At 40.1% G+C, this 57,671-nt stretch carries 59 protein-coding genes and 2 pseudogenes (2 of these 61 running past the window's edge); 45 read left to right on the top strand and 16 right to left on the bottom strand.

Going from position 1 to position 57,671, the window contains the following annotated elements; genetic code table 11:
- Positions 1 to 135, bottom strand: the beginning of a protein-coding gene (locus DMO16_RS14740) for a helix-turn-helix domain-containing protein (RefSeq protein ID WP_129478388.1). 306 nt of this gene lie to the left of the window's left edge; only the first 135 of its 441 coding nucleotides appear in the window; the start codon lies at positions 133 to 135; the stop codon falls past the left edge of the window.
- Positions 136 to 220: 85 nt separating this feature from the next.
- Here DMO16_RS14740 and DMO16_RS14735 point away from each other — a divergent pair, with 85 nt between their 5' ends.
- From DMO16_RS14735 to DMO16_RS14700, 8 genes are all read left to right on the top strand, one after another.
- The gene (locus tag DMO16_RS14735) at positions 221 to 421 is read left to right on the top strand and encodes a helix-turn-helix transcriptional regulator (RefSeq protein WP_129478386.1); all 201 of its coding nucleotides are present in this window, start codon (positions 221 to 223) and stop codon (positions 419 to 421) included.
- 46 nt (positions 422 to 467) lie between these two features.
- The gene (locus DMO16_RS14730) at positions 468 to 779 is read left to right on the top strand and encodes a DNA-binding protein (RefSeq protein WP_129478383.1); all 312 of its coding nucleotides are present in this window, start codon (positions 468 to 470) and stop codon (positions 777 to 779) included.
- 75 nt (positions 780 to 854) lie between these two features.
- The gene (locus DMO16_RS14725) at positions 855 to 1,589 is read left to right on the top strand and encodes a BRO family protein (RefSeq protein ID WP_129478381.1); all 735 of its coding nucleotides are present in this window, start codon (positions 855 to 857) and stop codon (positions 1,587 to 1,589) included.
- Between the two features lie 353 nt (positions 1,590 to 1,942).
- On the top strand, positions 1,943 to 2,734 hold the full coding sequence (locus DMO16_RS14720; protein WP_129478379.1) for a conserved phage C-terminal domain-containing protein: 792 nt from the start codon (positions 1,943 to 1,945) through the stop codon (positions 2,732 to 2,734).
- A gap of 40 nt (positions 2,735 to 2,774) precedes the next feature.
- Positions 2,775 to 3,002, top strand: coding sequence for a hypothetical protein (locus tag DMO16_RS14715; RefSeq protein WP_129478377.1), 228 nt, complete (start codon positions 2,775 to 2,777; stop codon positions 3,000 to 3,002).
- Between the two features lie 514 nt (positions 3,003 to 3,516).
- Entirely contained in the window at positions 3,517 to 4,221 is a 705-nt protein-coding gene (locus DMO16_RS14710) for a DUF4145 domain-containing protein (RefSeq protein WP_164988935.1), read from the top strand.
- A gap of 52 nt (positions 4,222 to 4,273) precedes the next feature.
- Positions 4,274 to 4,528, top strand: a complete 255-nt coding sequence (locus DMO16_RS14705) for a hypothetical protein (protein WP_129478372.1) — start codon at positions 4,274 to 4,276, stop codon at positions 4,526 to 4,528.
- 31 nt (positions 4,529 to 4,559) lie between these two features.
- A complete protein-coding gene (locus DMO16_RS14700; RefSeq protein WP_129478370.1) occupies positions 4,560 to 4,910 on the top strand; it encodes a DUF1878 domain-containing protein in 351 nt (116 codons plus the stop codon).
- A 316-nt stretch (positions 4,911 to 5,226) separates the two neighbouring features.
- Here DMO16_RS14700 and DMO16_RS14695 read toward each other — a convergent pair whose 3' ends face one another.
- Positions 5,227 to 5,559: a YolD-like family protein gene (locus DMO16_RS14695; protein WP_129478368.1), complete on the bottom strand. Its 333-nt coding sequence runs from the start codon at positions 5,557 to 5,559 to the stop codon at positions 5,227 to 5,229.
- 142 nt (positions 5,560 to 5,701) lie between these two features.
- Here DMO16_RS14695 and DMO16_RS14690 point away from each other — a divergent pair, with 142 nt between their 5' ends.
- The 6 genes from DMO16_RS14690 (at position 5,702) to DMO16_RS14665 (ending at position 14,723) form a co-directional block, all read left to right on the top strand.
- A complete protein-coding gene (locus DMO16_RS14690; protein ID WP_129478366.1) occupies positions 5,702 to 6,325 on the top strand; it encodes a hypothetical protein in 624 nt (207 codons plus the stop codon).
- Positions 6,326 to 7,170: 845 nt separating this feature from the next.
- Complete coding sequence (locus DMO16_RS14685) at positions 7,171 to 8,232, top strand: GAF domain-containing protein (protein ID WP_206738111.1); 1,062 nt, start codon at positions 7,171 to 7,173, stop codon at positions 8,230 to 8,232.
- Positions 8,219 to 8,419 carry a hypothetical protein gene (locus tag DMO16_RS14680; RefSeq protein ID WP_129478362.1) on the top strand — a complete coding sequence of 67 codons (201 nt, stop codon included), beginning with the start codon at positions 8,219 to 8,221 and terminating at the stop codon, positions 8,417 to 8,419. Before DMO16_RS14685 ends, DMO16_RS14680 begins: the two co-directional genes overlap by 14 nt.
- A gap of 422 nt (positions 8,420 to 8,841) precedes the next feature.
- Positions 8,842 to 10,362: a type I restriction-modification system subunit M gene (locus DMO16_RS14675; protein ID WP_129478360.1), complete on the top strand. Its 1,521-nt coding sequence runs from the start codon at positions 8,842 to 8,844 to the stop codon at positions 10,360 to 10,362.
- The gene (locus tag DMO16_RS14670) at positions 10,352 to 11,635 is read left to right on the top strand and encodes a restriction endonuclease subunit S (protein ID WP_164988934.1); all 1,284 of its coding nucleotides are present in this window, start codon (positions 10,352 to 10,354) and stop codon (positions 11,633 to 11,635) included. The genes DMO16_RS14675 and DMO16_RS14670 overlap by 11 nt, the downstream gene beginning before the upstream one ends.
- Complete coding sequence (locus tag DMO16_RS14665) at positions 11,622 to 14,723, top strand: type I restriction endonuclease subunit R (protein WP_129478356.1); 3,102 nt, start codon at positions 11,622 to 11,624, stop codon at positions 14,721 to 14,723. The genes DMO16_RS14670 and DMO16_RS14665 overlap by 14 nt, the downstream gene beginning before the upstream one ends.
- A gap of 487 nt (positions 14,724 to 15,210) precedes the next feature.
- Here DMO16_RS14665 and DMO16_RS14660 read toward each other — a convergent pair whose 3' ends face one another.
- A complete protein-coding gene (locus DMO16_RS14660) occupies positions 15,211 to 15,765 on the bottom strand; it encodes a recombinase family protein (protein WP_129478354.1) in 555 nt (184 codons plus the stop codon).
- Between the two features lie 522 nt (positions 15,766 to 16,287).
- On the opposite strand from DMO16_RS14660, the gene DMO16_RS14655 reads away from it, so the two are divergent.
- The 8 genes from DMO16_RS14655 to DMO16_RS14610 all read left to right on the top strand — a co-directional run bounded on the left by DMO16_RS14655 (position 16,288) and on the right by DMO16_RS14610 (position 25,022).
- A complete protein-coding gene (locus DMO16_RS14655; RefSeq protein ID WP_129478352.1) occupies positions 16,288 to 17,229 on the top strand; it encodes a hypothetical protein in 942 nt (313 codons plus the stop codon).
- Positions 17,230 to 18,043: 814 nt separating this feature from the next.
- Positions 18,044 to 18,247: a YqaE/Pmp3 family membrane protein gene (locus DMO16_RS14650; protein WP_129478350.1), complete on the top strand. Its 204-nt coding sequence runs from the start codon at positions 18,044 to 18,046 to the stop codon at positions 18,245 to 18,247.
- 256 nt (positions 18,248 to 18,503) lie between these two features.
- Entirely contained in the window at positions 18,504 to 18,596 is a 93-nt protein-coding gene (locus DMO16_RS24625; protein ID WP_206738110.1) for an LPXTG cell wall anchor domain-containing protein, read from the top strand.
- A 906-nt stretch (positions 18,597 to 19,502) separates the two neighbouring features.
- Positions 19,503 to 19,820: a hypothetical protein gene (locus DMO16_RS14640; RefSeq protein WP_129478348.1), complete on the top strand. Its 318-nt coding sequence runs from the start codon at positions 19,503 to 19,505 to the stop codon at positions 19,818 to 19,820.
- 42 nt (positions 19,821 to 19,862) lie between these two features.
- Positions 19,863 to 20,411, top strand: coding sequence for a DUF1643 domain-containing protein (locus DMO16_RS14635; protein WP_129478346.1), 549 nt, complete (start codon positions 19,863 to 19,865; stop codon positions 20,409 to 20,411).
- A gap of 370 nt (positions 20,412 to 20,781) precedes the next feature.
- Complete coding sequence (locus tag DMO16_RS14630) at positions 20,782 to 21,036, top strand: YolD-like family protein (protein ID WP_241840577.1); 255 nt, start codon at positions 20,782 to 20,784, stop codon at positions 21,034 to 21,036.
- Between the two features lie 1,086 nt (positions 21,037 to 22,122).
- On the top strand, positions 22,123 to 22,746 hold the full coding sequence (locus tag DMO16_RS14620) for a nitroreductase family protein (RefSeq protein ID WP_240482457.1): 624 nt from the start codon (positions 22,123 to 22,125) through the stop codon (positions 22,744 to 22,746).
- Positions 22,747 to 23,673: 927 nt separating this feature from the next.
- Positions 23,674 to 25,022 (top strand): IS3 family transposase gene (locus DMO16_RS14610; protein WP_129474832.1). Its coding sequence is split into 2 segments (ribosomal slippage): positions 23,674 to 24,133 and positions 24,133 to 25,022, totalling 1,350 coding nucleotides; the frame shifts between segments, so codons are not numbered across the junction.
- A gap of 83 nt (positions 25,023 to 25,105) precedes the next feature.
- Here the strand turns inward: DMO16_RS14610 and DMO16_RS14605 are convergent.
- From DMO16_RS14605 to DMO16_RS14585, 5 genes are all read right to left on the bottom strand, one after another.
- A complete protein-coding gene (locus DMO16_RS14605) occupies positions 25,106 to 25,906 on the bottom strand; it encodes an SDR family NAD(P)-dependent oxidoreductase (RefSeq protein WP_129478344.1) in 801 nt (266 codons plus the stop codon).
- Between the two features lie 247 nt (positions 25,907 to 26,153).
- Positions 26,154 to 27,179, bottom strand: coding sequence for an LLM class flavin-dependent oxidoreductase (locus tag DMO16_RS14600; RefSeq protein ID WP_129478342.1), 1,026 nt, complete (start codon positions 27,177 to 27,179; stop codon positions 26,154 to 26,156).
- Positions 27,180 to 27,334: 155 nt separating this feature from the next.
- Positions 27,335 to 28,342 carry an LLM class flavin-dependent oxidoreductase gene (locus tag DMO16_RS14595; RefSeq protein WP_053356064.1) on the bottom strand — a complete coding sequence of 336 codons (1,008 nt, stop codon included), beginning with the start codon at positions 28,340 to 28,342 and terminating at the stop codon, positions 27,335 to 27,337.
- Between the two features lie 31 nt (positions 28,343 to 28,373).
- Positions 28,374 to 29,327: a TIGR03571 family LLM class oxidoreductase gene (locus tag DMO16_RS14590; protein WP_129478339.1), complete on the bottom strand. Its 954-nt coding sequence runs from the start codon at positions 29,325 to 29,327 to the stop codon at positions 28,374 to 28,376.
- Between the two features lie 21 nt (positions 29,328 to 29,348).
- Positions 29,349 to 29,672, bottom strand: coding sequence for an ArsR/SmtB family transcription factor (locus DMO16_RS14585; protein ID WP_129480406.1), 324 nt, complete (start codon positions 29,670 to 29,672; stop codon positions 29,349 to 29,351).
- Between the two features lie 609 nt (positions 29,673 to 30,281).
- Here DMO16_RS14585 and DMO16_RS14580 point away from each other — a divergent pair.
- The 10 genes from DMO16_RS14580 (at position 30,282) to DMO16_RS14535 (ending at position 37,782) form a co-directional block, all read left to right on the top strand.
- On the top strand, positions 30,282 to 30,584 hold the full coding sequence (locus tag DMO16_RS14580) for an urease subunit gamma (RefSeq protein WP_129478337.1): 303 nt from the start codon (positions 30,282 to 30,284) through the stop codon (positions 30,582 to 30,584).
- 15 nt (positions 30,585 to 30,599) lie between these two features.
- Entirely contained in the window at positions 30,600 to 30,923 is a 324-nt protein-coding gene (locus DMO16_RS14575) for an urease subunit beta (protein ID WP_129478335.1), read from the top strand.
- A complete protein-coding gene (ureC, locus tag DMO16_RS14570) occupies positions 30,920 to 32,629 on the top strand; it encodes an urease subunit alpha (protein ID WP_129478333.1) in 1,710 nt (569 codons plus the stop codon). Before DMO16_RS14575 ends, ureC begins: the two co-directional genes overlap by 4 nt.
- A gap of 12 nt (positions 32,630 to 32,641) precedes the next feature.
- Positions 32,642 to 33,088, top strand: a complete 447-nt coding sequence (gene ureE, locus DMO16_RS14565; protein WP_129478331.1) for an urease accessory protein UreE — start codon at positions 32,642 to 32,644, stop codon at positions 33,086 to 33,088.
- Complete coding sequence (locus DMO16_RS14560; RefSeq protein ID WP_129478329.1) at positions 33,081 to 33,767, top strand: urease accessory protein UreF; 687 nt, start codon at positions 33,081 to 33,083, stop codon at positions 33,765 to 33,767. Before ureE ends, DMO16_RS14560 begins: the two co-directional genes overlap by 8 nt.
- A gap of 26 nt (positions 33,768 to 33,793) precedes the next feature.
- Positions 33,794 to 34,408 (top strand): urease accessory protein UreG, encoded by a 615-nt coding sequence (ureG, locus tag DMO16_RS14555; protein WP_129478327.1) that lies wholly within the window; start codon positions 33,794 to 33,796, stop codon positions 34,406 to 34,408.
- The gene (locus DMO16_RS14550) at positions 34,405 to 35,220 is read left to right on the top strand and encodes an urease accessory protein UreD (protein ID WP_129478325.1); all 816 of its coding nucleotides are present in this window, start codon (positions 34,405 to 34,407) and stop codon (positions 35,218 to 35,220) included. The genes ureG and DMO16_RS14550 overlap by 4 nt, the downstream gene beginning before the upstream one ends.
- A gap of 471 nt (positions 35,221 to 35,691) precedes the next feature.
- A complete protein-coding gene (locus DMO16_RS14545; protein ID WP_241840576.1) occupies positions 35,692 to 36,618 on the top strand; it encodes a bifunctional helix-turn-helix transcriptional regulator/GNAT family N-acetyltransferase in 927 nt (308 codons plus the stop codon).
- Between the two features lie 452 nt (positions 36,619 to 37,070).
- Positions 37,071 to 37,553: a DUF2975 domain-containing protein gene (locus DMO16_RS14540; RefSeq protein WP_129478323.1), complete on the top strand. Its 483-nt coding sequence runs from the start codon at positions 37,071 to 37,073 to the stop codon at positions 37,551 to 37,553.
- Between the two features lie 10 nt (positions 37,554 to 37,563).
- Positions 37,564 to 37,782 carry a helix-turn-helix domain-containing protein gene (locus tag DMO16_RS14535; protein ID WP_129478321.1) on the top strand — a complete coding sequence of 73 codons (219 nt, stop codon included), beginning with the start codon at positions 37,564 to 37,566 and terminating at the stop codon, positions 37,780 to 37,782.
- A gap of 143 nt (positions 37,783 to 37,925) precedes the next feature.
- Here the strand turns inward: DMO16_RS14535 and DMO16_RS14530 are convergent, their stop codons facing one another.
- A complete protein-coding gene (locus DMO16_RS14530; RefSeq protein ID WP_129478319.1) occupies positions 37,926 to 38,288 on the bottom strand; it encodes a helix-turn-helix domain-containing protein in 363 nt (120 codons plus the stop codon).
- Between the two features lie 199 nt (positions 38,289 to 38,487).
- On the opposite strand from DMO16_RS14530, the gene DMO16_RS14525 reads away from it, so the two are divergent.
- Positions 38,488 to 39,477 (top strand): asparaginase, encoded by a 990-nt coding sequence (locus DMO16_RS14525; protein ID WP_061975472.1) that lies wholly within the window; start codon positions 38,488 to 38,490, stop codon positions 39,475 to 39,477.
- A 20-nt stretch (positions 39,478 to 39,497) separates the two neighbouring features.
- Positions 39,498 to 40,931 carry an aspartate ammonia-lyase gene (gene aspA, locus DMO16_RS14520; RefSeq protein WP_129478317.1) on the top strand — a complete coding sequence of 478 codons (1,434 nt, stop codon included), beginning with the start codon at positions 39,498 to 39,500 and terminating at the stop codon, positions 40,929 to 40,931.
- Positions 40,932 to 41,264: 333 nt separating this feature from the next.
- On the opposite strand, the gene DMO16_RS14515 is transcribed toward aspA, so the two are convergent.
- The gene (locus DMO16_RS14515; RefSeq protein WP_129478315.1) at positions 41,265 to 42,149 is read right to left on the bottom strand and encodes a DMT family transporter; all 885 of its coding nucleotides are present in this window, start codon (positions 42,147 to 42,149) and stop codon (positions 41,265 to 41,267) included.
- Between the two features lie 188 nt (positions 42,150 to 42,337).
- Here DMO16_RS14515 and DMO16_RS14510 point away from each other — a divergent pair.
- A pseudogene (locus DMO16_RS14510) lies at positions 42,338 to 42,574 on the top strand (GMC oxidoreductase); the annotation flags it as partial.
- A gap of 117 nt (positions 42,575 to 42,691) precedes the next feature.
- On the opposite strand, the gene DMO16_RS14505 reads toward DMO16_RS14510, so the two are convergent.
- Positions 42,692 to 43,180: a pyridoxamine 5'-phosphate oxidase family protein gene (locus DMO16_RS14505; protein WP_061975480.1), complete on the bottom strand. Its 489-nt coding sequence runs from the start codon at positions 43,178 to 43,180 to the stop codon at positions 42,692 to 42,694.
- Positions 43,181 to 43,299: 119 nt separating this feature from the next.
- Positions 43,300 to 43,685, bottom strand: a pseudogene (locus DMO16_RS14500) (carboxymuconolactone decarboxylase family protein).
- A 229-nt stretch (positions 43,686 to 43,914) separates the two neighbouring features.
- On the opposite strand from DMO16_RS14500, the gene DMO16_RS14495 reads away from it, so the two are divergent.
- A complete protein-coding gene (locus DMO16_RS14495) occupies positions 43,915 to 44,307 on the top strand; it encodes a DUF1259 domain-containing protein (protein WP_129478312.1) in 393 nt (130 codons plus the stop codon).
- A gap of 210 nt (positions 44,308 to 44,517) precedes the next feature.
- Here DMO16_RS14495 and DMO16_RS24365 read toward each other — a convergent pair whose 3' ends face one another.
- Both DMO16_RS24365 and DMO16_RS14490 read right to left on the bottom strand, forming a co-directional pair.
- Positions 44,518 to 44,664, bottom strand: coding sequence for a hypothetical protein (locus DMO16_RS24365; protein WP_164988933.1), 147 nt, complete (start codon positions 44,662 to 44,664; stop codon positions 44,518 to 44,520).
- A gap of 100 nt (positions 44,665 to 44,764) precedes the next feature.
- On the bottom strand, positions 44,765 to 44,950 hold the full coding sequence (locus tag DMO16_RS14490; RefSeq protein WP_061975484.1) for a hypothetical protein: 186 nt from the start codon (positions 44,948 to 44,950) through the stop codon (positions 44,765 to 44,767).
- A gap of 180 nt (positions 44,951 to 45,130) precedes the next feature.
- Here DMO16_RS14490 and DMO16_RS14485 point away from each other — a divergent pair, with 180 nt between their 5' ends.
- On the top strand, positions 45,131 to 45,637 hold the full coding sequence (locus DMO16_RS14485) for a YhcN/YlaJ family sporulation lipoprotein (protein WP_241840575.1): 507 nt from the start codon (positions 45,131 to 45,133) through the stop codon (positions 45,635 to 45,637).
- Between the two features lie 182 nt (positions 45,638 to 45,819).
- Here the strand turns inward: DMO16_RS14485 and DMO16_RS14480 are convergent, their stop codons facing one another.
- Complete coding sequence (locus DMO16_RS14480; protein WP_129478310.1) at positions 45,820 to 46,341, bottom strand: ECF transporter S component; 522 nt, start codon at positions 46,339 to 46,341, stop codon at positions 45,820 to 45,822.
- 187 nt (positions 46,342 to 46,528) lie between these two features.
- On the opposite strand from DMO16_RS14480, the gene DMO16_RS14475 reads away from it, so the two are divergent.
- From DMO16_RS14475 to cstA, 3 genes are all read left to right on the top strand, one after another.
- Positions 46,529 to 48,292 (top strand): sensor histidine kinase, encoded by a 1,764-nt coding sequence (locus DMO16_RS14475; RefSeq protein ID WP_129478308.1) that lies wholly within the window; start codon positions 46,529 to 46,531, stop codon positions 48,290 to 48,292.
- A complete protein-coding gene (locus tag DMO16_RS14470) occupies positions 48,285 to 49,031 on the top strand; it encodes a LytR/AlgR family response regulator transcription factor (protein ID WP_129478306.1) in 747 nt (248 codons plus the stop codon). Before DMO16_RS14475 ends, DMO16_RS14470 begins: the two co-directional genes overlap by 8 nt.
- A gap of 134 nt (positions 49,032 to 49,165) precedes the next feature.
- Positions 49,166 to 50,962 carry a carbon starvation protein CstA gene (cstA, locus tag DMO16_RS14465; protein ID WP_129478304.1) on the top strand — a complete coding sequence of 599 codons (1,797 nt, stop codon included), beginning with the start codon at positions 49,166 to 49,168 and terminating at the stop codon, positions 50,960 to 50,962.
- Positions 50,963 to 51,053: 91 nt separating this feature from the next.
- On the opposite strand, the gene DMO16_RS24360 is transcribed toward cstA, so the two are convergent.
- Positions 51,054 to 51,230, bottom strand: coding sequence for a hypothetical protein (locus DMO16_RS24360; protein ID WP_164988932.1), 177 nt, complete (start codon positions 51,228 to 51,230; stop codon positions 51,054 to 51,056).
- 180 nt (positions 51,231 to 51,410) lie between these two features.
- Between DMO16_RS24360 and DMO16_RS14460 the strand changes: the two genes are divergently transcribed.
- The 5 genes from DMO16_RS14460 to iolD form a co-directional block, all read left to right on the top strand.
- Complete coding sequence (locus tag DMO16_RS14460) at positions 51,411 to 52,166, top strand: DeoR/GlpR family DNA-binding transcription regulator (RefSeq protein ID WP_129478302.1); 756 nt, start codon at positions 51,411 to 51,413, stop codon at positions 52,164 to 52,166.
- 230 nt (positions 52,167 to 52,396) lie between these two features.
- Entirely contained in the window at positions 52,397 to 53,872 is a 1,476-nt protein-coding gene (locus tag DMO16_RS14455; protein ID WP_129478300.1) for a CoA-acylating methylmalonate-semialdehyde dehydrogenase, read from the top strand.
- An 84-nt stretch (positions 53,873 to 53,956) separates the two neighbouring features.
- The gene (iolB, locus tag DMO16_RS14450) at positions 53,957 to 54,775 is read left to right on the top strand and encodes a 5-deoxy-glucuronate isomerase (protein WP_129478297.1); all 819 of its coding nucleotides are present in this window, start codon (positions 53,957 to 53,959) and stop codon (positions 54,773 to 54,775) included.
- Positions 54,776 to 54,792: 17 nt separating this feature from the next.
- Positions 54,793 to 55,791, top strand: a complete 999-nt coding sequence (gene iolC / locus DMO16_RS14445; RefSeq protein ID WP_129478295.1) for a 5-dehydro-2-deoxygluconokinase — start codon at positions 54,793 to 54,795, stop codon at positions 55,789 to 55,791.
- A gap of 13 nt (positions 55,792 to 55,804) precedes the next feature.
- Positions 55,805 to 57,671 carry the 5' portion of a 3D-(3,5/4)-trihydroxycyclohexane-1,2-dione acylhydrolase (decyclizing) gene (gene iolD / locus DMO16_RS14440; protein WP_129478293.1) on the top strand. It continues 44 nt past the right edge of the window, so 1,867 of the gene's 1,911 nt are visible here — the first part of the coding sequence; its start codon is at positions 55,805 to 55,807; its stop codon lies off the right edge, out of view.

Here is a 57,671-nt window from a genome sequence, read left to right as displayed (position 1 = left end):
TGGTTTTTTAGTTCGCGGGTCAAAACCCTTTTCCAAAGTGGTTAAATAAGTGTGGCTTATTCCTATTGCCCTTGCAACCTCTCTAATTGATCTATCTCCACGTAATTCCTTCAAATAGTTGCCAAAATCATCCATAAAAATCCCCCTTTAATTGATAGTGTAATCCATGGTTGACATAAATGCAAACTATAATTTACACTGTAAATGGGAGGTGTAAACCGTGAATTCCAATAATCTAAAAGATGTTAGAACTGAACGAGGTATATCAATTTCAGAACTAGCAAGGCGTTCACATCTTAGCCGTGTTACTGTAACTGATATTGAAAGTGGGCGGAGAAACCCAACTATAAAAACCGTTACCGCATTATGTAAGGCATTAAATAAAGAGCCAAGCGAAATATTTTTTTTGGAGTCAGTGTAAACCATGAATTCCAAAGTGAATCTAAAAATGAGGGGGAAGCAGGGTAATGATCCAGATTGAGCTGGATGAAATTGAGCTTAAGAAACTTTATCTTGAAGAAATTCAAAAAAAGCTAGAAGACATTGAGTTTAATTCAATGCTCATGGATTCAAAGCAGTTATGTAAAATGCTTTCGTTATCCTGGCCTACGATTGATAAAACATTCATGAGTGATCCAAGCTTTCCGAGAATGAGGATTGGTAAAAAGTGGGTCTTTAACAGGAGGGAAGTACAAGCTTATATAGACTGTTGGTCAATACGTAATAAAAAAGGAGGAGCCAGTACGGACACTAAGCAAACAGGAACAGAATGGCGTTAACAAGCTGCTTAAACAGTTCCAGGCGCGCAATAAAAAGGGAGCAATCATACTGAGCGAAATAAGGAGGACAAGTACGTGACACAATTAGAAAAAGCATTCCATTACTCTGGAAATGAAATAAGAACGTTTATCCAAAATGAGAAAGTGTGGTTTGTTGCAAAGGATGTTTGCGATGTTTTGGATATCGGAAACAGCCGTGCCGCTGTTAGCCGATTGAAAACCTCTCAAAAAGCTGCCGTCACTATTAGTGACGGTAGCCAGCTGAGACATACGACAATAATCAATGAAGCTGGCGTGTATAAGATAATCTTTAAAAGCAAAAAAGAGGAGGCGGAGCGCTTTAGTGATTGGGTTGCTGAAGAAGTGCTCCCAACAATTAGGAAAACAGGCGGATTTGTTTCTGATGATGATTTTTTTATTCAAACATATTTACAACACGCTGATGACACAACGAAGCATATGTTTAAATCCACATTAAAAACAATTCGTCAGCAAAATGAGTTGCTGACAAAAATGCAGCCGAAATCGGATTACTTTGACGCTCTAGTGGATCGGAATATGCTTACTAATTTTCGGGATACTTCAAAGGAGTTAGGGGCCAAAGAAAGGGAATTCATTAAACTGTTAGAGGAAAAGAAATTCGTATACAGAGATGCTAAGAAGAAATTGAAGCCTTACGCGCAGTATGTGGACGAATTGTTCCAATTGAAAGAATGGGCGCGTAACGGTAAAGCTTCCGTTCAAACCTTGGTTACACCAAAAGGAAGAGAGACGTTTCGTCTCTTGCTCAATAAACAAAAAAGAGCCTGATGCGCGAACATCAAGGCCAACGTAAAATAATCCAGTATAAGTATAGCACTTTATTCCAAAAAGGAGCAATTGAAAGAACAGAATCATCATTGGCATTGAACACACAGGCCTATTACTGGTTCAACCTGGCATATTAGGGAAGGACATCCCTCTTGTAAAGACGAACCGATGCATGTCAAACGGTCTAAGGATCTCGATGACAACCCACCAAGCATAACGCCAAAGATGATTGGTGCTCGGAGTGTAATAAAGGAAGGCGGATACTGCTTTCCACGCTTCCAAGCCGACCAGCGGCACGGAGCTTAGCTCAAGAAGGTACCGTTGTTATATAAACGTGGGAGGAGACAATTACAATGGCTGTTTATAGACAGATACACGTAACATTCTGGCAGGATGGATTTGTCTTGGATCTCACGCCAGAAGAAAAGTATTTCTATCTTTACCTTATGACCAACAGTAAAACGACTCAGTGCGGCATATACGAACTGCCAAAACGAATCATCGAGACAGAAACAGGATATAACCGTGGAACTGTAGACAAGTTGCTTCAAAAATTTGTTGAATACGGTAAGGTCCTTTACTCAGAAGAAGAAAAGGAAATTATGATTATAAACTGGACAAAGTACAACTTCATTAACAGCCCTAAAGTAATAACGTGTATTGAAAAAGAATTGAAGGCAATCAAGAATAAAGCCTTTGTTGCCAAGTATTCAGAGTTAGTAAAAAAGCGGTATGGATACCTCTTAGACACCCTATCTATAGTCTATGGGGAAGAAGAAGAACTAGAAGGAGAAAGAGAAGAAGAAAAAGAAGAAGAAAAAGAAGCAGAAAGAGAAGTAGACATATTACTGTATGAGGAGATTATCGACTATTTGAACCGTAAAGCCCATTCTTCTTTTCAAACAACTTTAAAAACCATTGTCCTGATCAAAGCAAGATGCAATGACGGCTTTACATTAAATGATTTTAAATGTGTCATTGATCTCAAAACAGCTGAATGGCTTAACGATGAGAAAATGAATAAGTTCCTGCGTCCAGAAACATTGTTCGGAACCAGATTTGAAAGCTACTTGAATCAAAGGGGAGGGGGCGATAAAAAGAATAAAGGGAAAAGCGAAGACGGCAGATACACCTTTCTATTTTAAAGGATACACCTGGTAAATCTAACTGTGAGGGGGTGGGACTATGCCAAAATCCAAATATGATTGGCAGATGGTAGAGAACACTTTTTATGAAGCGGGACATCGTAGCAAGGTTAGTTTAAAAGCTATTAGTCTGCGGTTCCGTATTCCCTATCAAACTGTACGAAGGAAAGCGGCAGATGAAAAATGGCACCAAAACAGACTATTTTATTGGTATCATTCGCATTCTACAAAACCTAATAAAACCTCACTTCTAACTCTAATAAAATAAGCAAATAGTTAAAATTAAGTTTTATACTTTTAGTAAAAATGAGAAAAGACCGATTCGATACAGAATTGGTCTTTTTGTTTATCAAGATTTTAGTAATTGCTTCACGTTTGCTTATAATAGGTGAAGTGTAATGCTGACCTTTACGCTGCCAGCGTGAAAAATAAAGTTTCCCCTAGTTCTCTAATGTAGGGTAGACTCTATTGGAACGCTGTATGTGAGACGTTAGATTACAGGTTTAATTGTCCATTACTATTAAACTAAAAAGATAAGAAAGTGCTGGGTATATATATATACAGGTATTTAAGGCTCCTGCTTATTTAGAATAGACCATACTGCATGCTGAACTATGGTCTAAATTAGGTGAAAAGCGACATAACGTTTCTTAGATAGTGGAAAACAGCGGTACAAATACCCCTCTTTTGGAATTTAGTTCGCCTAGCATATGCCTTTTTACACCCACGAAAAAAATAGTATATTTAAAGTAATTGATGTATTATCAAAATGGGTGATGAAAATGGAATTTGTTCCAGAAAAAGTGTATTGCGAAAAATGTAACGGCTTAAGGAATCACAAGATAATATATAAATTCCCAGACCCTAATAATAATTTAGATCAAGGTATTTTTATAGATCATTCAATTCTTCAATGCGCAGGGTGTGATTCGGTTACTTACGGAGACATTTCCTCTGTTTGGATAGAGCATAATGGAGAACGACCTCATCTTTATGTAAATATTTATCCAGATCCCCCAGCAGTTGAAAAGCCCATTACAATTGATCCTTTTGAGTCTATTTTGTTGCATATCCCTATTAACATTAGATCTATATATTTACAATTAGTGGCTGCCTATAATCAAAAACATAATTTACTTTGCGCAATAGGATTGAGGACATTAATTGAAGCGATATGTAATGAACTTGGGATTATTAAGGGATTCAAACATGATAATGATGGTAATCCTTTGGTACAGGAAGGTAAAAGAGAAAGTATTGAAGGAAAAATATATGGGCTTTATGAAAACAAACATATAATATGGTATGAAACTTTAATTTTACAACGAATTAGGGAGATTGGTAATGCAGCGGCACACGAGGCTGTAATACCAACATCTGAAGAATTGCACGGTGCTATCGAAATAATAGAGAGATTATTAGTTAATCTATATCAACTTAAAAATCATAAATTGTTAAAAAAAGAAAAACAAAACAATAGAAACTAAAGGAAATATCTCCCTTTAAGTCGAAAGTAGTAGACAGAAGGGAGGTGTTTTTTTGAAGTTAGTAGTTCAATGTGAAAAATGTAATAATTTTGTAGAATTAATTCCAACAAAATTTGGTCAACATGCAAATTTTAGTTCTATTGAAAGCCGCTTTAAAGCATCTGAAATACAAATAGAATTTGACCATGATGCTGATAGTGCGGAAGAAGTCACTCCTGTTCTCGAAGAAATTAGAATTGATTGTAACTCTTGTGGAGATTACATAGTATTAAATGAATTCCCATCCCATGTATACAGGTACAGGTAACTGATCTCATTAAAAGAGAAGAGGAACTAATTTGAATGAAACCGAACTTCTAGAAAGACTCGACTTTATTGAATTTAGACAAAGATTGTTGTTTGATAATACAGATTTGGATCGTTTGTTCTTTGAATATGAAATTACTAGGAAACAATCCAAGGAAATATTAAATTTGTTTGCAAGCATGCGAAAATCTTTAGAAGAAAATAATGAACTTAGTGATATGAGGTATGAATCAGATATTTATGAAATAGTACCGCACCTCAAAGGTGACTATCATTTTGCTGAATTTGTAGCAAAGCATCTACATGAAGATGGTAGATATCAGGAAGTTTTTGAAGCATTGTATAGCGATAATCCAAAGTATAAAACTTATTTACAAAAGTAAAGGAAAGAGCGCTCCTAAAAGGGAGTGTTTTTTCTTATTTGGAAAAGGACTTTAGACCTATGTTGTCGAATTATGTAAAAAAACGAAAGTAGGTGTCCTTCTTGCACATTGATTATTATAAGGAAAATATTGATGTGATGACTGAGGTTGAAATCAAGACTGCTCTAATCGAATTTTTACAGAACCACTCCAAGATGAAATGCCAGGAATATACACCAGAGGATTACTTTAATGAGAATCAACATATTTATTTTAATGTGGTTCACACCAAAAAACGCAAATCCTTAAGAATGCTTCTTTATAGATTAATAAAAGGTTAATGAAATTTTACATCCACCAAATCATCAAGTTTAATTTTATATAGTTCATTGTGGTAGTCCACTATCCTTAACTCACGTTTATAGGTATCAACATAGTGTACTTTTCCAATAAGTAAGTGAAAATCGTCGTGCTTAAAGTATGTAATACATAAAAATAAGTCTTCAGCCATCGCTTCACATATCGTTTCTTCGATTAACTCCAATTGCTGTTCGTCAAGTTCAGGTTTCACTTTTTTATTTTGATCCCAGTCAAACTCCCTTAGTTTCTTAACATGTTCAGGCAGCATCATAGCCGTCCATTTTATTGCTCCACGATCTCGAATGCTCATATTAATCAACTCCTTTGTATAGTATATACCACGAAGTACGAATATATGTTCTCTTTTTTGGAAAATAATTAATTTCCACTTAAAGGAAATATAAATTTCTCGTCTAATATATTTGAGTAAAAGGGCGAGAGGGGAACAAATATTGAATAAGAAATTTAAAATCATTTTTTTAAGTTCTGTTTCATTAATTGTTTTGTTGATTGCTGGTTTATTTTATGTGGGGAATTTAAATGGGAAGAGTACTAAAGAAACATTTGCACTAGGAACACATGATAAAGACAAAGAAGAACTTATAAACTTGCTTGTGGCAAAAGATTATGAAAAAGCCCTTTCTAAATCGAGTAAGCAAGATACAGACTTTAAAAGGGATATTTATCTTATTTCAGGGGCTTTTTTAAAACAGGAAGAAATAGATAATGAAGATGAAAGTCTAATTAGTAAAATACATGATTATAAAGACCTCGTTTCTGATATTGAGGTTGTAAAGAATGTACCAAAGGAAGTTCAATCAAATGTAGATGCACTTTATGAAAATGCTAAAGCGAATCTACAGTACCTAGTTAATAAATCTGATGCTGTTCAATCAAATTTAAAAGGAGTTCCTGAAGTGGGTATGTCTAAATCAGAGGTATTGTCTACTACATGGGGAAATCCGATTGATATTAATACAACAAAAACTGCTTCATCAAATAAAGAACAATGGGTCTATTCAGGTTATAAATATGTTTATTTCGAGGATGGAGTAGTAACAACCATTCAAGAATAGCAATCGACATTCTAAGATAGAAGTAACCCGTCAGTATATTGGGTACTTCGCTCACGAATTAAAAGAAACAATGGACAAAGCAAATCCATTAAGAGGATTATTATAAGCAGAGGGTTTATCCCCCTACTTTTTTATATATTGAATTCGCAAGTTACAATCATTAACACAAAAGGTTAAATATTGCTTAATCAATCGTGGATTTAAGTCCTCTACTTGTTCAATGTTTTGAGTTGCTAACCATTCATTCCATACCTTAAAGAGTGTGACATAACAAGTGATACTGTTCTGAGTTAAACCTTCAAACTTTTTCTCTGCTAGAAATTACTTCTGAGCCAATTCGATTAACATAAAAAGACCTCCATTCGATTTGAACAGAGGTCTAACTTAAGCAAAAGTAGGTCACGTTTAGACCATATAGCACTTTTGCGTGATTATGTATTTGGTGGAGACTAGCGGGATCGAACCGCTGACCTTTTGTGAAGTTTCCTGTTCTTTTCTATAGTGCCTAGAAATGCTTTTATATCACATTTTTAGGATATTTTTATTGTTTAAATGAACTGTAGTTGCCGTTAGTTTTCAATAGTGTGTGACGACGATGTGACCATAGAGTGACCAATATTTTTGAAGTAACCTTTAATGCAGTTGAGATGTGATAGTATGCCAATTAACACAAGAAATTTGTTTAATAAAGTAACATTGTTTTTTCTTAAACAGAAACAAAAGTAAGCACTCCCTTCTGGTTGTCTTGTTCCTATTTTACATGATGATCATATTTTAAAAATTGTGTATAATGGATATAACAGGAAGGGAAGGGTGATATGCAACTACACACGGATAAACAACCCGTGATTGATACCGATGTACAAAGAGGAAAGTATTACCCATTAAAATTTATTGGCAGTCTTCTCTGCGGTTTGATTTTGGCTGTTATTGTAGTTTCTACACTCGTAGCCGGTGCTATAGAATTGATTGATAAATTAGGCGGGCCAAAGTATGCGTTTATAAGGGTTTTTACTTTCATCGCCTATACTATTTCCGGCATTGTATGTACCGTTCTTACCGCAAGATGGCTTCGAACGAGATCGCCAGAAATGCAGCAGTTTGGTTTTAATATGCCGAATCCTTTTTACAGCAAATATGCTGTTTTGCGTGAAAAGATCGGGGATACAGAACTGCTAAAAGAGAACCAAAAGATAAAGAAGCAGCTTCAAGAGAACGGCGAGAGACTCGACGAATCCGGAAGATTACTCATAGCAACTGCTAAAAAGCTATCGGAAGGTGTTAACCGTGAAATAAAATTAAGGAAGCTTATTGAGATATTCGAACGGAATACAAAGAATACAAGCAGACTGGTCCGTTCCTTACATACATTGCTTTCAGAACACAAAGAAGGTTGGAAGAAGGAGTTTATGGATAATGTGCTGAATGAGTGTGTTACGTGCCTTTATTCTAACAAATCCGATAAATCTGCTTCACTTTTCCTTATAAACGAATATAATAAATTAAAGATATTTGCATACTACAGGATTGATACCAAGTCGGCAAGGGAAAAGAGTTTTGCAAAGGGTGAAGGGTTTGCCGGAGAAGTTTGGGAATTAGGCGATACAAAAACGTTGGCAGATGTTTATAAAGACGGCGGTTGGTCTCACAAAAAGGAACACCTCGATCATTACACCTCCATAATTGGTACTCCAATTTGGGTAAAGGGTAATATTATCGGCGTTCTTTGCATTCAGAGCGAGGATAAAGCAGAGTTTAAGCAAGACGATGAAGTTATGATTAGAAGTTATGCTGATATCTGCGGACTAGCTGAATTATGTGATATGATTATTAAACAAGAGGAAATTGAAACAGCCGTTACAATTGAAACAGACCCAGAAAGGGGCGTTAAAAATGGCAGTGATTGATAAGAAAATGGAAAGAATAAGTCCATTTGAATCCATTAATGAAATTGACAAAGAGTTAGAAACATCTCAAAAGGAAACCAATGAGCTACTTGCAGAGGTATTGGATTTTATGAATATACAGTCAATCGGGACTTTTAGTGTTAGTGAAGATACAGAATATTATTCATCGAAAAAGAAGCGCGCCTAATATTAGGCGTGTTTTTTTTGCCTAAAATGGTCTTCATGGTCAAGAAGTAACCTAAAAAGGGAAGTTTTTTTTACAACTGAATATAGAATAGCTTCAGAAAAACACAAGTCGGTTATTATTATTTAGGAGAACACCGACTACAATCTAGGGTTTAATTTTTCTATATTCAGCACTCTAGTCGGTTGGAATGCTGTGCGTTGATAGAAAGAGTGAAATAAAGAAGTTTCCATGTTGCGAAGGCTGAATAGCCCTCGCTTTTTTATATCTTTAAAGTACTGAAATCCGAAAAAGGCACCGAAGCTTCTAAAACTAGTGTGAAGGAAGAGAACTTAATGTTTCTGATAAATGCTTCATCAAACATTTTTTGTTAAACTATTATTAGATAGAAATTTTTATTTGACACATTAAACGGGGGAAATAAAATGTCAACAGCAAGTATTGGATTCGAAGAAAAGCTTTGGTTAATGGCAGATAAACTAAGAGGTAGCATGGATGCTTCGGAATATAAAAATGTCGTATTGGGATTATTGTTTTTGAAATATGTTTCAGATGCATTTGAAGAAAAACACAACGAATTATCCCAAGATGAATGGGCTGATCCAGAAGATAAAGATGAGTATGCTGCTGAGAATATTTTCTGGGTTCCCAAAGATGCACGGTGGTCTTTTGTTAAAGAAAATGCAAAAAAGCCGGAGATTGGCCAAATTATTGACCAAGCAATGATTTCTATTGAAAAAGAGAATGATTCATTAAGAGGGGTGCTTCCAAAAGATTTTGCGCGCCCTGCATTAGACAAGACGCGTCTAGGTGAAACCATTGATTTGTTTTCCTTTAAAGTAGGGGATCAAGAGAGCCGGTCTAAAGATGTTCTTGGCCGTGTATATGAATACTTTCTAAGTAAATTTGCAAGTGCCGAAGGAAAAAATGGAGGTGAGTTCTACACGCCTACTTCCATTGTTAAGCTACTGGTTAAAATGCTTGAACCTTATAAAGGCAGAGTTTATGACCCATGCTGTGGTTCTGGTGGAATGTTTGTTCAAAGTGAAAAATTTGTTGAAGAACATCAGGGAAGGCTTGGTGACATCGCAGTTTACGGACAAGAGTCAAATCCGACTACTTGGCGACTTTGCAAAATGAATCTAGCTATTCGTGGTATAGATGGAAATATTGGTGAGCACAATGCAGACACCTTTCATAAGGATTTACATAAAGGATTAAAGGCTGATTACATCCTAGCAAATCCTCCCTTTAATATCAGTGATTGGGGCGGTGAAAAATTAAAAGAAGATGTACGTTGGAGTTATGGTACACCACCAGTTGGAAATGCAAACTATGCATGGATTCAGCATATGGTATCAAAGCTTGCCCCCTCTGGGACAGCAGGATTTGTCCTTGCGAACGGATCGATGTCAACAAGCACGGCTAGTGAATTGGAAATTCGTCGCAATTTAATTGAAAATGATTTAGTAGAGTGTATTGTCACACTTCCAGGTCAGCTATTCTATTCAACTCAAATCCCTGTGAGCCTCTGGTTTGTCACACGAAACAAAGCTGCAAAAGGACAGCGTGACCGCAAGGGAGAAATTTTGTTTATTGATGCTCGTAAACTAGGGTACATGGCAGATCGTACTCATAAAGAGCTTGCAATTGAAGATATTCAAAAAGTTACTGAAGCTTATCATGCTTGGCGTGGAACAAATGAACAAAGTTATGAAAATATACTAGGCTTTTGTAAAGCAGCTACATTAGAAGAAGTAAAGGGAAATGAATATATCTTATCTCCTGGAAGGTATGTAGGGTTTGAAGATTTAGAAGAAGACGGGGAACCTTTTGAAGAGAAGATGTTAAGGTTAACGACTGGGCTATCTGAGCAGTTTGCAAAGTCAAAATCACTTGAAGATGATATCCGCCGAGCTTTGGAGGGGATTGGATATGGAATATAGTATATTTGGGAGGATTTCAGATAACTGGAAGTATTGTAAAATTGGAGATGTTGTAAATCTAAGGCAAGGATTGCAAATTTCGTCTAAAAGAAGAGTTTCGGAAGAGCTTGATGGATATATACCTTTATTAAAAATAACGGACTTACCTAAGGGGAAGTTTTCGGAATATGTTACTGATATTAAGGAACAGTACGTCGCTGTTAAAGAGGATATAATTTATACTAGAACAGGACAAGTAGGATTAGTTTATACAGATGTAGAGGGGTGTGTTCATAATAATTGTTTTAAGGTTGAGTACAATTCAAATCAATTGGATAAAATGTTCTTATTTTATTACTTGAACAATAAATATTTCAAAGAGTTAGCAAATAATGTAGCTTCTGGAAGTGTCCAAAAAGATTTAACTCATTCCTCATTTAAAACACTACCTTTTGCTTTTCCTGAAATATCATTACAAAAAAAAATATCTTCAATCCTATTTTCATTAGATAAAAAAATAAATATAAACCTTTCAATTAATTCAGACCTCGAACAAATCGCCCAAACCCTTTTCAAACGCTGGTTTATCGACTTTGAATTTCCGAATGAAAACGGAGAGCCTTATCAATCAAGTGGCGGGAAGATGGTGGAAAGTGAGTTGGGGTTGATTCCTGAGGGGTGGAATGTATTAAACTTTAATAAATTTGTTCAAAGCATTTCAGAATCTATAAATAAAAAATCAAAAGAGAGTGCAATCTTCTTAAATACATCTGATATTTTAGAAGGTAAAGTTTTGAAAAAAAGTTATTCACCTACTAAAGAAATGCCTGGACAAGCGAAAAAACTAATTAAAAAAAATGATATTTTATACAGTGAAATTAGACCTGCAAATAAAAGGTTTGCTTATGTGGATTTTGATGCAAATGATTATGTCGTTTCAACTAAACTCATGGTGTTAAGAGCTGATGAAGATATATTTCCAAGTAAAGTATTATACCTTTATTTAAAAAATGAGGATACTATTAATAAATTACAGCAAATTGCAGAAACAAGATCAGGGACTTTTCCACAAATAACATTTAAGCAACTGTCACAATTTATATTTGCAATACCTGAAAAAGAGCAATTTACTAAGAATTATGCGATCCTTAAAAACATAGTTGATCATCAACTTAGCTTGATGCAAGAAATCGAAAGACTTAAAGAATTAAGAGATATCCTTCTTCCGAAACTTCTCTCAGGAGAAATTGAAATCCCAACAGAAAGTGAGGAACTGGAACATGTACAGCTTTAATGAAGATGAATTAGAACATGCCACGCTTGATTGGCTGGAAGAGATCGGATATGAAGTGGCGAGTGGCCCAGATCTTGCACATGATGGTATTTCTCCTGAGAGACAGGATTACTCAACGGTATTTTTAGAAGGGCGTTTAACCGACGCCCTTTCTCGTATCAATAAAAATGTGAAAATTCAAGAAATAGAAGAAGCTGTTCGTAAGGTTACGATTCCGCAGCATCCCAACCTCCTAATCAACAACCGTTCGTTTCATAAGCTTATTACGGACGGAGTGGACATAGAGGTTAGAGAAGATGACGGGAGAAACTCAACGAAAAAACTTTGGTTATTTGATTTTGATCATCCAGAAGCAAATGATTTCCTGGCCGTGAACCAATTTACCATTATGGAAGGTTCAGCTAATAAGCGACCAGACGTGATTTTATTTGTAAACGGATTACCGTTAGTGGTATTTGAGTTGAAAAGCTCTACAGATGAAAAGGTCGGCATCTCTCAAGGCTATAATCAGCTTCAAACCTACAAAAAGACCATTACCTCTTTATTTCAATACAATGCTTTCATGGTAACTAGCGATGGGATTAATGCCCGAGCCGGAACCTTAACTTCTAACGAAGAACGATTTATGATGTGGAGGACCATCGATGGGGAAACAATTGCTCCAAATACCATTCCTCAATTAGAAGTCATGATTAAAGGAATGTGTAAACCATCCATGTTACTAGATTTGATTCGCTATTTTATTCTGTTTCAAACGGATGGAGAAGATACATTTAAAATACTAGCAGCTTATCATCAGTATCATGCGGTGAATAAAGCTGTTGAAGAAGCCAAACGTGCAGCAAGTGAGCATGGAGACCGTAAGATCGGTGTCATTTGGCATACACAAGGATCTGGAAAAAGCTTGTCGATGGTGTTTTATACCGGAAAGCTGGTCTTAGAGATGAATAATCCGACGGTTGTTGTCTTAACGGATAGAAATGATTTGGATGATCAGCTTTTTGCTACGTTTAGTCAGTCCAGTGAATTGCTCAGGCAGTCACCAAAACAAGCAGACAAAAGAAGCGATCTAAAGGAGCTTTTGGCGGTTGAGTCAGGTGGGATTATTTTTACCACAATGCAAAAATTTGCTCCTGAAGAGGGCTCTAATACAATGGAAGCCTTAACCCAACGTAGAAATGTAATCGTCATGGCAGATGAAGCACATCGATCCCAGTATGGATTCCAAGCACAGATGCAGCGCTCATCTTCTGAAGCCCATGTGAAGTATGGTTTTGCGAAACATCTACGTGACGCTTTGCCAAATGCATCATACGTTGGATTTACTGGTACACCAGTAGAAGCGACTGACAAAAATACTCCTGCTGTCTTTGGAAATTACATTGATATTTATGATATGACCCAGGCGGTAGAAGACGGGGCGACCGTCAAAATCTTTTACGAAAGTCGGATTGTGAAGTTGGATCTCCCGGAAGGTCTAGAAATTGACGGAGAATACGATGAAATCACCGAATATCAAGAAGTCGATGAACGAGAAAAACTAAAGACGAAATGGTCTCGGTTAGAAGCACTTGCCGGAGTTAATGAACGTTTGAAACGTGTGGCAAACGACATTGTGAATCATTTTGAAACTCGCCAAGATGCCATTTTTGGTAAGGGTATGGTAGTAGTAATGTCCCGACGGATCGCGATTGATTTGTACAAAGAAATCGTCAAGCTTCGCCCGGAATGGCACTCCGATGACGATTCCAAAGGTATTATTAAAATTGTTATGACGGGTTCATCGAGCGACCCAGAAGATTGGCAAGAGTTTATCGGCAATAAACGTCGGCGGGAGTATCTTGCAAAGCGTATGAAAGATACAAGTGATGAATTAAAAATTGTCCTTGTTCGGGATATGTGGCTGACGGGCTTTGATGTACCGTCTATGCATACCATGTATATAGATAAGCCGATGAAAGGCCATAATTTAATGCAGGCTATCGCACGGGTAAATCGGGTCTTTAGGGACAAGCCGGGTGGACTGATTGTTGACTATATTGGAATTGCGGATAGTTTGAAAGAAGCCTTAAAACAATATACCGAAAGTGATCGAGATAATGCAGGGGTAGATACGTCTGTTGCACTGGATCTTATGCTCGAGAAATATGAACTGATTCAAAGTATGCTCTATCAGCATGATTACACTCATTTTGATTCAGAACGACCGACAGAACGAATGAAAGCCATCATTGAAACGGTTGATTTTGTGATTGGACTTGGAGAGGAACAGAAAAAAGCGTTTTTACGTTTGGTTACAGAACTGGCCAAAGCATTTGCCCTTTGCTCTACCGATGAGGATGCCCAAGAGCTGAATGCCGAAATTGGATTCTTCAAAGCGGTGAAGTCCGGAATTATCAAATTATTACCGGATGAAGCAAAAAAGAAAACTTCTTCGCAACTGGATGCTCAGATCAACCAACTGATTTCAAAGTCCGTCATATCTGATGAAGTCGTAGATATTTATAGCTCATTAGGACTTGAAAATCCCGATATTTCAATCTTATCTGATCAATTCCTTGCTGATGTTCGGGCACTGCCTCAGAAAAATCTTGCTGTCGAGTTATTGAATCGTTTGCTGCAAGGAAAAGTAAGAAGTGTCCAGCGGACCAACTTAGTTCAAGCAAAAAAGTTTTCTGATCTTTTGACGAATGCCATTAATAAATACAATAAAAGGGCGATTGAGACATCAAAAGTCATCGAGGAACTAATTGAACTAGCAAAAGAAATGAATGACTCATATAAAAGAGGAGAAGAAACAGGTTTAAATAAAGAGGAGATAGCATTTTATGATGCTCTAGCTTCTCATCATACAGCGGAAGAAGTGATGGGTGACGACATACTTAAGGCAATAGCGCATGAGCTGTCGAAAGCTATAAAGGAAAATATGAGCATCGATTGGAACCTTCGGGAATCGGCAAGAGCCAAAATGAGAATTACTGTTAGAAGACTGTTAAAGAAATATGGTTATCCGCCTGATATTCAAAAAATGGCAGTAGAAACAGTTGTTCAGCAAGCTGAATTAATGGCTTCAGCTACTCGTGTTTAAAGGAAGTGATATTAATATGGGTTCTAAATATGGTCAGGGTTTACGTATAGAAATCACGGAAGCAATTAATAAAGGCAGTCTTAAGGAACCTATTTGTACATCTGATATCAAAAGTTACATGAACAATAAAAATTGGTAGCCTTCAGAGAATTACATTAATGTATTTTTATCTAATTCTTCGAATGAAAGTCACAGTAAATCCTATCCAAAAACTTTTGTTTCTCTAGGAGAAGGAAAATATAAACTAAGAAGTATATAGCGTAAACTAAACCGCCTTTGCAGGCAGCTTAATTCCCACCTGCCTACATGTTGATAGATTCGGATGCATTCTTCTTAAATCCAAATCCTTTCGTGAATGCTAGATCGATCCTTACCTGATAACTAAGGTAGGGTTGAGGATATATGGTTTATATCTCCTTCAGGTTGAGATCAAAAGTATGTAGAAAAGGTTCACTTAAAACTGCATGTATTTGAAGGTTAGAGGTCGCTATTTAGCGACCTTTCTTAATGAGCGGTATAAAGTTGCTTTGGAAACTCCTGTCATTTCAACAATTTCGGGTACAGTGTACTCATTTGTTTCATATAGTTTTAACGCTCGTTCTATTTCCTTTTGTGGTATTGATGGACGACCGCCAATACGGCCACGTGCTCTAGCAGCCTTCAAACCGGCTTGTGTACGTTCTACTATGATATCGCGCTCTAATTCTGCTATAGAAGCCATAGTGCGAAAGAAGAACTTACCGACTGGTGTGGTTGTGTCAATGCCATCAACGATGGATACGAAGTCAATGCACTCTTTTTCGAATCCAGCCGTTAGTTCCAGCAGCTTAAACGTGGAACGACCAAGACGATCCAGTTTGTATACGACTAAAGTGTCACCTTTGCGAAGATTATCCAGGCACCGGTTTAATTCTGGTCTATCGTCGCGTTTACCCGATAGCTTCTCCATGTAAATCTTATCGCACCCTGCCACTTTTAATGCGTCTACCTGCATATCTAAATTTTGATCTAGTGTAGACACCCGCGCGTAACCTATTTTCATTTTACATTCTCCTGTTACCAAATTTTTACATAAGTGTATCGTATCAATAAAGGAGGGTTTTTGCAACTATGATTTGATACTATTTTATGACACGATGAAAGTGGTTAATCGCTTGATTATCCGTTCTTTAAGTGAGGAGTGTCAAAAATTATCGTTTTTGGAACGAGTTCTTTAATTTTATGCTCTAGTTAAAATGCCATTGATTTTCTTATTTAGTTCAAGTTTGATCTTTCCTTTTTACTCACCAATCGGGCCATTATATTGAATAAGAGGTTACATAAAACTCCACATATTTATGCAGCAACCAGGCTTCTTCAGAAGCCAAAATCGTGGATGTAAAAAAGTTGTATAAAATCATGCATAAATGATAAAAAAAAAACAGACGCCAAACCCTTTAACTAAATTTGTATAGAATATGCATTAGATTTTTAGTACTTTACATACAGTGTGTGTAATAAATTAGTAATATATGGTTTTATTGAGTTTAGATTATGCAAAAATATTACTTAAAGGAGTGTTCAAATGGCTATACGCGAAAGTTCTAATGATCAAAATGTTGCTGCTGTAAGTGGCACAAACACCGCTGGTGGAAGAGGTGTAGAAGGCTTCAGTAATACCGGGCAAGCTGTCTACGGCGAAAGCAAGGAACAAGCTGGTGTCATCGGAGTCAGCGAGAAATTTGTAGGCGTATGGGGAGAAAGCAAGAGTGGGCATCCAGGAGTTTTGGGCAAAAGTAAAGATTGGAACGGAGTTTATGGTGAAAGTACGAACCAAGCTGGTGTTGCCGGTATCAGTGAGAAATTTGTAGGGGTATGGGGAGAAAGTAAGAGTCCGGGGCATGCAGGAGTTTTAGGCAAAAGTAAAGATTGGCAGGGAGTTCATGGTGCAAGTACGAATCAAGCTGGTGTCGTTGGAGTCAGCGAGAAATTTGTAGGGATATGGGGAGAAAGCAAGAGTCCAGGTCATGCAGGAGTTTTCGGCAAGGGAGCGATAGCTGGGGCGTTTGACGGCAACGTTCACATATCCGGCAATCTGATCGCCAATGGATTCATCTATATGGGCGGAGACACGGTGACCCCCCTAGCAGCTTGGCTTTCGCGTATTCAACAACTTGAGGCACAAGTGGCAGATTTGCGTAGCAGGATTCCTGTATCAGGAACGTCCGCTGGCTCGACAACTACAACTCCATCAGCGACTGTAGGTGTTGAGATGATTCCACGAACGGGGCCGTTCAATGATTTACGTGTTTTCGGTAGCGGCTTTTTGCCGAATGAACCAATTGAAATTACTTATAATTCTACACCGGTTGGTGGAAATTCGGGTACTACAGACGCAACAGCGGATTCATTAGGCAAATTTAGCAAAACTATTGGTGTATCCTGTAGCCCGGGAATAAGGTACACAGCGTACGCACGAGGTAAATACAGTGGGAGGATTTCAAATACTGCTGGCGCTGGCTGCTAGTAGTCTGTCGCTGCATAAGGAACAGGCTCAATTAACGGCACTGATGCCTAACGAGGTACTGGAGAAGAATACCGTAAGAAATGCGGCATGGTGGGCTAACGAGTGGCGTTAACGAAAGAAGAATCATTTGTAAAAGTAGGTTATGCGTCTTTTGGATACCCGACCTATTTTGTGGTGCGGACCTTGAGTTTTGGGAAGAGGATGATACTAAAGATTATGACGAACTGAAGAAAAATTTAAGAGAATTTAAGGGAAATCTAATTAACTTTTAACACCAGTTATTTAAGTACGAGTGCTTTACCTGAATTCTATGGAGTTACGTAAGCAGCTCTAGAGGCCATTTCCTTCCTTCTGTATGCGTAGAGTGGAGAAAGTGAAGGGAATAATTTCCTCTTGCCGAAAGCTAGAATCGGATTAAGGAATCAACTATAGACGATGATGACAGTTTTATTTTCATTATTGGTTCCGGTTGTCATTATAGACATGAAGAGATTATGAAAGAAGCTCGTTGGCTGCAGAGTGAGGGATTTATTTCTCTTAATAAATGTGAGATTACTAAAGCGTTCGATGGGCCGCTAGGTGTTTAGTTAGTTGGAAAAGTATTATAAGAGCATTCCTTTGGGCATGCTTTTTTATTTTGTGGCGGTGATGATGTAATGGCAAAGGCAAATATGAAGCATTGATGGGGAGGGAGAGAGCTAGGCAGTTTCAGGGACATCCATTTTGACATCTGGAAGAAAACATGTTCCAAAAAAGGAATTATAAGGGAAAGGCAGAATATATGTTATCTATAGAAACAAGAGAGGTGATACATATGTTATATTTACTGGCCATCGTTCTTCCGCCGCTTGCGGTATTGCTGATTGGGAGACCGTTTCAAGCATTTATTAATCTTATCCTAACACTTTGCTTCTGGTTACCTGGAGCAATTCATGCAATCTTATTAGTAAAGGATAAGAAAGATGACAGGAGAATGAGAAAACAAGCTGAATTAATTGCAAAGGCTAACAAACAATAGAAATTACTTTTTCTGGTGAATACAGCAAAGTTTTGCAGTAATGATTATGATGAGTGACATATTGAGAGGACAACAATTGATCCAGAGAAGGCCCTTATAGAAGATTTAGGGAAAGTGAGGATCGAAGAATGACAGCAGATAGTATTATTATGTACGGCGGGGGAGCTATTGCTTTTATCGCTGGAGTTATTTATTTTACTTTTGTTGATCTGAATTTCAAACGGAAGGAAAAAAAGAAGAAATGATACTCGGAATGGTGAACTGGCAAGTAGTTTTTCCGATGGTAGCCTGGATCGCAATAATCGCCCTGGTGGTCTGGTTCTTCCGTAAAAGAAGAAATAAAAAATAAGAACCCCTTGGATCATGGTTTTTTTGTCATCCTGCAAATTTGGAGATAACATGAAATATTTTACTTTCAGATAAAAATGAGGTTTTTGGGATCTGAAATGAAGAATATGTCCAAAGCCATCCCTGGCTTGTCTAGTTAGGTGGTTGAGATAAGAAAAGGAGGTAGTTAAATGAGCATCAGCAATAATTTAAGAACAGAGGAACCACACTCTAATAAACAATACACTCTCTTAGGAGAAGATGGACGCTCTTACAAGAGTATCAATCCTGGTACAATAGCTGGCAATGGTCGCGGCAAGATATATGGCCGATTCGATTGCCCCTCTGCACTTCGTGCGATTAAGGAGGGTCAGGGTAGGTATGTTGAGCATCGCGTTTTTTTTTGCAGATGAAAGGGACAGCAATTCTTGCGGGATACCGCCCGTGTGGTACTTGTCTTAGGAAGCAGTATAATCAATGGAAAGCGACCCAAGGATAGGAGGACGAACACAACTCATCCCATGGGAAGCAAACCAGTTAAAACACAGACAGGGTGTGATGTGCCGTCATCTTCGAATCATATAGGCAACGGGATTTTGGAATGGTTGGATGGGGCAGTATTTCATTAATAATCATACCTAATTTTATTGATTGCGCTATTATTGGAAAGGGTTTAAAAGGAGATCAGCAAAATGAAGAAAAAGCCAAACGAAACCCTTAAAGATGGATTTGACCGCGCAATCTTAGGGGATTTTACCTCACTTACTAAAGGCGGTTGTCTACCATTCGTCGTAATCATAATCATACTATTTGTTGTTTTTCTCTATATAAGATAAAAAGACCTCAGCCTTAATAAATTTGTTTACGGCATGTTTTAAAAGCAATAATCTAATTATTGGGAACCTTTTTAAAATAGGGAGATGCTAATATGCAGGTAACAAAATGTATCATAGAAGCAGACTTTTTGAATGATGATAAGGTTGAAATTTTCATTTTGGCTGAAGAGAAGGCGGTTTTGTATCGCTTTCATTATAATAAAGACCATGGTAGAGCTAAAACTCCCACCTATACTGGTAAATTGGCAAAAATTATAAATGATAAAGCAGTCAATTGTGATAATCCTCCTTTCGACCATCACCAGGTAGCAAAAGATCTATTGAATGATCGTAAGGTTAGATTGCGTGTCCTTTTTGATACTAAGGAGTCGGATCTCCATGATCCAGATAAAGCTTCATTCAAAATCTAGAAATACAGTGATTCACCAAATAGTGGCAGGAGAGGGTATTAAGTGTGGGAACACGTTTTATCGCTGGGAAATTTTAAAACCCTGGAGTCAGAAAAAGGCATTGCTGTTACTTCGACTGATGAAACAAAAAGGTATTATTATCAAGAAGGAAATCCTGCGCATTTTCTGTTGATGTTCAATGCAAGTACACTAGATGGAAATGACCGGACAGTCGATTATGTCAGGGAATTCAATCCTAATTTTGGAATTATAAATCTGATCCCGTCTGCAGCAAGTAAGCCGGAAAAGTTAACGGGAAAAGATTTGGTATTTAATCCGATTAATTTTCAAGTCATTCAGAAAGTACTAAATGAAACTGGGGTTCCAATTTGGATCGGATGGGGGGAGTTAGTAAAGAAGAAAACGCATAGCCTAATCCCGAACGAACTAAGGGACCTTCTCGTCCTTCATAAAAAAAGGCTCGTTCAAATTGACCGAGGTAAGCCGAGAAAATGGTTCCCTATGCATCCAGCTTATGCGAAAATCAACATTCCAGCGAGAGAATTGAAACTTACTCCCTTTGATGTGAAGTATGTGTTGAAATATGAATAATAAAAATAACCAGTGGGGCTTCCCATAACGGGTTCCGTTTCCTATCTCAAAAACCCGATAATGCAATCGCAAATACAACTAAATTTGTACTATCTTTTGTAACGGGTTTGCAATTAAAAATAAATGGCTCAGTATAGTTAACTGAGCTATTTTAATATCCATTTTTGGTAGGTTGTTGAACTAACGCACCCGTTAGTTGAACACCGTTAGTCGAATAAGAAAAAAGGATTGCCGCAGCAACCCTTCTTAAACTTTTTCTTCAATTCATTGATAGATCTTATTGTTCTGCTGGCGGCGTAACTTCGTGACCGTAGAAAGATGAAATGGCAAGGAATGTTCATGCCAGAACATGTGAAGAGCTTGCGAGAATTTGATTGGGACAAAAACGAAAACGAAACCTGAACTGGATGAGCAGCAACTGGAGTTTATGGAGGAAACCATCTGCCAGGCGATGTTTGAAAATTCCGCCCTGTGCTTTACCTATTTTAGAGATGAGGATTTTCATTTGCTGATCGGGAAGGTTCATTATGTGGATACCTTTAGAAGAGAACTACGAATAGTGGATTTCCATGGCGAAATTGTTAAAGTTAAACTGGCGGATTTAGTGGATGTGAAAATGAATTAAAAACAGCAACGTAAAATACGATGCTGTTCTACATATGCTAGTTACCACAATATAGGGAAGTGAAAAGTATAGAAGGCAACTGACCGGAGTTGCCTTTTGAATTATTAAGGGTTACTTAAAACACTCTCCTCATTTCAAATCTTAAAGCCCCTGGTAAGTTGTTTTTGTTGTAGTGAAAATATTTACAGTTGTATTAGAAAAAGTTGTCCGCAGATTTGTCCGCGTAATTTTTAGATTGTAATTTAAAAAGTTTATAGATTAAGCGTCAACACCGCATTTATCGATCTTTTTTAATTACTATTTTCTTCTATTTTAAAAGAAGATGAATGGGCGGCATGATGTAATAGAGGTTTCAAAACCGTGTTACATCAACGTTTAAAACGTTAATATGCTTTTCTTGTCCTCGTATAAAACAAGGCAACCAGTGACAGAAAAGCGCCCTATAGGAGAAGGTCTTTCATCAGTTTACTACACTGTTGGGAGGCCTTTTCTTCCATATTGGCGGTCATATGGGCGTAAATGTTCATTGTTGTATTGATATCTGTATGACCTAATCGCTGGGGACTTCTTTAATTCACACCCCGGCTTCTATTAATAAAGAAGTATGAGTATGTCTGAAGGAATGGGGAGTTATGTTTTTTTCTATACCTGATTTTCTTCAGCAGTCGTTAGAGCCTAGTTTCAATTACTTTTCTTAATTGTGGATGTCCATCATCCCTGGCAAATATAAACCCATTATCATAGTAAATGTGGTTGTTTTTCAATTTAATCTCATTTTGTTTTATCCGGTGCTTTTTTAATAAATTCACTAGGGTTCATCAATCTTAAGACTTCGGACGGATCCCTTTGTTTTGGGAGTAAGTAATTGGAGCTTTCAAAATTATTATTTGGATTATATAAAGTTTTAGTAACCCTTAAAGTTCCTTTTTTATCGTTTTATTTAAAACCTAAAGACGGAAAAGCAATCGCTTCGTATAAAAATACAAGGCTGATGCTACACATAGTGTAAATTTTAACTAACAAAAGGTTATTGTGTTTTTATGTAGGGTAACCTAATTAAGACTTTTTCTAGAAAGGATGATCATCATGGCTATGAACACAACAGAACAATCTCTATCGGTACAACAAGCAATTGAAACACGCCATAGCATTCGCAAATATAAGCAGGAGCCTATTCCTCAGCAAGACCTAAATAAGATTTTTGAGTTGGTCCGCTTATCCCCAAGTGCATGGAACCTTCAACCCTGGCGTTTCCATGTAGTGACGGATAACGATCTAAAGGAAAAGTTGGAAGCAGCAGCTTATGGTCAAAAACAAGTGACTTCAGCACCCGCGGTTGTTGTGGTTACAAGTGATATGGAGGATGTACTTGCAAATATTGCTGACACTGTACATCCGGGACTTCCTCCAGAGCGCAAGCAGGAAGAAGTGGCCAATCTGTCAGGATTTTTCAATGGTATGACGGTGGAAGATCGTGCTCAATGGGGATTAACCCAAACAAATATTGCTTTCGGGTTCTTAATGCTTGCCGTTCAAGGATATGGATATTCAAGCAACCCTATGCTGGGCTTTGATCAGGATAAAGTAAGAGAGCTCCTGAATCTTCCCGGGCATGTCAAATTGGCAGGCATTCTACCCATTGGTAAAGCAGATTCTGAAGGATATCCGCATCATCGTTTTGACTTAGAAAAAATCGCTACATTCCATTAACTATACAGGATGCACTGGAGGGCTATAAAGTCCTCCTTTTTTATTTCAAGACATCGACCGTCACGCCACTAAAGAAGTAACGCCAGTCGACTCTTAAATGCCTAATAGTGTGCTTTTATTAACAAGCTAAACAGCCTTGTAGTAGTAAGTACGGAGTACCAGGTTTCTTCAACAAAAGGACTCTGACCCATTGCGTTAACATAACTGGCCTCCACCCTTGGATAGGCATAACGAAGGAATGAGAGGGCATTGACCCGTTGAGACATGGGATGGAAAGCCTCCCGGGGAGGCGTGGAGATGTACATTACAGGGTAGAATATGGATAAGGAAACTTACTCAAAGGTGCCTGAACTGATCCGAAATTAAAATTAGAGGCTTCTCATTAGTTGAGCAAACTTTTAGGTAGCTTCTTTTTTTCTGTCTTTGGGAATGTGTAAATAAACCTTTGTTGTAGTTTCATCTTCTGTATGACCAAGTCGATAGAATCAGGAAAATAAAAATGCCTATGGACATTCTTGTGCTTTAGCTAAACAGACGGTCAAGATATGTAGGATTATATAAAAAATGACCACTCCTCTATAACAAGGAAGTGGTCATTATTTTTTTAAACAAAAATATAGACTTTTTGCTCAAAAGAAACAATGTTCTTTAGTAATGTACGGTGAACCGTACCACAAATAACGGTAAACTCCAAGCATGTTTACTAATTATCCCCAGGACTATTCAAAGAAAAATCACATGCAGTTTTGGTGATACAGAATATAAAAACGGTGATACGAAGCGTCTTTACTATCTCGGGCTGATAAAGCTCCATCCATATCTAAAGAAAACGGGCGGAATCAGGTAATCTAAACAAAAAAGCGGCTATCGATTTGAACTGCACCCCTTTTGTTAGACACATCTAACAATAGGAGGTGCAGTTTTTTCATGACCAAGTATTCTTTGGAAACTAAATTAGCTGCTGTTCATGCTTATCTTCAGGGGGGAGATTCCTTTAAAGAAACCGCTTATAAACACAGTGTGACTTCATCAATGTTAAAAGAATGGGTGGCCAAGTTTCGAAAACACGGAGAAATGGCTTTTCAAGAATCATATACAAATCATTCTATCGAGTTTAAAATGGACGTACTTCACTATATAAACGAAACGGGAGTATCTATCTCAGAAGCTGCCGCCCATTTCAACGTGGCTTCTCCCAGCACCGTTTGGAATTGGTATCAACTTTTTGAAACGCAAGGGATTGAGGCTCTTCGATCAAAGATAAAGGGGCGTTCATCCATGAAAAAAGATTCAAAAAGAAAGCAGCCATCAGAAGGATCCGTCGAAGCTCTACGAGCTGAAAATGAGAGATTACGTATGGAGAATGCATACTTAAAAAAGTTACAAGCCTTAATTCAAGAAGAGGAAAAATCACAGAACAAGTCAAAGCGGAAGTGATTGATGAGTTAAGGCATGAATATAAAGTCATTGACCTCGTTGAGGTCGCAGGCATTCCACGAAGCACGTATTATTACTGGATGAAACAAAAGAATCGTGCAGATAAATATCATGAAGTGAAAGCTGTTATTCAACAGATTTTTAATGAGCACCAAGGTCGATATGGCTATCGTCGGATCCGATGGGAATTACAAAATCAAGGCTATTCACTTAATCATAAAACTGTCCGTCGCTTAATGAATAAAATGAAGATCAAGTCTCTGGTGAAGGTGAAGAAATATCGCTCCTATCGTGGAAATGTTGGAAAAATCGCTCCAAATGTTATAGCACGTAAATTCCAAGCAGCGAAACCGAATGAAAAGTGGGTAACCGATGTGACGGAAATTCAATTACATGGTGAAAAGCTATATTTATCGCCAGTTCTTGACCTATATAATGGAGAAATCGTTGCCTATCAGATGGAACACCGTCCGGTTTACTCTTTGGTTTCAAAGATGCTGGATAAGGCATTCAAACAATTGAAAGAGAACGATGCCCCCATCCTTCACTCTGATCAGGGATGGCATTATCAAATGAAACGGTACCAGCATGCATTGAAAGAAAAAAATATAACACAAAGCATGTCCCGTAAGGGCAACTGTCTTGATAACGCCGCCATGGAGAGTTTCTTTGGCTTATTGAAAAGTGAATTGCTTTATCTCAAAGAATTTGAAAGTATGGAACACTTTAAAAAAGAATTGGAACAGTATATCGATTACTACAATAAAAAACGGATAAAAGCAAAATTAAAAGGCATGAGCCCGGTTCAATACCGGACTCATGCCGAAGTAGCTGCTTAAAATTTCGTGTCTAACTTTTTGGGTTCAGATCAAAAAAAGATAGCCTTTTTTGTTTGAATTTTTTTCTTAAGAATTAGCTTAATTTATATACTCGCAACCGAACCGCCATCTACCCGAAGGTTTACACCATTAATAAAGGAAGCCTGTTCGGAAGCAAGATAAACAACAGCAGACGCTGCTTCATCAACTGTTCCAGGCCGTTTTACTTCGACATGTGGACGGTTTTCCTTTAAAAATTGTTGAGTAGCTTCTTCATAGGTTATATTCAGCTGCTTCGCATTATCTTTTAATAGATTTTCCAGCATTGGTGTCATGATAAATGCTGGTGATACAGTATTCACCAGAATTCCCTGTGCGGCATACGCCTTTGATAAGCTCTTTGAAAAATTGATAATGGCTGCCTTTGAAGCATTATAATGAGGCATAAACGAATCAGGCTGAAGCCCAGATTCCGATGAAATATTAATGATGCGTCCATATCCGGTTTTTTTCATAAAAGGGATAACTGCTTTGGTTACGCGGACAGTCCCAAATACATTCACATCAAAAATATGCTGCCAGGCCTCTATATCTAATGTTTCAAAATCATCAAATCCACTGGCTATTCCTGCATTATTTACGAGTATATCGATTGATTTGAAACGGTCGATTGCAGAGGAGACCAGATGTTCCACATCAGATTGTTTCGTCAAATCCGCCTGAACGGCAAGCACATTGCCTCCCAGCTTTTCAATTTCCGCTGCTGTTTCTCTTAATGCTCCTTCACCGCGGCCACAAATTACAACATTGGTGCCTTCCTTGGCAAACGCTACGGCAATTGCTTTTCCGATACCTTTACTGCCGCCTGTCACGATTGCCGTTTTATCTTTTAATCCCAGGTTCACTTTAAATCAAATCCTTTCTATGGGCGTCTATTGTTGATTATATATTAACAATAACTTCTAGTCATAAACAAATGAACTTGCTTATTTCCTGCTCTAATACTCAATAAAAGAGGGAAACCACTAAGAGGGTTTCCCTTTGACATGTTCCGTAGATGGAATGGGATACTTCACCAAATGCTTTAATCATTTCATCGATTTCCTCTGGTGCCATTTCCCGAGGTAGCCATAAGGACCGGCCAGTTTTGACCTATTTTCGCTGAGTAATTTCTGCCAATATTTCATAGGAATGGAGGCGTGCCTTATGATCGTAAACCTGGGCGATTGCCATGATTTCATCGGCTTGACTTTCATCCAGAAACTTTTCCAGCTTTTCTTTTACGATTTGAGGACTGCCGACAATCGAAGTTCCTAATTGATTCTCAAGGGCAGCTATTTCATAGTCGCTCGCTATATCATTAATATTATCCACTGGCGGCGGCAATGGAACTTCCTTTCCGCGCATCAAATTCAAGAACTGCTGCTGCAATGTTGTAGCGAGCCGCTCAGCTTCTTGATCTGTGTCGGCCGCAATGATGTTTAGCCCTACCATTGCATGCGGCTTGTCCAGTACTTTAGAAGGCTTAAACGAACGGCGGTACAACTGGATAGCCGGGAGTGTGTTATGCGGCGAGAAATGGCTCGCAAATGCAAACGGCAGTCCAAGCTCTCCTGCCAGCTGGGCACTGTATCCGCTTGAACCTAACAGCCAAATAGGTATGTTTAATCCCTCACCCGGAATTGCTTTAACATGACTATATTCTTGTGCAAGGGAAGGGTCAAAATAATTCCGGAGCTCAGCCAACTGCTCAGGGAAATCTTCTCCTGAACTCCTCAAGTCACGTCTTAATGCATGTGCGGTAAGCTGATCAGTGCCTGGTGCACGGCCCAAGCCAAGATCAATACGTCCTGGATATAATGATTCCAGAGTACCAAATTGCTCAGCAATAACAAGAGGTGCATGATTCGGCAGCATAATGCCGCCTGAACCTACCCGGATTTTTGATGTACCTGCTGCAACATGGGAAATCACTACCGATGTTGCAGAGCTGGCGATAAATGGCATATTATGATGCTCAGCGAGCCAATATCGGTTATACCCCAGCTTTTCAGCGAGCCGGGCCAACTCCAAAGTATTGCGAAAAGAATCAGCCGGCGTACTTCCATCTGCAATTGGAGAGAGATCCAGGACCGAGAATGGAATATCCGTAATTTGTTTTATATCATTTTCAGGCATATGCTCATCTTCTTTCTTTAAAAATTTCGGTTCAAACCTATAAAAGAATTTACAGGTTGTTTCTTTGTCTTCTTTTACTGTTTCAATCTAAATCACATTAATTTAACTGATTTAATATCTGCAGAAACTACATCTTTTATTAGACTAGACACTGTTTAATTTACTGCAGCCTGAGCCAAAATTTCATAAGAGCGCAGCCGTGCCTTATGATCAAAAATCTCTGTATGAGCCATAATTTCATCAGCATCAGTCTTTTCTATTAACTCATGGAGCTGCTGCTTCACACCTGCAGGGTCCCCGATGATGGAAGTGAAAAGCTGTTCTTCAACCGCCCTGCGTTCATTATCGTTCCAAAGCTCGTCCATATTATCAACAGGTGGCAAAATTGGCGAAGGCTGTCCGCGGGTTAACAAAAGAAATTTTTGATACATCGAAGTGGCAAGCCTTTGTGCTTCCTGTTTCTCATCTGCAGCCACCACTTGAACGGCTAACAGTACATAAGGCTCCTCCAAAAATTGAGACGGACGAAAATAATCCCGGTACAGTTTTATGGCCTCCATCATGTTACCTGGAGCAAAATGTCCCGCGAAAGAGAATGGTAACCCAAGTATTCCAGCCAATTGTGCACTATATAACCCTGAACCTAGCAGCCAAATTGGCACATTTGTTTTTTCGCCGGGAATGGCGTGAAAGCTAAATGAACCATTCTTAGTGGCTGTTCCTGTACCATAAAGATATGCGATAAGCTCCTCAAGCCGGGCATCAAATTCAGGTTCACCGGCAACCCGCTGCCGCAATACATTTGCTGTATATTGGTCGGTGCCAGGTGCCCGCCCCAATCCAAGGTCGATCCGGCCAGGGAAGAAGGTTTCTAATGTACCAAATTGCTCAGCCACGGAAAGAGGAGAATAATGGGAAAGCAGCATTGCACCTGATCCAATACGCATTTTTTCCGTGACAGAGGCTACTCGTCCAATTACGATCGGGGATGCTGAACTCGCCATTCCTGCCCAATTATGATGTTCAGCAAGCCAAAACCGTTTATATCCCCACTGCTCTGTTTTCTTTGCTAGATCTAGCGTGTTTTGAAGGGAAAGTTCGGCTGATCCTCCCTCGACAATTGGGGAGGGATCTAGTACTGAAAGTTCTATTTTCTTTGTCATAATTCTTCCTCCTTTTATACAATTTAGCTTTTTAAAGCTGGCCTGTACCTTTATGGGTTGGAAAGTGGGGTAGAACAAATTCTCCAAGTTCCTGGATTACTTCCTCTGGAGGGCGATTGGAAAAATACAGAACAAACGCCAAATGGTTGACCCCAATCGCTTGAAACTGTTGAAGTAGATCAACTAAACGGTTTCTTCCCACGGAATAGCCTAAGGGTATGGGGACAGGCATTTCATCGGGATTATCCGATAAATCGATAAACAAGCTTTGAGAGAAGGGTTTAAAATCTCCTTCAGTTAAAGCACGATAATCCTGGATAAGCTGCGCCTGTTGAATAATGCTCCTAGGGTATTGAAGCCACCCATCCCCATTCCTGGCTATCCAATTGATAGACTGATTGCTAAATCCAGTCACCATGGTCGGAATCGAAGATACAGGCTTTGGGATTAACCTCATATCTGTACCATCGATCAGCCCTCTGTTGCTGTGGATTGTCGGCTGATCCTCTTTTAACAGCCGGTCGAGAATTTCGAAATTTTCTTTAAATAACGGTCCGCTTTCTTGCTTAGATATCCCTAAAGCTGTAAAGTCTTTTTCCCTGTCCCCTGATCCCACTCCCATAATCAATCGGCCTGGAAACAATTGATCGATTGATGCCGCTTCCTTGGCTACCCTGACGGGGTGGCGCAAAGGGAGAACTACACTTCCTGTCACTAACGCAATGTGCTTCGTATAGGCGGCAAGATACGTCAAATAAATCCATAAATCGTACTTTTGGCCGTTATCATCAATATTCAAATTCTGCATCGTAATATCACGGAGCCATAATGAAGCAAAGCCATATTCCTCAATTTTACGGGCAAGCTCCAGCTGATTCTCCATAAACGGATTTTTAGACATCCTGGCAGTCGGGAGGACAAATCCAAGTGTCATTTTGTCTTTTTGGTACATGCTGTTATAGGCACGATGATTTTGAAAACTCACTCTTGGTCCTCCTTAAAAAGGTTATATTTTTAAGCCTATATACTTTTCAAACAGTTTAACGGTTTCCTCATTTCGTCGATAATAAGTCCATTGTCCGATTCGTTTCATTTCAACCAGACCGCTTTGCAATAGGATAGACAAATACTGGGAGGTAGTGGATTGTGATAGTCCTACTTTGCTGCGAATATCACTAACACAAACCCCGCCATCAAAGCCTTTTTCTTTGATGACATGGGCCTGCGGGGAAAAATTATTATCAGGTTCTTTCAACATTTGCAGAATATTTACTCTTATTTGATTTGACAGAGCCTTGAAAATTTCAACTGCCTGTTCGTCATTTATCATATTTGATTCCCGATTCAACGGTGCCCGCCCCTTTCTGATCTTATTAAAATCTATTTTGCTTAAGATGTGTATAAACTAATCGAACTAAAGGATATTGATAATTTGCAATATCTCTATATTATTTTCCTTTATACCCAAAATCAAATTTTATGCTTTAGAAAGCAATAGGAAACGGCTTTAAAGGAACTACACAAATTAGCTTAGAGAACAGGTGGCGGAGAGATGAGGATTATTTTGCCCATCTTTTAAATGGTTTGGGTTGGTATATAGCTTTGGAAAATCAAGACTTTAGAAGGGGATAGGTGAAGAAACTTCTGATGATGATGTTATAGATGACGATATAATTTCTATGGATTCTGTTACTGCCTTGCTTAGGGCTCTTTTTGTTTTAAAGAAAACGCTAAATTTAACATAAAATTCAGCGTATTCAAGAATTTATGTTAGGAAATCTAACACGAATGTTTTAAAAAAAAATAATTATATTAGAAGATAAGTAAGTATAGAAATACCATATTTCTTTCGGAAACGTAATAATTATGACCTTTCCACGGTGAGTTAACAGCAACACAGTGTTAAAAAAGTTGTAGTCAAAAGTGAAGGTGAATTTTAATGAAACTGATGTCACGAGAAATTGAAAAGCTGATGGTAGTAGTTGCTGCTGATCTTGCGCGCCGCCGCCAGCAAAGAGGCTTAAAGCTAAACTATCCTGAAGCAATCGCTATTATTACATATGAAGTAGTAGAAGGAGCACGAGATGGAAAATCAGTAGCCGAGCTTATGCAGTACGGCACAACGATTCTTACAAAAGAGGACGTAATGGAAGGTGTCGCTGAAATGATTCCAGAAATTCAAGTAGAGGCAACCTTTCCAGATGGGACAAAGCTAGTTACCGTTCATGAGCCAATTCGTTAAAAAGGGGGATAACAAATGATCCCAGGAGAGTACATATTGAAAAAAAAACCGATCGTATGTAATAAAAATAAGCAGTCAATCACGGTTAAAGTGTTAAATCGCGGAGACCGGCCTGTTCAAATTGGTTCACATTTTCACTTTTTTGAAGTAAATACATTCCTGGAGTTTAATCGTCAGGAAGCATTTGGGATGCATTTAAATATTCCTGCAGGTACTGCGGTGCGCTTTGAACCGGGGGACGAAAAGGAAGTGGAGCTTGTTCCTTTTTCTGGAGAGCGGAAGGTATACGGTTTAAACAATTTAACAAATGGACCTTTAGAAAAGGAGGGGAATAAATGAGCTTTAATATGTCGCGTCATCAGTATGCAGATATGTTTGGCCCGACTGTTGGTGATGCGGTTCGTTTAGCCGATACAGAATTATTCATTGAAATTGAAAAAGATTATACAACATATGGCGATGAAGTGAAGTTTGGCGGAGGCAAGGTTATTCGTGATGGAATGGGACAACACCCGCTTGCATCAAGAGATGAATCAGTCGATTTAGTGTTAACAAATGCAATGGTTGTTGATTATACAGGTATTTATAAAGCAGATATCGGTGTAAAGGATGGAATCATTTCGGCAATCGGTAAGGCGGGTAATCCAATGTTAATGGACGGAATTGACATTGTGGTCGGAGCGGCAACAGAAGTGATTGCAGCAGAAGGAATGATTCTAACAGCAGGCGGCATCGATGCTCATATCCACTTTATTTGTCCCCAGCAAATTGAAACAGCGATTTCTTCTGGGATCACAACTATGATCGGCGGCGGCACAGGACCGGCAACAGGTACGAAGGCAACAACTTGTACACCAGGTCCTTGGAATATCTATAAGATGCTTCAAGCAGCGGAAGAGTTTCCAATGAATCTTGGGTATTTAGGAAAAGGGAATGCTTCTGACGAAAAGCCTTTAAAAGAACAAATTGAAGCAGGTGCTATTGGTTTAAAGCTTCATGAGGATTGGGGAACGACTGCAGCGGCAATTGACACATGTCTAAAAGTGGCTGATCAATATGATGTGCAAGTTGCGATCCATACCGACACACTAAATGAAGGCGGATTTGTAGAGGATACATTAGCTGCGATTGATGGCCGCGTGATCCATACATATCATACGGAAGGAGCAGGAGGGGGACATGCCCCGGATATTATTAAAGCAGCAAGCTTTTCAAATATTTTGCCGTCTTCGACCAACCCCACACGGCCCTTTACAGTAAATACACTAGAAGAGCATTTGGATATGTTAATGGTTTGTCATCACTTAGACCCGAGTGTTCCAGAAGATATTGCGTTTGCAGATTCACGTATTCGAAAAGAAACGATTGCCGCAGAAGACATTTTACATGATTTAGGGGTATTTAGTATGATCTCGTCTGATTCACAGGCAATGGGTCGTGTTGGAGAGGTAATCAGCCGCACATGGCAAACCGCTGATAAGATGAAAAAGCAGCGAGGAAAATTGGGAGAAGATAATGGTACAGGTGATAACTTTCGTGTAAAGCGTTATATAGCCAAATATACAATTAATCCAGCGATTGTCCACGGTATTTCTGACTATGTCGGCTCTATTGAAGTAGGTAAGCTTGCTGATTTAGTTGTCTGGGATCCAGCATTTTTTGGTGTAAAGCCGGAATTAATTTTAAAAGGCGGCATGATTGCTCATAGTGTAATGGGGGATCCGAATGCGAGTATTCCCACACCGCAGCCTGTTTTATATCGTCCAATGTTTGCCAGCTTCGGAAGTGCTAAATTTAACACATCAATTACATTTTTATCAAAAGCAGCTTATGAAAGCGGTGTTCACAAACAATTAGGACTGAAAAAAACAGTAAAACCAGTCTCTAAGGTTCGACAGCTGACGAAAAAGTCTATGGTTTTCAATGGTGAAACTCCAGAAATTGAAGTTGACCCGCAAACATATGAAGTGAAAGTTAATGGTGAGTTGATTACGTGTGAGCCAGCAGAAGTTCTTCCGTTGGCGCAGCGCTATTTCTTATTTTGAGGTGAAGAAAAGATGATTATTGAAAAAGTAGTTGGAAATGTTTCAACATTAGGAAAAAGAGCGCCTCATGTTGAGTGTGTTTATTTAGAAAGCGATCATTTAGTAAAACGAATTCAGCGAGTTGTAACGGACCACGGCAATGAAATTGGCATTCGCATAAAAGAAAACCGCGACTTAGTCGATGGTGATGTTTTATATATGGATGAAAAAAATATGATCGTCATCTCAGTAAAAGAAGATGATTTATTAACGATCATGCCAACATCGATTAGGCAGATGGGAGAGATTGCCCATCAGCTCGGCAATCGACATTTACCGGCTCAATTTGAAGGAAATGAAATGCTCGTTCAATATGATTATTTAGTCGAAGAGCTGCTGCAGCAATTAGAGGTTCCGTATAAACGAGAAAAACGCAAGGTAAAAAAGGCGTTTCGCCATATCGGACACAGCCATGACTAATTCATTATTTACGCTTCTTCAATTAAGTGACTCAAATTTTCCGTCAGGAGCATTTTCACATTCCTTTGGGTTGGAAACTTATATACAAGAAGAAGTGATTACTGATAAAGCAAGCTTTGCACAGGCTATTTTTGTTTATCTTCGAAAGCAGCTTGTTTTTGTAGATGGCCTTGCCTGCAGGCTTGCTTATGAAGCGTTAGAACAAAGTGATATGTGTGCGTTTTTAGAGCTTGATCACATCTTGTTTGCCTCTAGTCTTGCAGAGGAAACAAGAATGGGGAACAAGCGGATCGGCGAACGAATGGCTAAGCTCTGTTTTAACCTTTATCCATCCTCAATTCTTAAAAACTATGTAAATTGGATCAAAGAAAAGAAAGCTTACGGTCATTCAGCATTAGTTTTTGCGGCAGTTGCACATCACTTAAACATAACAAAAGAAACTGCAGTTGAAACATATTTATTTACAGCAGTTTCCTCACTCGTCCAGAATGCAGTTCGTGGGATTCCACTCGGACAAACAGATGGTCAAAAGATTTTAGTAGAAATCCAGACTTATTTAAATGAAGCAGTGGAAGCTATTTTTCGTTTGTCTTGGGATGATTTAGGTGCGGTTAGTCCTGGATTGGAAATTGCACAAATGCGTCATGAACACTTATATGTCCGATTGTTCATGTCTTAAATTTATTAAGTAAAGGGGAGCTTAGAATGGAACCAGTCCGTATTGGAGTAGGTGGGCCTGTTGGAGCAGGTAAGACAATGCTTGTAGAAAAATTAACGAGAGCTATGTATAAAGAGTTGAGTATGGCAGTGGTGACGAACGACATTTATACAAAAGAAGATGCGATGTTTTTAATGAAAAACGGCGTGCTGCCAGAAGATCGTGTCATTGGTGTTGAAACAGGAGGATGCCCGCATACAGCCATTCGTGAGGATGCATCGATGAATTTTGCAGCGATTGATGAATTAAAAGAATCTCATAATGATCTTGATATCATTTTTGTAGAAAGCGGTGGTGATAATTTAGCGGCAACGTTTAGTCCAGAGCTTGTAGACTTTTCGATTTATATTATTGATGTCGCACAAGGCGAAAAAATTCCGAGAAAAGGCGGACAGGGGATGATTAAGTCCGACCTGTTTGTTATTAATAAAATTGATCTCGCGCCTCATGTAGGTGCACGCTTAGAAATTATGGAGCGTGATACGATCACTGCAAGGGGGGATAAGCCGTTTGTTTTTACGAATTTAAAGGATGAAACAGGTCTTGATGAGGTGATTGATTGGATTAAAAAGCAAGCACTGTTAGTCGAATTGGAGTCATGAGATACACAGGGGTATTGGAGCTTTCCGCCGCAAAAAAACAGCCGAAAACAATTGTTTCTTCTTGTTACTATGAAGGCGCACTGAAAATAACCCGACCTGTTTACCTGGAGGAAAATTTACCGTCCATTTATCTTATTCACGTCGGGGGAGGGTATGTGAACGGTGATAAATATTTATTGAACTTAAACTTGGACGAAGGAGCGGAATTAGCGGTTACAACGCAATCTTCTACAAAGGTGTATAAAACGCCAAAAGCTCATGTCGTGCAGCAAACAAATATTAAATTGAATAAAGGCAGTATTTTAGAATATTTGCCAGATCCTCTCATCGCTTATAAAGGGGCTCGGTTTATTCAAGAAACCACCGTTCATATAGAAGATGAATCTTGTTTTTTATATAGTGATATTATTACACCAGGCTGGGCGGAAGATGGCAGTTTTTTTCGCTATGATTGGATTCGTTCAAAATTAAAAGTGTATAAAAACGAAAGGCTTATCATATTCGATCATTTATTGCTCGAACCGGATGGCGAGATGAACGGTATGATGCAAATGGATGGCTGTACACATGTTGGAATGTTCCTTATTTTGCACAATGAAGCTCGAAAAGATTTTCTGGATCGTTTATATGAAATGTTGGAAGATACATATCCCGGTGTTCGCTTTGGATTGTCAGCACTTCCAGAAAGTGGTGGGATTTTACGGATTCTTGCGCGAAATACGGGTGTTATTAAAAAAATGATTGCCTATGCCCATACTGTTGCTAGAAGTGAGCTTCTCGGGAAAGATTCTGTTACTTGGCGGAAGTATTAAGCTGCGGTATTCTGCATCTTTCTGAATAAGGGAAGATGTTTTTTTTAGGATTTGTCCTCGTGTTTTTCCTCGGCTCGTTTGTATATAATTTAAAATTATTTAGAGTGAATATCTAAGAATGTTGTTATATCCAAGTTTTTGTTACTGTGTTTATAGATATTTTGTACTCCGAATCATGGGCGGCATGATGTAATAACGTCCTCAAAGCTTTGATATAGAATTTGAGAAAGATCAAAGAAGCTTCTCATAAGTTAAACAAACTTGTGGGAAGCTTCTTTTTTATGCTTGTTTTCTGGTATCTACCCATTCCTTGTATTAGGGCTTCCCTTGCTACTCAAGTCAATTCGTCAAATCGCTAACAATAAGAAATTGGTACTGGTTCAATGCCTCTACTGTTGTATTTAATTGACATTAGCAATTAATTCTATTATATTATTTGACAAAGTCAATTAAAATTTAGAGGTGAATAGTTTGCCAAATGTAGAAAGAATAAATGCTGTTCGTCATTTTAATCGATTTATGACAAGACAAATTGGGGCTTTGCGTGAGGGATTATTACATAGCTCTTATTCACTGACAGAGTCGAGGATACTGTTTGAAATTGCTAACAATGACAATCCCACAGCTTCAAATTTAACTCACGAATTGGGACTGGATGCAGGTTATTTAAGTCGTATATTAGCCCGATTGGAGGAGAAAGGTATTGTATGCAAAGAGCGTTCTACTAAAGATGCCAGACAGCGCATCCTCAAACTGACGTCTGAAGGAAAGAAAGCATTTTCTCAGCTCAATGAACGTTCACACAATGAAATATCTGAACTCCTTGGAGAATTATCTGAAAGTGAACAACAACAATTAATTAATGCTATGTCAACAGTAGAGGGATTGCTCGGCAAGAAGGAAGGCCTTAAATTTTCTGGACCATATTTTTTGCGTAAGCATGAACCTGGTGATATGGGATGGGTTGTTCAACAACATGGGATTTCCTATTCAAAAGAATATGGATGGGATGAGAGTTTTGAGGCACTTGTCTCTCAAATTGTAGCGGATTTTATAAATAACTATAACCCAAAACGAGAACGTTGCTGGATTGCCGAAATGAATGGGGAAATCGTGGGTTCTATTTTTGTTGTAGAAGGAAATGAAGATACGGCTAAACTTCGTTTACTAATCGTAGACTCAAAGGCTAGAGGGTTGGGGCTGGGTTCACAATTAGTTGAAGAATGTATTAACTTTTCCAGACGGGTTGGATATAAAAAACTCGTACTATGGACGAATAGTGTCCTTAAAGAAGCTCGGCATATTTATCAAAAAAAGGGATTTAACCTTGTAAATGAAGAAAAGCATCATAGTTTTGGTCAAGATTTAGTTGGAGAAACATGGGAACTGTTACTTTAGAGCAAGGTATCTTCTTTAACAGCTTTAATTAGGAGGGAATGTTTGGTTTTGAATACCAGATTATCAAGGCTCTGCATGATATGATCATATGAAAAACAGAAAAACGAAAAAGAGCATTCCTGCTCTTTTTCGTCGTTTTACCAATCACAACCAAGATGTTTATTCTTATTTTTCCTCTTGTGGCATAAACATGCCCTTAAGGCTTCCTCAACCCGTGCAGCTTCAGCTTCGACCTGATTTTTTAAAAGATAAAGACATTTTGTGAACAAGTTGTTAATTAACAACTTATAATAAGAGCATTTCCTTGTAATGAGAAATGCTTTTTAATTTTGCCAAAAATAAAAAATATAATAATTAGTAATAATGTAATTAAATTTCGATATTAATTTATTGTAAAACAATAAATTAAGTGTTAAAGTCATTTTATTATAAAGTCAGTGAGGTGTATTTTTGTGAAACAAGTTACGACCTTCTTTTTAAAGTTAGCTGTTATTTTTATCGGAATCCCAGTTCTGGCATTGTGTATATTTTTGGTGCCTAAGTTTGGGAATTTTGCAGGAGAATTATATCCTGATATTGCTTTTATGAAATCTCTCGTTTTAATCGATATGTACGCGGCAGCGATACCTTTTTACTTCGCTCTGTATCAGGCTTTTAAACTTCTTAGCTATATTGATAAGAGCCAAGCTTTCTCGGAATTATCGGTAAAGGCTTTAAAGAAGATAAAATATTGTGCCATCACAATCAGTGCATTGTACCTGCTAGGTATGCCACTCTACTATCTCGTGGCGAAAAGAGTTGACCCTCCAAGTATCATGCCAATCGGATTGGTTATTATTTTCTCTTCTATGGTTATCGCCGTTTTTTCTGCTGTTCTCCAAAGTCTTTTACAAGAAGCTATTAATATAAAATCAGAAAATGATTTAACGGTTTAAGGTGTGGAAAATGGCAATTATTATTAATATTGATGTTATGTTAGCAAAACGAAAAATGAGCGTAACGGAGCTTGCAGAGAGGGTTGGAATAACCATGGCGAATATCTCCATTCTGAAAAATGGGAAAGCAAAAGCGGTTCGTTTTTCAACATTAGAAGCGATATGTAAGACGTTGGATTGTCAGCCAGGTGATATTTTGGAATACAAAAGCGACGAAGCCACTCATTAACAACAGACAACAAATTTGTTTAAAGAGTTTTTTCGAATAAAGAAAAATAGACCATCAAATAGATTGCCATTTGATGGTCATTTTTATATGCATTTTTAAGTTTTATGAAAGAATTACCTAAGGAATCGGTTCTTTGTCGTTGTTTATGTTGACTTATCTTCCAATTGCCGCTTGGCTCTGATAAACGCAATAAATTGCTGCAGTTCTTCTTTAGAAAGGGAGAGGCCATCGACAGACAGATTTAAAGCAGACAGATCCGTTAATTCCATGCATGGGACAGATGAATCCTCATCCAACTGAGGATCTTGGTGATCGACTCTGCCCAGAATGTAATCAGTGGAGGTGTCAAATAAGTCAGCTATTAATGCGATGGCTTCCAATGAAGGGCGGCGGTGCCCCGATTCGTAGCCTGCATATGTACTTTTGGCGATTCCGAGCCGGTCAGCGGTATACTGCAGCGACCACTCTTTGCTCTTCCTTAAATTTGTTAATCTCGTTAAAATCATCGGTTAACTCCCTAACTCCTCTATGATTTCGTTTATTATAGCACAGTTAAAAATAAAAAGTACGCGTAATGCGTAAAATGCTATTGATTTCCCACGTAATCATCACTATAATTGCGTATGTAGTACGCGAAACGCATATTAAAGAAGAAGTTAAACACTCGTTTAATTTTCATAGAAATGGCTTTAAGGAGGGGTTATATTGAAGAAGTTGATGCTGCTTACGACTGGCGGGACCATTGCCTCGCTCGAAGGGGAGAATGGGCTGGTTCCTGAGATGACAGCCGACGATATTTTAAGTCATTTGCCGGGATTCAATTTACTCTGCCAGATTGATAGTAAGGCTTTGATTAATATTGATAGTACCAATATGCAGCCGGAATATTGGGTTGAAATGGCAAAGGCGGTTTATGAGCATTACGAGGAGTATGACGGTTTTGTGATCACGCATGGCACAGACACCATGGCTTATACTTCAGCTGCACTTTCCTATATGCTGCAAGATCTCGAAAAACCAGTGGTGGTTACCGGGTCCCAAATCCCGATTTCTTTTAAGAAAACCGACGCGAAACGAAATATTGCGGATGCCGTGCGCTTTGCTTGTGAGGAGATCGGTGGTGTATATGTGGTTTTTGACGGAAGAGTCATTCAGGGAACAAGGGCCATCAAGTTGAGAACGAAGAGCTATGATTCGTTTGAAAGTATTAACTATCCTTATATTGCTTCTATCTATAAAGATCATATTGAGTACAGCAAGCCTGTTCATTCATTAGAAAATAAGAAAATTAAGCTGGATACTTCTCTTTGCACAGATGTTTCGTTGGTTAAGTTATTTCCTGGAATTAAGCCGGAATTCTTTGATTGCCTGAAAAATCAATGTCAGGGGATTGTGATCGAAAGTTATGGAAGCGGTGGCATTCCCTTTCAGGGAAGAAACATATTGGAAAAATTGGACGAGCTGATTGAGTGTGGGATCTCTGTTGTCATTACGACACAGTGTTTAGAAGAAGGGGAGGATATTGAACTTTATGAAGTAGGGCGTAAAGTTAATCAAAATGTCATTATCCGTTCCCGGAATATGAATACAGAGGCCATCGTTCCCAAGCTGATGTGGGTACTCGGCAAGACGCAGGATCCGCAAAAGGTGAAGGAATTGATGGAAACACCCATTGCAGATGATATTACACTTTAAATCAATAAGGAGCAGGGTTAATGATAAAAAGCGAGATCGCATACCGAATTGAAAAAGACTTTCTCGGTGAGAAGGAAATTCCTGCAGATGTTTATTATGGAATCCAAACGTTACGCGCTGTAGATAATTTTCAAATCACTGGCTACAGAATTCATAAAGAAATGATTCATGCGCTGGCAATGGTGAAGAAAGCGGCCGCCCTGGCCAATATGGATGTTCATCGTCTATACGAAGGACTTGGCAGGCCAATCGTTCAAGCTTCTGATGAAATTTTGGAGGGACACTGGCACGAGTATTTTATCGTCGATCCGATCCAGGGTGGTGCCGGTACTTCGATGAACATGAATGCAAATGAAGTCATCGCCAACCGTGCGCTTGAACTGCTTGGTCATCATAAAGGTGACTATTTAAAACTAAGCCCGAACACTCATGTGAATATGTCGCAATCAACCAACGATGTATTTCCAACAGCCATTCATATTTCAACCCTTAAATTGCTGGAGAAGCTGCTTGTTACGATGAATGATATGCTGGAGGTCTTCAGGAAGAAAGCGGTACAGTTCGACCACGTGATAAAAATGGGGCGAACCCATCTGCAGGATGCCGTGCCAATTCGCCTTGGCCAGGAATTTGAAGCGTACAGCCGAGTATTGGAACGCGACATTAAGCGGATTAAACAGACGCGCGAGCATCTTTACGAAGTTAATATGGGAGCGACAGCTGTAGGGACAGGCTTAAATGCCGATCCACAGTATATCAAACATGTGGTAAGGCACCTTTCTGAAATTAGCGGACTGCCTCTTGTCGGGGCCGAGCACCTGGTGGATGCCACACAGAACACGGATGCTTACACAGAAGTTTCAGCCGCATTGAAGGTCTGCATGATGAATATGTCCAAAATTGCGAACGACTTACGCTTGATGGCCTCCGGCCCGCGTGCAGGACTTGGTGAAATTACTTTGCCGTCGCGTCAGCCCGGATCCTCCATTATGCCTGGAAAAGTGAACCCGGTTATGGCGGAGCTCATTAACCAAGTGGCTTTTCAGGTCATCGGTAACGACCATACAATTTGCTCGGCATCTGAAGCGGGACAGCTTGAATTAAACGTCATGGAGCCTGTACTCGTTTTTAACCTTCTTCAGTCCATCAGCATCATGAATAATGCGTTCCGAAGCTTTACAGATTATTGCCTGTCCGGAATTGAGGCAAATGAAGACCGGATGAAAGAATATGTTGAACGAAGCGTGGGAATCATTACAGCCGTAAATCCGCACCTGGGATACGAAGCTTGTGCGCGTATTGCACGGGAAGCCATTTTAAAAGGGAAATCCGTACGAGAGCTTTGCCTTCTGTATGATGTTCTGACAGAGGAAGAACTCGATTTGATTTTAAACCCGTATGAAATGACAAACCCTGGTATAGCCGGTGGTGCTCTTCTCGATAAAATCACTTGATCAAGTGGTTTACATTGATTTGAAGGAGGTTTCGAGGTAGGCGGAACGTTAACTTCCGGAATGATTCCTCCGATAACCGAATTTTCATCGCAGGGAATCTGGGCATATCCATCTTTCCCTTCTTCCATTCATGTAGTTACGTTTCATATTTGTATTAAAAATTTAAAATCAATACTCCGACAGTTGGTCATATAAAATCGTTGAATCCATTTTTAAAAAGAGAAGATGTCTCAAAATAGATTCAACGATTCTGATTAAATTTATTTTTTTCAAAAGCTAGCTTTATTCCTAAAGACAGAATATCAATACGGAGATCTTCCTCTTCACTGAGAATTAAGTTCTTGTTGCGCTTACAGCTTTACTTTGACCGCTGGCTAAGACAGCTCCAAAAATGGTAATAAGGCCTCCTATACATGTGAATCCAGATATTTGTTCCTGTAATAAAAGAACACCCAATAATACAGTCCAAACCGGAAGTAAGTTAATATAGGGTGCTGCACGACCTGCACCAATAATTTTCACACCTGCGTTCCACGCAAAATATGCGATGACAGACGCAAAGGTACTCACATAAATAATACAGATCCATGCATTTTTAGTCATATGAATCAAGCTTGAATCAACGGTGCCAATACAACTAATCGCACTAAAAAGAGTACCGTAAAAGGCAGATCCAGCAGTCAAAGTCAGCGCATCAATCTTTCTTCCATATTTTTTACCCAGAACCGTATACATTCCCCAGGCTACACAGGATAAAAGGATTTCAATTTCTCCAAGAAGGGATCCTTCAGAAGATGTTGTTTGTCTGCCTTGAATCAGCAGAATAACGCCAATTATTGATATGATCGCTCCTATCCATGCTTTTGTTTTAATTTTTTCTTTAAGAAAAAATGGGGTAAAGACCAAGATGGTAATTGGAATACCAGCTGAGATCATTCCTGCTTGTGATGCACTAATGGATCTTAATCCCAAATAATTCAAGGTTGAAAAGGCGAATATACCTAAGAATCCTAATATCAAAAATTCCTTCCATCTCAAAAAGATAGGAAGTTTATTTTTATTAATAGCGAGTAATCCCCAAAGTATAAGGGTTGAAATTGCCCAGCGTATTGTATTCAATAACGTTGCTGGTAACGCTGAGCCTAAATAACGACCACAAATATAGTTGCCCGCCCAAAAAAAAGTAGCTACAACTAATAAGATAATTCCTTTTTTCATTATTTATATCCTTTCCCACTACTGTCCTGGCATAGAACGTTTTAAAAATTATTATGGAGAAGATATCAGTTGTTTGTCAATGACTTATATAGAATTGGCAAGATAGCTCCGCCTGACTTATAAACATCAGGCAGTGTATGAGGATGTGGAAAACCTTCAACCGTTTGTTTTTTCATTTATCATGTTACGCTGTCGTCGATCCGAATACGATGAAGGTTCACGGACTCGAAAACGTACGAGTCGTCGATGCATCAGCTATGCCTTACGTAACAAACGGTAATATCCATGCACCTGTATTGATGCTGGCCGAAAAGGCAGCAGACCTCATCCTTGGACGTAAACCACTGGATCCAATTCACGCCGATTTCTATCGACATGGTGTACATCCGGCCGATGCAGGGACAATTGCTACAGTAACTAAATAACCCAATAACAAAAACCACTTCCTGTGAGGAAGTGGCTTTTTGTGTGAAATAAACTAATTGCCGGGTAGTTGGAGATGGTACCAGTCACTTACATGGCATTGGGAATGGTTACTGTTGTTATTTATCCAATTCAACCGTTTCATTAACATCTGCCGATTCAGCATTTTGCCCTGTTATTCGTTTAAACATAAACGCGATTCTCTTCGTTAAACTGCCGGTTTCCCAATATTCGGCTGCTTCTGTTTTAATTTTAATCAAGACAATGTTGGGATCATCATAAGTGGTTTGCATAATTTTGTCATAGGCGAATCCCCACAATTCCTTCTTCTTATCTAAATCCTCAACGATTTCCGCTCTTCCACGAATGGAAACATAGGATTTACCTGCATAAGCCACATTAACCTCTTGATTGTGTAGAATTTCATCATATTTATTCGTCTCCTTTTTAGTGAAAAACCATAGGTCACCATCAAACTCTACTTCTTGTGTTTTCATTGGCCGAGAAACAAGGCCTTCTTCCGTTAGCGTAGTCAGCATGGCCGTGTCTATGTCTTTGATTAATTCTCTTACGGTTTCCAGTTCTTTTTGGTCCATCATGTTAGACATTTCCATCACCTCGTAAAAGTTTAATAGAGGTATATTACCCTTTACATCAACTTTTACTCTGGGATGGCCGATGACTAAAACCAACCCAAATATGAAACCAATTCCTATCCAACCTATTGTTATTCAAGCATTTTCCGAGCCGTAACAGCCAGCCTGTTCCAAGCGTTGATGACGACAATCTGCATAATGATTTCGGACATCGCTTTTCATCAAAATATCGTGCAGCTTCATTGTAGACATCATCAGGAACATGTGACTCTGCGACGAGGGTTACAGCTTCTGTCAAAGCAAGAACCGCCCGTTCTTCCAGAGTAAAATAGGGAGTCTCCCTCCAAGCATATAATGCATAGATCCTTTGCTCAGTTTCTCCTAATTCGCGCGCCTCCTTTGTATGCATATTCAGGCAAATTGCGCAGCCGTTGATTTGTGATGCGCGAATTTTGATCATTTCCTTCAGCTTCTTATCAATGCTCGTGCGTGCTACTTAGTTCTCTACTGCAAGCATCGCTTGATAGGCGCCAGGTTCCACTTCTTCCGATTCTAGTTTCCATTCTTTTTCCCTCCATAAAGCTTTTTTGTCTGGCACTAACAAGACGAAACAGCCTCTGTGTTTGTGACAAAATAAAAAGAAGTTCAGAGGAAAATTTCTTGTTAGTTATTTGAGAAAAGAGAAGATAGCATGTGTGAATCATTCAGGACATAAAGTAAAATCAAAAAAGGATGATTTTATCTTTATGATGAATTTCAATAGCCTCTGTAATCAATATGGAAAAATATTTAATGAAAATGCCGAAGTGAAAAACGGGGTATGTTCTGTATCTATAGCCAGGAATTTATATGTAACGATTCAAGGAAGACCAAGTAAGGGAGAGCTGCATGCCGGGTTCTCATTTGAATCATTGGATTTTGAAGGAAATGCGTTAAACTTGGGAGAAGTTGTGGTTTTGGAAGAAGAAATACCGGAGTTTACAAGGCAGCTTGTTAATAAAGGGTTTATCATTAGCGCTCTGCACAATCATTGGCTGTTTACCAAACCGACCATCCTTTATATTCACTTTCAATCGGTTGAACCGCCGTTGACTTTTGCAAAGAAAGCAGCGGAGGCACTTGCTGTTTTAAAGCAGTGAAGTCCAAAAGGACATGAAGAACAGGGTTAATGACCATAAGTTGTTACGTAATGGCTAAGAAGAACTTTTTGCTTCATGTTTGAGCTTTCTCTATCACCCATTTCTCTAATGACTTTTATACCCATCCGGCGATCAGCAGGACTGGAAAGAATGTGTGTGCAAAATATACAATAGCCCAACGTGTAAGCCGGGCTATTGTATATTTTTTTGTTACCTTACCGTAACCTCTTCATCCACAAAACGGGTACCAGTAAATGCACCTCTTTGGTCACTCGGTTTTTCTATGGTTGAGACATAATCCTCTGATTTCTTATTTGAGGCAATGATTCGTTTGCTGCCAAGAGTTTTATGTTCCATTTTTAGATTCCCCCAGTAATTTTTTTGAATAAACATTACCAAAAAGGCGGAAATATTGCATATTTTAGGTCGAATAGCAAAAAGCCGATAATAATACGTCCTATTGATTACCTGACTGTTGTTGCTGACCTTGTCCCTGCATCCCAGATCCCATTCCCATCATATTAGAAGCGAGGGGCACAATATTTTTCATTTTCCCACCATTCCCGCTCATCATTTGATAAGCAGCAATACCAACTCCAACCGAAGCAATAATGGGTAAGATACTGTTTAGATTTGTTTTCATCTACAACACCTCGTTTTGGGAATTAGTTCATTTCTGAACCAATACTATTTTGTCTTAAATAAATTGAATAAATTAAGGAGATTGTTACCAAAGCCGTTTAACGAATTAGATTAAATCTCAATTGATGCATAATTTTATTGGAACTCCTCATGCTAAAAATGAAGGAAAGGAGTGAACGTATTGAATAAGAAACACAGATTTATTCAGCTCATGATGGTCATAATCTTGACAGCTGCTTTATCAGCCTGTATGAATCGAAACGATAATAATCAGCAGGGTATGGAGAATCGTAACAAAAGTATGAGGAACATAAGCACGAATGAAAATACAGGCGACAATGAGAACCGAGGCAACCGACTGGACATTGCAAATGAGGCAGCTGATGAAGTTGTCAAGCTGCCGGAAGTACGCCGGGCCAATGTAATCGTTACAGATAACAACGCTTATGTGGCAGCTGTTCTGGAGGATGGCAGCAATGGCAAGCTGACAAAGGATACCGAGAAAAAAATAGCAGATAGAGTAAAAAGTACAGATCCGGATATCAACAACGTATTTGTGTCCACTAACCCTGACTTTGTGAACCGTGTTCAAAAGTACGTGGACGATGTTCAGGCCGGAAAACCTGTCAAAGGGTTCTTTGATGAATTCAGCGAGATGGTTCAAAGATTATTCCCAACCCAAAGATGAGTTTTTAAAAAGTTTGAATTACAAATGAGGACAAGAGCACAGCGCTCTTGCCTTTTTTTGTTAAATCTATTCTTTTGTCTTTGCAGCTTTACCAGCTTATATTTCATTGAGCATGAAATAAAAAAACCTATAGAGCACCCTTTTTAAGGTGTTGCTCCATAGGATTTGTTGTCTGCTTTGATCTATATCACTCTCTGCTTGATCCTCGCCACAAGCGGCACAACAATAATACCAGCAATGACAACCTGCAGGAAGTTGCCTGGAATGGAACCAAACGGCTGGATCCAGTTGTGGTAAAGGATGACTTCGGCAAAATAGTAGCCGACGATTTTGATGACAAGGGCTGTGACAACTGCAAGTGTGTTGACCAGTACTTTGTTGCCGGGGACTTTTTCGGAGATCAGCCCAGCCACATAGCCCATCGCTCCTACAATTACGAAGGTGAACGGTGCCCATATCGTCCATGGAGAAAGCAAATCATATAAGCCCATTCCGAAGGCACCTGCAACGGCGCCTGTTTTTCTGCCAAACACAAAGGCGGCGATAAACGGTGGAACGTTGCCCAGGTGGATTAATCCACCGTTCCCCATGATGGGAAGCTTTATGTTAATAAACACGGTTGCCACATAGGTCAAACCGATGAAAAGTGCATTGATGACTAATGCTCTTGTTCTAGTCGCTCTTACTGCTGTAGTACTCACAATAGTAACCTCTTTCGTTGAACGAATATTCGTTATGAATTAGTATTTCCCACTCATCTATTATATCCACCTGTGACGTTTTAGAAAATAGTGAAATGAAATAAACCATAAGTTTGTTAAAATAGAGACGTATGAAGGAGTTAATCACGCATTTTTAATAGAGAAGTTTTTACCAAAGGAGGGGGTTGCGCTGTTACAGCTGCTGCCTTTAATGCTTGAGCGGGCGGGGGTTCTTGTGATGGTGGCTTTTTTGCTTTCCAGATTGAGATCATTCCGGCAAATCGTTCACCAAGAGCATAATCGAAAAGAAAAGATGCTTCTGATCCTGATATTTGGCGCTTTTGGTGTCATCAGTAACTATACCGGGATTGAGATAAATAATGGAGCCATTGTGTCGCAGACCTGGCAGGCGGATGTGGATTATGACGCGGCCATTGCCAACACGCGCATCATGGGGGTGGCGATTGGCGGATTGCTGGGAGGGCCCATCGTCGGTCTGGGTGTTGGATTAATTGCCGGTCTCCACCGTTTGACGCTCGGCGGGTTTACGGCTGGAGCCTGTGCGATTTCCACCATTCTGGCAGGATTGATCACAGGTTGGCTTGGCCGCCGTTTTGGCATTATCGGCAGGAACCGCTCACCGTGGGGAGCTGTAGCGGTTGGGATTTTGATGGAGATCATCCAGATGGTCGTGATTCTGCTGATCGCAAGGCCGTTTGAAGCGGCGTCTCATTTGGTTGAGGTGATAGCCATACCGATGATTACGATCAATGGGCTTGGAACGCTCATTTTTATTATGATCATTCAAAGCATTTTAATGGAGGAAGAGCGTACGCGTGCGCTTCAAACCCATAATGCGCTTCAAATTGCTCAGCAAACGCTTCCTTTTTTCCGTCAGGGGTTAAATTTTCATTCCTGCGGGGAAGCAGCGAAAATTATTTTGAAAGCAACCAAGGCGGATGCCATATCGATCACAGATAAGGAACAGGTGCTGGCTCATACCGGAGCGGCGTCGGACCATCACCAGCCGGGTCAGAACATGGCAACCCTGTTGACGAAAAAGGTCATAGAAAACGGGAAGATCTTGATTGCCAGGTCAACAGAGGAAATCCAATGCTATCGTGAAAATTGTCCATTGCAGGCCGCGATCGTGGTTCCTTTACAGGTTCGGGATGAAACCGTGGGCTCACTGAAGTTGTACTTTGAGGACGCGGAAAAGCTAGATCAGGTGGAACAGGAGCTGGCAGAAGGCTTAAGCAAGCTGTTTTCCACTCAGCTGGAATTGGCCGAGGCAGAGTGGCAACAGAAGTTATTGAAGGATGCCGAGGTGAAAGCCTTGCAGGCGCAAGTTCACCCGCATTTTCTGTTCAATGCCATCAATACCATTTCAAGCCTTGTCCGGACGGATGCACCAAAAGCAAGGAAACTCTTAATTCAGCTTGGTGTGTTCTTTCGCAGCAACCTTCAGGGAGCACGGCATTTGTTGATTCCATTGGAAAAGGAAATTGAACATGTGGACGCCTATCTGTCGCTCGAGCAAGCGCGTTTTCCGGGCAAATACGAAGTGGAGTTTGATATCGAGCCACAGCTGAACCACGTATTAATCCCGCCATTTACGCTGCAGCCTTTGGTGGAGAATGCGATCCGCCATGCGTTTTCAAGGAAGAAACAGGGAAACGTAAAGGTTACCGCTTATATGGATCAAGACAAAATGATATTAACAACGGAAGACAATGGCAAGGGAATTCCTGCCGACCTGATCCAATCGCTTGGAAAGGAGTCGGTCCAATCCGCAGAGGGAACCGGGACCGCGCTTTGGAACATTCGGAAGCGGATCCAAGAGATCTACGGAATGGAGGGTTCTTTTTTGATTCAAAGTGAACAGGATGCAGGCACAAAGGTGACCATGACCCTGCCGTTAACCCAAAACAAGTGGAGTGAGAACGATGTTTAAGGCATTTATCGTTGATGATGAGCCGTTAGCCAGAGATGAACTGGAGTATCTATTAAAAAGGAGCAAGCAAGTTGAGATTGTGGGACAAGGAGATTCCATCGAAAGCTCGTTAAGACAACTTCAAGAACTGCCGGTTGATGTGATTTTTTTGGACATCCAGCTGGCGAATGAAAGCGGGCTGGATTTGGCAGAAAAAATCATGGACCTTGATCCGCGTCCGGAAATTGTGTTTGCAACTGCGTATGATGAGTACGCGCTGAAAGCCTTTGATCTGCAAGCCATTGACTACATCATGAAGCCGTTTGATGAAACGAGGGTCCAAAAGACAGTGGAAAAAGTGGCCAAGGTGATCAAGGGGAAAGAAAACCGGACAAGCCCTTCTCCTGAGCAAGGGGGGACCACCGGCAAACAAACGGACAAGCTCGCAGTGACCGTTGATGAGCGGATCGTGCTGATTGCTGTTTCTGACATTGTATCGATCGGAGCGGTTGAAGGAAAAACGGTGATTGTCACCGATCAGCAACGGTACGAGGTGAATGAGCCGTTGGTCACCTATGAGAGAAAGCTGCAGCAGAACTCCATCATACGCGTGCATCGCGGATACCTGGTGAACCTGGATAAAATTGTGGAGATCCAGCCGTGGTTTAACTCCACCTATAACCTGATTATGAAGGACGGGGAGAAGATACCGGTCAGCAGGACGTTTACAAAGAATTTAAAAGAGCATTTCGGCTTTTAAGGATGCAATTCAGCGACTGGATCATGTCATTCAGCTCCTTGTTTTTGCATTTTAAAATGAAAACCCTCTGTGAACGCTTTCATTTAGTAAGATGAAGGATACATAAATGAAACGAGGCAGAGGGGGAGAAAAAAATGAATGCGGTTTCAATTGTTATCGGATCCATTTGTATATTAATGATTGCATATCGGTTATATGGAACGTTCATGGCTGCAAAGGTCATGAAATTAAATGATGCTACGCCTACCCCGGCACACGAATTAAATGATGGTAAGGATTATGTTCCAACCAATAAATGGGTAACGTTCGGACATCACTTTGCAGCGATTGCAGCTGCCGGACCACTGGTTGGCCCTATTCTGGCGGCACAATTCGGCTACCTTCCAGGGTTGCTTTGGCTATTGATTGGTGCGGTACTGGGCGGAGCTGTCCATGATGTGGTAGTATTGTTTGCTTCCATGCGCAAAAAAGGGAAATCGCTTTCGGAAGTGGCCAAAGATGAACTTGGTCCTGTAGCTGGTTTTTGTACAGGCCTTGCGATGCTCTTTATCATTACAATCACAATGGCAGGACTGTCCATGGTGGTTCTTCATGCGCTTGAAAACAACCCATGGGGCACGTTTGCTGTCGGCATCACCATTCCCATCGCGATGGGAGTAGGGATTGTTTATAAGAAAACCGGCAACTTGAAAGTCACGTCAACGATCGGATTTATTTTACTGATGGCCGGTGTCTTTATGGGCCCTCAAATCCAAGAGACCGCCCTGGGCGATTGGCTGACACTTGATACGAAAGTTTTGGCGATCATTTTGCCGATCTATGCTTTCTTTGCGGCAGCACTGCCGGTATGGCTGCTGCTTGCACCACGGGATTACTTGAGCAGTTTTATGAAAATTGGTGTATTCATTGCCTTGATTATCGGTGTCTTTATTATTAATCCATCGATTGAGTTTCCGGCTTTTACAAAGTTCATTGATGGCGGTGGTCCGATTTTAGCGGGTCCGGTGTGGCCGTTTATCTCGATTACGATTGCTTGCGGAGCGATCTCTGGTTTTCACGCGTTTGTCGGCTCAGGTACGACACCTAAGATGCTTGATAAATGGTCGGATATTAAGGTCGTTGGCTTTGGCGGAATGCTTGTGGAATGCCTGGTGGCCATCATGGCCTTGATCGCAGCAACTGCGCTTCACCCGGCGGACTATTTTGCGATCAACTCCACGCCTGAAGTATTTAAAACATTAGGAATGGATGTTGTGAATTTGCCAGAACTCAGCCGTGAAATCGGTTTGGATCTGGAAGGCAGAACAGGCGGAGCGGTAACGCTTGCGGTCGGGATGACCTATATTTTTACCGGAATTCCCTGGTTTGCCAAGCTGTCCGCTTATTTCTTTCAGTTCGTGGTTATGTTTGAAGCGGTATTCATCTTAACAGCAATTGATGCAGGAACACGTGTCTCCCGCTACTTGATCCAGGATTTCTTTGGTGAATTTTATAAGCCGCTGAAGAAGACAGACTGGCTTCCGGGTTCCATTATCGCCAGTGCTCTTGCCTGCTTCATGTGGGGCTATCTTCTGTACTCCGGAGATATTGGCTCGATCTGGGCACTCTTCGGGGTATCCAACCAGATGATGGCCTCCATTGGTTTGATTATTGGAGGAACCGTTATTTTGAAAGTAGCCGACAAGAGACGATACATGCTCACGTGCCTTGTTCCGTTGGCCTATCTCTTTGTTACCGTCAATTATGCCGGTTACTGGATGGTCAAAAATGTTTACCTTAACCCGGATAACCCGGGCTACAATATGCTGAATGCTGTACTTTCTGTGATCATGCTGATCCTTGGAGTTATCATTATGGTGGCAGCGATTAAAAAATGGCTGGAGATGTGGAACTCCCCAAGCCGGCAGCTGGAGGATGCCAGATCGGCATAGAATGTAAAATGATTGAAAGCCGCCAAAATTGTATGGCGGCTTTAAATTTTGGACTCAATAATCCCACACCATTGATAGATTTTTTCATAGATTAGTAGTAAGACCAATCAGGGAACACCCCTCCTTTGATTGGTCCCAAACGATTGTTGTCAACTGTACGTACTGGTGGCTGTAATAGATAAAAAATGAAAGGGAAGAAATGCTCTTTTTTTACATAACTTGCAACAGGAATATGGTGATTTGATTCATAACCGTCTTGTCCTCCCATTCGCCTTTCCCCATTGTTAATGATTGTACAGATGAATGCCGCCAAAATTAGATTTGGCGGCATTTTTGTTATTTTTAGAAAAAAATAGTGAAGTCATGGTTAACTATTGGTAATATGGATTTAAAATGATATGATCTTTTGTAAGCCATAAAGTATAGTGGGAATTTAAGGTGGACTGACATGATTAAAGATAAACGAATAAAAAAAATTAAAGAATACGTTATGGAACATGAATCGGCTTCTTTGGACGAATTGGTCACCGTATTTGATGTGTCGAAAAATACCATTAGGCGTGATGTTCAGGAACTGGTTGATAATGGCAAGCTAAAAAAAGTGTATGGCGGGGTTTCTGCCATTCATAAAAAACTGGAGTCATTCCAAGACCGGCAAGTTCGGAACCTGCAGGAAAAGGTGTTAATCTCTGAAAAAGCTTCCCGTTTTATTGAGGATGGTGACTTTATCTTTCTGGATTCTGGAACGACAACGATTGAAATGCTTAATTTTTTAAAGGAAAAAAGCTTAACTATTTTCACGAATAGCATTGATTTTATCGTTCGTGCAATTCCGTATGAGAACTTAAACGTGATCTCGATCGGTGGAATGGTGGATCGAAAGACGAATTCATTTGTTAATCCACGAAACATGGAGTTATTAAGGGATTACAACATTAAGAAAGCATTTATGGCTTCCACCGGAATCTCGCTGGTAAATGGAGTAACCAATGCATCGCCCGATGAAAGTGAACTAAAAAAAACCGTCGTCAACCGCAGCTCAGAGGTCTACTTATTGGTGGACCACAACAAATTCGATAAATACGGTTTAATGACGTACTGTGGTTTAGATGAGGTTGATTATATCGTAACAGACAGATTGCCAGAAGATCATTACCAGGAATACGCGAAGCAGAATGGCATCCAGTTTTTAATTGCAGATTAGAAGCCATTTCTGTTGAAGCTTATCCTCATAAGCCTTTTCTCTCATTGAGCGGAAGGGTTTTTTATTTTAGTTAGGCAGTAGACGGCTTGGATTCGTCTGAATTATCAAAAAACCGGTAATAAAACGATTGACTGAAAGCATTTTTACTATTACCATGAAAACAAATATAACCAAAATATAACCAATAGATAACAAAAAGTGAAGTCGTTACTTCCAGAGGAGGAAAAAGCATGGCTGAAGCATTAACACAGGTAAAAAAGTTGAAAAACTACATAAACGGAGAGTGGGTGGAAAGCAAAGCCACTCAATACGAGGGTGTATACGATCCTGCTAAAAAGGAAGTAATTGCCCGGGTTCCTATTTCTACGAAAGAAGAGGTTGATCACGCAATCGAAGTGGCAGCCGAAGCTTTTCAAAGCTGGAAAGCAGTTCCGGTGCAAAAGCGTGCACGCATTCTATTTAACTTCCAACAACTGCTTCAAAAAAATAAAGATGAGCTGGCTCGAATCATCACCATTGAAAATGGTAAGAACCTGACCGAAGCACTCGGTGAAGTAGGACGAGGAATTGAGAACGTAGAGTTTGCCGCTGGAGCTCCGACACTCATGATGGGTGATTCACTTGCAACGATTGCAGTCGATGTGGAAATCACCAATTATCGTTATCCAATTGGGGTTGTTGGAGGAATTACACCTTTTAACTTCCCGATGATGGTGCCATGCTGGATGTTCCCAATGGCGATTGCTGTAGGTAACACTTTTGTACTAAAGCCGTCTGAAAGAACTCCACTGCTTGCTAATCGTTTAGCAGAGTTGTTTGAAGAAGCAGGGCTTCCAAAGGGCGTGTTCAACATCGTCCACGGTGCGCATGATGTGGTAAATGGTTTGCTGGATCATCCTGAAGTAAAGGCCATTTCTTTCGTAGGCTCCCAGCCTGTCGGCGAGTATGTCTACAAGCGCGGAAGCGAAAAGCTTAAGCGTGTTCAAGCTCTAACCGGTGCGAAGAACCACTCTGTTGTATTAAATGATGCAGATCTTGAGCTTGCGGCATCCAACGTGTTTGCTTCCGCTTTTGGCTCTGCCGGTGAGCGCTGCATGGCGTGTTCAGTCGTAACGGTAGAAGAAGGAATTGCGGATGCCTTCCTCGATAAATTGGTTGAAAAAGCAAAAACCGTTAAAATCGGCCACGGCCTGGATGAAGAAGTATTCCTTGGACCAGTGATACGTGAACAAAATCAACAGCGTACATTAGGCTATATCCAAAAAGGTGTTGAAGAGGGTGCAAAGCTCGTATGCGATGGCCGCAATAATGCGCCTGAAGAAGGATATTTTGTTGGGCCAACGATTTTTGATGATGTAACAACGGATATGTCCATCTGGAAAGATGAAATTTTTGCTCCGGTATTGTCCATTGTCCGTGTGAAGAACTTGAAGGAAGCAGTGGAAACGGCCAACCAATCCGAGTTTGCCAACGGTGCCTGTCTCTACACATCCAATGCTTCAGCAATCCGTTACTTCCGTGAAAATATCGACGCAGGTATGCTTGGAATTAACCTGGGCGTGCCAGCTCCAATGGCATTCTTCCCATTCTCAGGATGGAAGTCTTCCTTCTACGGAACACTTCCTGCCAATGGAAAAGACAGCGTTGAGTTTTACACACGCAAAAAAGTAGTGACTGCCAATTATAAAGCACCATCATTTGAATGAGATCCAACCATTAGATAACAGCTATTATCCTGATGTCCCCTGCATCAGGATAATGGTTTTACATAGACAGGAGGAGATGGCAAAGTGAGTCAATTGCTTCGGAAACCACAGCAAAAAGAGATATCAGAAGGAGTTACTGTCGTTCAGGAAGTCAACAGTGAAACCTCTCAATTGGAATATGTTGGTGTGAAAGTCGTAGACCTTGCTCCTGGATGTTCCTATAAGGAAAACTTGAGCAACACTGAATGCTGCATTGTTGCCTTAACAGGAAAAATAAATGTTTCTGATTCCGAGCAGGTTTTTGAAAATCTGGGTACGAGAGAAAGTGTCTTTGAAAAGAAACCGACCGACAGCGTCTATGTATCCAATGACCGTACATTTGAAGTAACGGCTGTAACGCAGGCCCGCATCGTTCTTTGCTACTCGCCTTCCAGCCAGTCCTTGCCGACAAAGCTCATTAAGGCAGAGGACAACAGTATAGAAAATCGTGGAAAATACAGCAATAAACGTCTGGTGCATAATATTCTGCCCGATTCCGACCCATCCGCAAACAGCCTTTTGGTTGTAGAAGTCTATACGGAAAGCGGAAACTGGTCGAGTTATCCTCCGCATAAACATGATCAGGACAATTTGCCTCATGAATCCTTTTTGGAAGAGACCTACTACCATGAAATGAATCCAAGACAAGGATTTGTATTCCAGCGTGTTTATACCGATGATCGCTCCATTGATGAAACGATGGCTGCAGAGAATGGTGATGTTGTCGTTGTACCGGCCGGCTACCATCCAGTTGGGGTGCCCGATGGTTATGAATCGTATTACTTAAATGTGATGGCAGGGCCATCCCGTTCGTGGAAGTTCCATAACGAACCAGCACATGAGTGGATTTTAAACCGTAAATAAGAGGAGCTGTGTCAGAGATGAATATTCAATTTAATCCGGATCGGGAATTTGATCTTATTGCGATTGGCCGTGCCTGCATCGATTTGAACGCAGTGGAGTACAACCGGCCAATGGAAGAAACGATGACATTCAAGAAGTACGTTGGGGGATCACCGGCAAACATTGCGATCGGATCTTCCAAGCTTGGACTAAAGGCCGGATTTATCGGCAAGCTTGCGGACGATCAGCATGGCCGTTTTATTGATCAATATATGCGCAGTCTTGGCGTTGACACCTCCAACATGGTGGTGGATGAGGAAGGCCATAAAACAGGGCTGGCTTTTACAGAGATTAAGAGTCCGGAAGAATGCAGCATTCTTATGTATCGTGATGATGTAGCGGACCTTTACCTGGAGCCATCAGAGGTATCCGAAGACTATATTAAAAAGGCAAAAGTGCTCTTGGTTTCCGGGACCGCCATTTCGAAAAGCCCTTCTCGTGAAGCCGTTTTGAAAGCGGTTCAATTAGCGAGAAAAAATCATGTGAAGGTTATTTTTGAACTGGACTATCGCGGTTATACATGGCAATCCCTTGAAGAAACATCCGTTTACTATACGCTGGTAGCCCAACAGTCCGATGTGGTTGTAGGTACACGAGATGAATTTGATGTCATGGAAAACGTGACGGAAGGCAATAACGAAGCCACCATTAAACAGTTGTTTAATTATTCTCCGGAACTGGTTGTGATCAAGCATGGAGTCGAAGGATCTTATGCCTACACCAAAAATGGTGAAACCTTCAGAGGGCAAGCGTATTTAACGAAAGTATTGAAAACATTTGGAGCAGGCGATTCTTATGCCTCAGCCTTCTTATATGCACTGATCTCAGGCAAGGGTATTGAAACCGCACTAAAATACGGCAGTGCCTCGGCAGCGATTGTAGTGAGCAAGCACAGTTCTTCAGAAGCGATGCCAACCGTTGCTGAAATCGAACAGTTGATTGCAGAAAGAACAGAAACAGCAGATCAATTACGTTAGGGGTTTGATGGACATGGGGAAAGTGAGATTAACAACCGCTCAAGCGTTAATTAAATTTTTAAACCAGCAATATATCCATATTGATGGAAAGGAATTTCCTTTCGTGGAAGGTGTATTTGCGATTTTTGGACATGGAAACGTGCTCGGGATCGGCCAGGCCCTTGAACAGGATCCTGGACACCTGAAAGTCATTCAGGGAAAAAATGAACAGGGAATGGCTCTTGCCGCCATGGCCTACAGCAAACAAATGCTTCGCCAAAAAATCTATGCGGTGACAACCTCGGTTGGCCCAGGTTCCGCAAACCTGGTAACCGCTGCCGCAACAGCGCTTGCCAACAATATTCCTGTGTTGCTTTTGCCGGCCGATACGTTTGCGACCCGTCAGCCGGATCCGGTATTGCAGCAGGTGGAACAGGAATACAGTGCGGCAGTGACCACGAACGATGCCTTAAAGCCGGTTTCAAGATATTGGGACCGTATTACCCGGCCGGAACAGCTAATGTCCAGCCTGCTTCGTGCCTTTGAAGTCATGACCGATCCTGGGAAATCCGGTCCTGCAACGATTTGTATTGCGCAGGATGTGGAAGGCGAAGCGTATGATTATGACGAGAAATTCTTTGAAAAGCGCGTTCACTATGTGGATCGCAAGGCACCGGTGGATCGTGAGCTCCAAGGAGCAGCACGGTTGATCAAAAACAGCAAAAAGCCTGTTATTCTAGTGGGCGGGGGAGCTAAATATTCACAAGCAAAAAATATTCTGGTCGAGCTTTCGGAAAAACACAATATCCCGCTCGTAGAAACGCAAGCAGGTAAGGCAACGGTGGAGTCAGACTTTAGAAATAATCTCGGCGGAATGGGAATTACAGGTACACTCGCGGCCAATAAAGCCGCGCGCGAATCCGATTTGATTATCGGGATCGGTACAAGATATACCGATTTCGCCACATCTTCAAAAACGGCATTCGATTTTGAAAAGAGCAAGTTTTTGAACATCAACGTCAGCCGCCTGCAGGCGTATAAGCTGGATGCTTTCCAGGTTGTAGCCGATGCAAAATTGACCCTTGAGCAATTGGCACCTTTATTGGAAGGCTATGAGACCCAGTTTGGCAGGGAAATCGCCGAGCTGAAAGAGGAATGGCTGACCGAGCGAAAACGGCTGAGCGAAGTCACCTTCACCCGTGAAAACTTCGAGCCGGAAGTGAAAAACAACTTTACTCAGAACGTATTCAACGAATATGCGGATGCTCTGAATACCGAGCTTGCTCAAACAACAGCATTATTGGCTGTAAATGATACGGTCGCACCAGATAGTGTTATCATCACGTCAGCTGGATCACTTCCCGGAGATGTACAGCGGATTTGGAATCCGACTGTAGAAAATACGTATAACGTAGAGTACGGCTACTCCTGCATGGGATATGAAGTATCCGGAGCACTCGGAGCTAAACTGGCCACTCCAAATCAGGAAGTCTATTCCCTTGTGGGTGACGGAAGCTTTCTGTTGATGCACTCTGAATTCATTACCGCCATTCAATACAACCAAAAGGTGAACATTGTCCTGTTTGATAACTCCGGATGGGGTTGCATTAATAACCTGCAAATGGAAAACGGAAGCAACAGTTTCTACACTGAATTCAGAACACATAATAATGAGATTTTAAACATTGATTATGCAAAAGTAGCCGAGGGTTACGGTGCGAAGACATACAGTGTGAACACAGTAGATGGCCTGAAGGCTGCGTTGGAAGATGCAAAGCTTCAAGAAGTATCAACACTCATTGATATCAAAGTATTGCCAAAAACCATGACCGACGGCTACGAAAGCTGGTGGAATGTCGGCGTAGCCGAAGTCTCTCACAAAGACAGCATCCAGAAAGCCT

The organism is Fictibacillus sp. S7 (assembly GCF_004127935.1).
Lineage (GTDB): Bacteria > Bacillota > Bacilli > Bacillales > Fictibacillaceae > Fictibacillus_C > Fictibacillus_C enclensis.
Note: the sequence above shows the minus strand (reverse complement) of the source record. Positions and strands in the feature narration are given on the sequence as shown.

Bases quoted from the DNA above. Each gene is read 5' to 3' on its own strand.
- ureG (WP_129478327.1), top strand. From the start codon at position 33,794: ATGGAACCAGTCCGTATTGGAGTAGGTGGGCCTGTTGGAGCAGGTAAG.
- DMO16_RS14460 (WP_129478302.1), top strand. From the start codon at position 51,411: ATGATTAAAGATAAACGAATAAAAAAAATTAAAGAATACGTTATGGAA.
- aspA (WP_129478317.1), top strand. From the start codon at position 39,498: ATGATAAAAAGCGAGATCGCATACCGAATTGAAAAAGACTTTCTCGGT.
- DMO16_RS14620 (WP_240482457.1), top strand. From the start codon at position 22,123: ATGGCTATGAACACAACAGAACAATCTCTATCGGTACAACAAGCAATT.
- ureE (WP_129478331.1), top strand. From the start codon at position 32,642: ATGATTATTGAAAAAGTAGTTGGAAATGTTTCAACATTAGGAAAAAGA.
- DMO16_RS14505 (WP_061975480.1), bottom strand. From the start codon at position 43,180: ATGTCTAACATGATGGACCAAAAAGAACTGGAAACCGTAAGAGAATTA.
- DMO16_RS14575 (WP_129478335.1), top strand. From the start codon at position 30,600: ATGATCCCAGGAGAGTACATATTGAAAAAAAAACCGATCGTATGTAAT.
- DMO16_RS14720 (WP_129478379.1), top strand. From the start codon at position 1,943: ATGGCTGTTTATAGACAGATACACGTAACATTCTGGCAGGATGGATTT.
- DMO16_RS14470 (WP_129478306.1), top strand. From the start codon at position 48,285: ATGTTTAAGGCATTTATCGTTGATGATGAGCCGTTAGCCAGAGATGAA.
- DMO16_RS14560 (WP_129478329.1), top strand. From the start codon at position 33,081: ATGACTAATTCATTATTTACGCTTCTTCAATTAAGTGACTCAAATTTT.
- DMO16_RS14660 (WP_129478354.1), bottom strand. From the start codon at position 15,765: ATGAAAATAGGTTACGCGCGGGTGTCTACACTAGATCAAAATTTAGAT.
- DMO16_RS14585 (WP_129480406.1), bottom strand. From the start codon at position 29,672: ATGATAAATGACGAACAGGCAGTTGAAATTTTCAAGGCTCTGTCAAAT.
- DMO16_RS14535 (WP_129478321.1), top strand. From the start codon at position 37,564: ATGGCAATTATTATTAATATTGATGTTATGTTAGCAAAACGAAAAATG.
- DMO16_RS14665 (WP_129478356.1), top strand. From the start codon at position 11,622: ATGTACAGCTTTAATGAAGATGAATTAGAACATGCCACGCTTGATTGG.
- DMO16_RS14730 (WP_129478383.1), top strand. From the start codon at position 468: ATGATCCAGATTGAGCTGGATGAAATTGAGCTTAAGAAACTTTATCTT.
- DMO16_RS14530 (WP_129478319.1), bottom strand. From the start codon at position 38,288: ATGATTTTAACGAGATTAACAAATTTAAGGAAGAGCAAAGAGTGGTCG.
- DMO16_RS14600 (WP_129478342.1), bottom strand. From the start codon at position 27,179: ATGCCTGAAAATGATATAAAACAAATTACGGATATTCCATTCTCGGTC.
- iolC (WP_129478295.1), top strand. From the start codon at position 54,793: ATGAATATTCAATTTAATCCGGATCGGGAATTTGATCTTATTGCGATT.
- ureC (WP_129478333.1), top strand. From the start codon at position 30,920: ATGAGCTTTAATATGTCGCGTCATCAGTATGCAGATATGTTTGGCCCG.
- DMO16_RS14490 (WP_061975484.1), bottom strand. From the start codon at position 44,950: ATGAAAACAAATCTAAACAGTATCTTACCCATTATTGCTTCGGTTGGA.
- DMO16_RS14550 (WP_129478325.1), top strand. From the start codon at position 34,405: ATGAGATACACAGGGGTATTGGAGCTTTCCGCCGCAAAAAAACAGCCG.
- DMO16_RS14595 (WP_053356064.1), bottom strand. From the start codon at position 28,342: ATGACAAAGAAAATAGAACTTTCAGTACTAGATCCCTCCCCAATTGTC.
- DMO16_RS14715 (WP_129478377.1), top strand. From the start codon at position 2,775: ATGCCAAAATCCAAATATGATTGGCAGATGGTAGAGAACACTTTTTAT.
- DMO16_RS14655 (WP_129478352.1), top strand. From the start codon at position 16,288: ATGGCTATACGCGAAAGTTCTAATGATCAAAATGTTGCTGCTGTAAGT.
- DMO16_RS24365 (WP_164988933.1), bottom strand. From the start codon at position 44,664: ATGGAACATAAAACTCTTGGCAGCAAACGAATCATTGCCTCAAATAAG.
- DMO16_RS14670 (WP_164988934.1), top strand. From the start codon at position 10,352: ATGGAATATAGTATATTTGGGAGGATTTCAGATAACTGGAAGTATTGT.
- DMO16_RS14710 (WP_164988935.1), top strand. From the start codon at position 3,517: ATGGAATTTGTTCCAGAAAAAGTGTATTGCGAAAAATGTAACGGCTTA.
- DMO16_RS24360 (WP_164988932.1), bottom strand. From the start codon at position 51,230: ATGGGAGGACAAGACGGTTATGAATCAAATCACCATATTCCTGTTGCA.
- DMO16_RS14495 (WP_129478312.1), top strand. From the start codon at position 43,915: ATGATGAATTTCAATAGCCTCTGTAATCAATATGGAAAAATATTTAAT.
- DMO16_RS14675 (WP_129478360.1), top strand. From the start codon at position 8,842: ATGTCAACAGCAAGTATTGGATTCGAAGAAAAGCTTTGGTTAATGGCA.
- DMO16_RS14640 (WP_129478348.1), top strand. From the start codon at position 19,503: ATGCAGGTAACAAAATGTATCATAGAAGCAGACTTTTTGAATGATGAT.
- cstA (WP_129478304.1), top strand. From the start codon at position 49,166: ATGAATGCGGTTTCAATTGTTATCGGATCCATTTGTATATTAATGATT.
- DMO16_RS14455 (WP_129478300.1), top strand. From the start codon at position 52,397: ATGGCTGAAGCATTAACACAGGTAAAAAAGTTGAAAAACTACATAAAC.
- DMO16_RS14515 (WP_129478315.1), bottom strand. From the start codon at position 42,149: ATGAAAAAAGGAATTATCTTATTAGTTGTAGCTACTTTTTTTTGGGCG.
- DMO16_RS14695 (WP_129478368.1), bottom strand. From the start codon at position 5,559: ATGAGCATTCGAGATCGTGGAGCAATAAAATGGACGGCTATGATGCTG.
- DMO16_RS14680 (WP_129478362.1), top strand. From the start codon at position 8,219: ATGGCAGTGATTGATAAGAAAATGGAAAGAATAAGTCCATTTGAATCC.
- DMO16_RS14650 (WP_129478350.1), top strand. From the start codon at position 18,044: ATGTTATATTTACTGGCCATCGTTCTTCCGCCGCTTGCGGTATTGCTG.
- DMO16_RS14580 (WP_129478337.1), top strand. From the start codon at position 30,282: ATGAAACTGATGTCACGAGAAATTGAAAAGCTGATGGTAGTAGTTGCT.